Genomic DNA, 57,671 nt, shown 5'->3' with positions numbered 1-57,671 from the left:
CTAAGAAGTAAAAAATAAGGCATATACCAGATGGCAGAATCAGAAAAAAAGAAAACAACCACAACAAAAAAAACTAAAAAAACGACAACAAAAACAAGAAAAAAGAATCTTGTCATTGTGGAAAGTCCTTCGAAGGCAAAAACAATTGAGAAATATCTCGGAAGTACCTACAAAGTAATTGCTAGCCTAGGACACGTGAGAGATTTACCTAAATCAACATTAGGGGTCGATGTCGATAATAACTATGAACCAAAGTATATTAATATTCGTGGCAAAGGCGATATTATTAAAGGTTTGCGTCAAGCAGCTAAGGCAGCCAAAAATGTTTACCTAGCAAGTGACCCGGATCGTGAAGGCGAGGCAATTGCTTGGCATCTGCAGCATATACTACAACTCGACGATACGGCACCAAATCGTGTAGTATTCAACGAGATAACAAAAGATACTGTAAAAAATGCTTTTAAAACCCCACGTTTAATCAATCAAGATTTAGTAGACGCGCAGCAAGCACGTCGCATACTCGATCGGTTAGTGGGATACTCTATTTCGCCAATTCTTTGGAAAACAGTCAAGCGTGGGTTGTCAGCTGGCCGAGTACAATCTGTTGCTCTCGGCCTTATTATTAAACGAGAAAAAGAAATTCAGTCTTTTGAACCGGAAGAGTATTGGACATTAGACGCCGTATTTAAAAAAGGACGCTCAAAAATTCAATCAGTTTTTTATGGTGTGGATGATAAGAAGCAGCAGCTACCAGATAATGATAGTGTTCAAGATGTTTTAAAGCGTCTTAATCGCAATGAGCCCTTTGAAATTGCAAAAGTTGAAGCGAAAGAACGGAAACGTAATCCGCAGCGTCCGTTTACAACTTCTACTTTACAACAGACGGCTAACACTCAGTTGAATTTTAGAACACGAAAAACAATGATGGCAGCACAACAGCTGTATGAAGGCATTAATCTCGGTAGGGGTATTGGACAGACAGGACTCATTACCTACATGCGTACAGACTCAACGAGAATTTCTGAGATGGCACGTCACGCCGCAACACAGTATATACATGAAACTTGGGGAGAAGAATACGCGCAGCATCAACTAGTTAAACAACCTAGTGCTGAAGGCATACAAGATGCCCATGAGGCAGTTCGACCAACAGATGTGACACGAACACCGGATAGTATCAAAGATAAATTAACCCCTGATCAGTTCAAACTATATAGTCTCATTTGGTCGCGATTTGTTGCAAGTCAAATGACCCCAGAAATTTTAGATACAATGGCCGTGACAATTACTCAAAACGGTGTCTTATTCCGAGCAAACGGTTCCAAAACGAAATTCCCGGGGTTTACTAAAGCTTATCCAGCCGCTAAAGAGAAAGATAATACATTACCTCATTTAGAAGAGGGCGATCAAGTTAAAATAGAACAAACCGATCCTGAACAACATTTTACCCAACCGCCTGCACGGTACTCCGAAGCTGCTTTAATTAAAGCTTTGGAAGAAAATGGTGTTGGTAGACCTTCGACTTATGCGCCAACTCTTGAAACGATTCAAAAGCGAAATTATGTACGATTAGACGCACGTAAATTTGTGCCTACTGAACTCGGTGAAATTGTGCAGACAATTGTTGAAGAAAGCTTCCCTGACGTGACCAATACACAGTTTACAGCTAGAATTGAGCATGAGTTAGACGAGGTCGAAGTTGGTGCAAAATATTGGGTTCCGGTCATTGATGAATTTTTCAAACCATTTTCAAAAGAAGTTGAAAAAGCTGAAACAACATTAGAAAAGATTATCATGCATGATGAGTTGGCTGGTATTGATTGTTCAGTTTGTGGAGCGCCTATGCTTGTAAAAATGGGGCGTTATGGCAAGTTCTATGCGTGTGCTCGTTTCCCAGATTGTCGTCACACGGAGACAATTGTTAAAGAAATTGGGCTTTTGTGCCCAAAATGTCACAAAGGACAAATTGTTGAGAGAAAAACCAAAAAACAACGTACTTTTTATGGTTGCTCAAGATACCCTGATTGCGACTTTGTTTCTTGGGAGAAACCAACAGATAAAACTCTACCAGATGGCACAACACCAAAAGAAGATAGTGAAAATCAAACAAAAACTACAGACTAAGATTAAGTTCTCACAATGTCAATACCATGACATTATGAGAACTTTTTTCTCTAACATATGTAGATTAAATAAAAATAACATTTTACTAAAATAGGATTGTTTTTTATGAAAATTAAGAGTAGAATATGATTTAGGTTATGGAAGCGCTTACATTTAAACCGTGAAACTTACATTTTAATTATGGAAAGTGAGAGGAATAAGAATGAACTACCTCATATTGGTAAGTCATGGTCAGTTTTCAGAGGGATTAAGAGATGCTTTGAGCATGTTCATTGGTGATGATATTGAGCAGGTTAGAGCTATTGGATTAAAATCGGGTGAAGATACGACGAACTTTGGCAGTCGATTTAAATCATTACTCAGTGATATAGCGCCTGATGACGGCTTAATTGTTTTGGGTGATATCATAGGGGGCAGCCCATTAACGACAGTAACTGATATACTTAATCAGCAACAGCGTCTATCAGAGACGATAGTCTTGGGGGGGATGAACTTCCCCATGGCTTTGAATGCTGCCATTTTAAAGAACACGATGAGCGGGGACGACTTAGTATCAGCTGTATTGCATGAGGCGACCACAGCAGTGAAACAGTTTGAACTCATTGAAGCAGACGAAGATGAAGACGAAATTTGAAGGGAATTAAGATTATGAGTATTTCATTTGTACGTATTGACGATAGAATTATTCACGGGCAAACTGTTACGCGTTGGGCCAAAGAATACCCCTGTGATGGACTGATTGCAGTCAACGATGCTGCGGCAACTAATCCAGTATTAAAAGATGCTTTCAAAAGTGCATCAGAAAAAAAGACCTTTGTCTGGACTTTAGCTCATTTTAAAGAAAAAGCGCAACAAGTACTTGACTCTGAGAGACAATATTTCTTAATTACCAAAACACCACAAGATATGAAAACTATTCTTGTTGATTATGGGTTTGTGCCTAGCGATATTGAAAAAGTAATTGTCGGGCCTGCTAATGATCGTCCTGAGGCTATTAAATTAGGAAACAACCAATCCATCACACCTGAGGAGGCACAGGCATTTGAAGCAATTCAAGCTAAAGGCTATCAGGTTAAACTGCAACTCTTACCTGATGTTTCGATTGGCTACTGGAATGACTTCAAAAGTAAATTTAATCTGTAATTCAGGTAAATGAGAGGTTGAGAATATGACGATTAGTTGGTTACAAGCAAGTATCTTAGGTATATTTGCCAGTTTGTCATCCATGCCTGGTATGGCTGGGTCGACAATTGGTAATTACACTTTGGGACGACCATTAGTGGGTGGTTTAGTCTGTGGGTTAATCTTAGGCGACTTAAAAATGGGTATTGCTGCAGGTGTCGCCATGCAGTTGGTCTATATTGCCTTGGTTACACCAGGTGGTACAGTGTCGGCTGATGTGCGTGCGGTTTCATATATTGGTATTCCATTAGCAATGGTAGCCATTCACTCACAGGGGTTAGCAGCAACATCAGCAAACGCAGCCGATTTAGCCAAGTCAATGGGTACTTTGGTTGGTACTGTTGGTACAGTCCTTTTCTATGGTACAGCAACAATGAACCTTGTGTGGCAACACATGGGTTGGCGAGCTGTTGAAAGAGGTGAGTTCAGAAAATTGTATGCCGTTGATTGGGGCTATCCTTGGATTTCACATCTTATATTTTCTTTTATCCCAACAGTTTTAATGACACATTTCGGTTCTAGCGCTGTCCAGGCACTAAAAACCGCGTTACCAATGGATGGGATACCAATGAAAACGTTGTTTACCGTTGGTGCTTTACTACCATGTGTGGGTATTGCAATTTTGCTTAAGCAGATAGTTGATGGTCCGGTTGATTTCATTCCGTTCTTTGTTGGATTCACTTTTGCGGCTTCCTTAAAATTGAACTTAGTATCTGTTACAGTGGTATCGTTAATTTTTGCTATGATTTCTTATAAGTTAGATATGGCGATTAATACAAATCGACAAGCCGCGCCAGCTAATACAGGTGGCACAGTTGATGATGAAGAAGATGAGGACATATAAAATGGAGAATACAGGTAAGAAAATTTCTCGTAAGACGTTGAATAAGTCTTTTCATCACTGGTTTTATGGTCATCTGACGGCATTTTCACAAGAGCATATGCAGACTTTTGGTTATTTAACATCAATGCTGCCTATTGTTGAAGAATTATATGATAATAAAGAAGATCAAGAAAAGGCAATGAAGACCTATACAGCCTTTTTCAACACTGAACCACAGTTAGGTTCAATTATTGTGGGGATTACCGCCAGCTTGGAAGAAGCACGAGCAAATGATGGGCATGTTGATGATGCAACGATTAATGGCTTGCGCGCTGGTTTGATGGGTCCGATTGCTGGTATTGGTGATTCGCTAGTTGTTGGCACGCTAATTCCAGTTATTCTAGGTATTGCTTTAGGTATGTCAGATGGTGGTTCACCACTTGGTGCTATTTTCTATATTATTGTATGGAATTTGCTTGGTTACTTTGGTATGCGTTTTGCCTACTTTAAAGGTTATGAATTAGGCGATAAAGCGGTTGGTATTTTAGTTGGCGCCCAGGGAAAAGCGATTCGTAAGGCCATCGCCACTGTTGGTGGTATGGTTGTCGGCGGTGTTGCTGCAACCTGGGTGACTGTAAAAACATCATTTACTTTGCGAAATGGTTCAGGAAAAGCATACTTGGTGCTACAGGATAAGCTTGATTCAGTTTATCCAGGATTATTAACAGCCGCTTTTATTGTTTTATGCTGGTGGCTTATGGCAAAAAAGAATATTTCGCCTATCAAAGTCATGTTAATTTTGGTTGTAGTAGCGTTGATTGGTGTACTAACTGGCTTCTTTAACCCAGGACTCAAGTATTAAAGGAAGGGAGATAACCAATGGTTCATAATTTACAAGCTATCGACAAAGGATATAAAAATGAAATTATCTTTCAACGGCAGATGATTCGTAATTTGCAACGTTGGCAGTCTTTTCTATCCATGCTTGTGGGTGTTGGTATTGTATTAACCTATCTATTTAGGCAACATCATTTATGGTTGTTCGTTGCAGGTATTACATGTGCAACTGTTGGTTTACTTCTGATTCTTGCAGTTGGGTATGCTATATATCATGGCAAAAAAAATCTTGACAAGGTCATTGACCAGTATGCCAAGATAAATCAAGTAGTCAGTAAATAACTTGAAATTGTTTGACATCTTGTTTTTACGGCCAGCACCAGTTTATATTGGTGTTGGCTGTTGAGCAAGATGTTTTTTATCGGTAATCAAGTAAGGTTTTGCCATTCTTTTTTTAGAATGGCATATTGTTGTGTGTTCTCGTATTTATCGGTACCATCAGGGTTTTTTACAAAAGAGATAAACTCGATAAATGTGCCTTCCTGTCGCATACCAAGGCGTTTGCAAAGATTCTGAGAAGGGATATTATCTTCTTCAACGTAAGCATATATTCGTCGTGCGCTTTTGTCATTAAAGAGATAATTTAGTAAAGCATCTGCTGCCTCTGTTGCATAACCTTGACCACTATATGTCGGGTTAAAATGCCAGCCAACACTATAAGTATCTTGGCCCTCATCATCTTCTTGATGAGCAAATAGGTGGCCAATCAAGTGATTATTATCCTTCGTGGCAACAGCAAATTGCAGTTCATCTTTCATTCGTACTTTGATGTCAGCTTGTGCTTCGGCGAGTGTATGGATACGTTCATCAGCAAAACAATTGACGCTGGGTTGGGACATATAAGCTAATAGGTCTGGTGCATCTTTATCCGAAAAAGGTCTAATGATTAAACGCTCAGTTTGAATGTTTGACATATTTAACTCCTATTGTTAATTAGTTGTGATACTTTAATCAAAACATAGCGTGAAAGATTTTGTCAATTAATATGCTGTATAAGTTAAACCTACTGAGTTGTTTATTGTTTTGATAGTTGCTATATATTAGAAATAGCAGTGAGCGTGATGTTTTAATCGAGCATGAATTTATTTCAACTCAAACGGAAATAGTCTCCCGACATGCATGTAGATTATTCTGTAATATAATCTTCAGATAACAAGGAGGCAATACATCATGGCAATTTTAAATGCATCAAAACGTCATCAACCAAATACTGGTCTCAAAATGACTGATTTATTTGCGCAAGCCAATCAAGCAAACAATATTTCATTTGGCATGGGGCTGCCAGACGAAACTGTTTTTCCTAGTGCAGCTTTACAAAAAGCTTTTACGCAAGCAATTGCGCAAGAAGGAGCAGATATATTTCAGTACCATAGCACGCAAGGCCCGGCATCGTTACGCCAAAAAATTGCGGCAATGACAAAAACATACTTTGGTTTGACTGCCAGTGCCGAGCAGGTGATATTGACTCAAGGCGGGCAACAAGCGATTGACATGGTTGGCAGAGCTTTTCTTGATAAAAATGATCATATTGTTGTTGAAGGGCCGACATACATGGGGGCTTTAGAAGCGTTTGATAGTTATGAGCCGACTTATCATGAGGTGCCAGTTAATGACGATGGGATGGACATTGCGCATCTTAAACAAATTTTGAGACAATTTCCGGATATCAAGTTTGTGTATACGGTACCAGATTTTCAAAATCCAACCGGTGTAACGATGAGCTTAGCGAAAAGAAAAGCTTTGCTAGCATTGGCTGAAGAATATGACTTTTATATCATTGAAGATAGTCCTTACCGCTATTTAAGATACACAGGTGATATGGTGCCATCAATTGCATCACTAGATACCAGTGGAAAAGTTATTTTAATTTCTAGTTTCTCAAAAATTTTATCACCAGCACTGCGTACAGGCTGGTTGATTGCTAATAAACAGTTAATCGCATTATTTTTAGATATCAAATCAGCTTTAGATGTTCAGCCATCTCAAATTAGTTTATTAGCGATTGATCAATTTTTAGCTGAAAACAATATTGATGAGCATATACGAGCAGTTAATGCGGTTTATAAAGATAAATGTGCAACAATGGTGCATTATCTTGAGACCTATTTACCAGCTCATGTGCAATTTACTAAACCTGAAGGGGGGTTCTTTCTTTGGCTTAGCTTACCTGAAGCACAAGATGCAGGTAAACTATTGCTGGGACCAGTTTTACAAGAAGCCAACGTTGTTTACGTACCATCCGAAATACAATATGCTTCACGTCAAATTAAAAATCAATTAAGATTAAATTTCACGTATCCATCGCATGAGGACATTAAAGATGGCATTATGCGCTTAGCACAGGTATTAAAAAGCATCTGATAATAAAAACACACACTAATGCTGTTAGTGTGTTTTTATTATCAAGCGACATTAAGATAAGTTTTTATAGCTTGAACGAGTGCATCAACGGCTGGTGGAATTAGCGAATTTTTGCTCTGCACAAGAGATATTGTACGGTAAAAAGGCTCATCGAATGGAAAGACGCTGACATCTCCACTCAATTTTTGTAAGGCTAAATCTGGTAAAATACCAAAACCCAGACCGGCTTCGACCATTGAAACAATGGATTGATCGTCAATTGAAAAGTTAATTGTGTTAGGTTGGACGTCGTAATAATCTAGCGTTTCTTTTGTATCGCGGTCATAGTCAGCTTTCTGAAGGATGAAATGTAAGCCCTGTAAGTCAGCTTGTGTGATTGTTTGCCCGTTAAGTGGTTTAAAGTTAGAAGGTGTGACACACTTTATTTCATCTTTTATTAATTCTGTTACCTTAACATTATTTGTTACGGGTAGGAGTGTAAAGCCTATATCTAACTCTTCATACTCAACAAGTTGGCTGATTTCAGAAAAATTACCCTGTGTTAGAGAAATATCAATATTAGGAAAATGGCCAGAATAGTTTCTGAGTATATCGGGGAGCCAATTGATACAAACACTACTAAAAGCGCCAATTTTAATGATGCCAGATTCGAGTCCCTGGATTGACTGGACGGCTTTTTCTAATTCTTTTTCTTCGGCAAGAATTTTCCGTAGTATAGGGTAAAGTTTTTGGCCATTTGAGGTTAATACCACATCTGAGCGATTACGAATAAAGATAGGAAAACCGTATTTTTTCTCGATTTGGTTGATTGCGTGACTAACAGCACTAGCAGTCACGTTTAAATGTTCAGATGCACGTTGAAAGGATTTTTCCTCGACAATTGACACGATAGTTTCATAAACAAAAGTATTCATTGTAAACCGCCTCCTAGCGTGTAAAAAATATATGCTATCGTTATTTTTTAATGAAAATGAGTAATTTAATTATAATATAGTTGATGGTGGTTAGGGTATAAATTAATCATCACAATTTATCTTGTGATGGGTTACAACAAATTGTAGATAAATTAAACGACTTGGCGTATACTCGAGTGCGTTAGTAATTTGACAAACTAATCGAGTATGAGTGGGAGCAAACATGAAAAATATTGTCATTACTGGCGGTTCATCAGGGGTTGGATTTGCCATTGCAAAAGATTTGTCGCGTGACAATAAGGTAATTATTATTGGCAGAGATGAGACCAAATTAGTATCATCAGTCGCACATTTAGGGCCAAATGTCAGCAGTATATCAGCTGATTTGTCTAAGCGCGTAGGTATCGACAAGGCGGTTGAAAAGATAAATGCCACTTTTTCAAGCGTTGATGTGTTGATTCACAGTGCTGGTATAATGCCACAAACTGCTGATGAAAATATTAAAAATAATTTGTTATCACACTATGAACTTACCGTAGGCTTGAATGAGAGATTAAATAATGCCCGTGTGTTAATCGTCAGTGGCAATCCCAAAGCAATCAGTCTCGCACCAATATGCGAACTGCAAACAAATCAGTTAGCAAGGGCGGCTTGGGTTGTAACACATAAAACGTTGTTAATGGTGCTGTTAGCGGATAGACTTGCGCATCAAAATACAACGGTTAATTCTTTTTTTCCTGGTGATGTTCGCAGTCAATTGATGCCATACACAAAAAATTTAGCAAAAAATGATGTGCCGTTTGCTCGCAATCTTGCGCTTTCTTCAGATTTTGATGGTGTCACAGGATATTTTTTTGATGATGTTGGGCACAATGTTGTGCTGAAGCCAACGAAATACCACTTATCAGTTGCTGTGAAAGTGCTGAAATCATATATTCAATCGATTTAGCATAATCACCAAATTTTTGAAAACATGACTGTTTTTTGGGGGAGTCTTTTGAAGAAATACATACAATCCTACCTGGGATTACATCTTATCTTTTTAATTATCGCTATGATATTATTTTTGCCGTTGCTGTTAAATGGCGAGCTAGTAACTTGGCGTGATAGTCAATTTCACATTGCCCAATTTCATGAGTTAATCATGGCACAGCAAAATGGCCATTTTTTCCCAGACATCATTAGATACTCAGGGACAAATAGTTGGGGTTATGGTTTAAAATTTTTTTATCCGACGTATTTGTTTTATCCTCTAATATTTTTATGGCGTCTAACAAAATTACCAGTGACCTCAATTTTGATTTTTGATATTATCGTAGTTTATTTTGCATTATGGTCTAATTTTGCGATTGTTTATAAAATAACCTCTAAAATAAAACTAGCATTCACATTTGCTTTGACATATGTGTTGACGGCTGCCATTGGTAACGCCATTTTAGATAATGTGGCTGTTGTTAGAATTGCGTATATGACGCAATATGCATCAAATATAGTGATTCTACTAGCACCGGTTGTTGTCCTAAGCTTCTATAACATTATTTTCCTTCATGATAATCGCACCTGGTTACGTGCAGCAATTTATAGTAGCTTTGCCGTGATGTTATCAATTCCAACAACATTGGGCATTGTCTTAACTGTTTTATGTATGGTCGTTGTGGCTTACTTCAAGAGGCAATTGTCCATTAATGACATGAATCAGTTATTACGATCAGTGTTGCTCACGTTAGGCCTGTCTGCTGCCTTTGTTTTTCCGTTTATCGAGCAAAGATTGGCTAATAATTGGGCGAATTTACCGAATAACCCTGATTTGTTTGGTGCGAACTTTAGTACCGTGTTGATGAGAATATTCAACCTATCTGATGTCTTGTCGCTCCTAATTATAGGTCTTACTGCGCTACTTATTTTCTACAAAAAATTTAATTATGTTTATAAAATATTGGGCTTATCTTATATCGTAGCCTTACTATTCCTGTATTCTAATCTATTTCCTTGGTATCTATTTAACCGTGAGCTGAGTGGCGCTCTTCAGATGACGTATCGTTGGCATTTTATGCCAGCGATTTTAGGTAGTCTATTTGTTGCTTTTGCTGTAACAGACTTAATGAAAATCAAGCAAAAAATGCTGCCAATTGTGTCAGTCATGTTAATATACCTGTCATTTAATGGCATGATGCTTAATACGGTTGCCAAAAATTGCCATGTTGATGGTTTTAATAATGCAACGAACCATATTGTTGCACCTAACAAGGATAATCTTAAAACCGATTCATTGTTTGGCGTGACTAATGATAATATTCAAGTGATGTTAGATAGACCATCTCTCGTCTTGGATGATTATCGTGCGCAAGGTCAAGAGCGTAACGCTAAAAGAATTTATTCAGATTCTCTTGTTCAGTTTGATAAGCAAATATTACCTAATCGAACAATGGTCAAAGGCCAAGATTTTTATATTATTGGTGTACCGCGCAATACTAGAAGTGTTCAAACACCGATTACTTATCTTAAAGGATTTGCTGCTTTTGATACGCAAGGTAAACGACTAAAGGCATACAAAAATAAGGGTGGCTTTTTATCTGTTAATCCAAATGGCGCAAAAACAATTCGTCTGACATATCATAAAACCTTAGTACATCAAATTAGTCTGATTATATTTATTATTACATGGCTTGCACTTGGCGGCTATTGGTTGATTTACTTTATTAAAGGCATGTTTTATACAAGTAGATTGAAACATTAATTATGACCATAATGTAACGTGCTAAGTTTGTACTTCGTATGATTTAAAAAGGGATTGCGATGATTATCAAGCACAATTCCATGTTGAGTACAGGTTGTACATCATATTATGAAGTAGAATATTACAATTATTAAGGCCTAAAAGCCTTGATATAACAGTATTCTTCTACTTTTCATAATATGGTGTTTTTTTGTGAGTTTAAGTTACACCTAGCAAATTGTTGTGAGAACGTTTTAGAATTGTAACACAAAAATACGTTATGGGAGAAATTTATGAGTGTAGGTGAATTCATACGCAACAGAAGAGAAGAACTCGGCTTATCACTTCGCCAATTATCAAAACTAACTAACTTGTCAGAAAATAGACTTTTTCGCATCGAGCATGATAGGACAAAAATCTATGCATTCGAAGCAAATCGTTTATCTCAAGGATTATACCTATCCGTCAGTGACATCATGGTTACTGTTGAGAAGAGTGACAAAGAAGAAATTAGTTTTGCGGACAAACTGCTGTACCAGCGCTTAAAGGAAAGAATTGGAGAACACGATGGATCGAATTAGTCAGAAACAGGTAGAGAATAGTGAACGCTTTTATCGTGTACCGAAAGCTTTGTTTGAAAATGAGCAGTATAGCAAAATGATGCCAGAGTCAAAATTAGCTTATGCTATTTTGAAAGACCGTTTCGAACTATCTTTAAAGAATGGTTGGATAGATGACGTGGGTGATGTCTATCTAATTTACAAAAATGGTGATCTGCAACGGATGTTGAATGTTGGTGAAAAGAAAGTGATTGCCATCAAAAAAGAACTCAATGCTTTCGGGTTACTTGAGGAGGAGCGCCAGGGACTAAACCGTCCAAATTTACTATACATAGGCAACTTAAATGTCGAAAAAGAAGTTATCCACAGGCCTGATGCCCTGGGGGACAAGGAACTGTCAAAACGACAGTACCGGAACTGTCAAAACGGCAGTACCAGAACTGTCAAAACGACAGTCAAGTGATACTGAGTATAGTGATACTGATTTGAATGAAACTAAAACTAATTCTTTGGATGATGATGATGATTATATTGGTGGGGCCGAGAATCAAAACCAATTGTCAAAGCCTGCCGACGCCTTACTCGCGACTGGTAATCTATTAGCGCAATATCCACAGCTAAGAAACCTGATGCACAACCTAATTCCTGACTTATTGGTTACCGATGCTGTACAAGCTGGTATCGTGGTCAAATCATTGGCTGATTCGTTAGAGTTTTTAAAAGATGAATTACGTAGTGGCAACACTATTTTGCAAAACCAAATACGCATTCACGGCGAGATAAGACTCACCAGTCTCCTGGAAGAAAATGCCAAAAAACAATTAGTTTACATGAATGAAAATCTAATTGATCATCAACAATTCGGTCGATACTTTTCTAAAGGATTAGCTGCTCGTATACGAACAGCCGTGACGACTAACAAATACGCCATGGGGTATTAAATAGCTTTTATAAGGGGGAGCGCATGTTACATAAATACAACGTCTTTTTAGCAGTAGATTATTTTAACGCAAAGATATTATTTACTGCGCAGTCATCAGGAGAACTCACACAAAAAATTCTAAAAGCCATCGAAAATGGGGCATTAAAAGATGATGGGGCGGTCAGAATGTACCGCACATCGCAGACGTCTTATCAGGCCATTCAAAAATTAATGACGGCCTACAATTTACCATTTCACGAAGCGGCTAAGCCAAAGGAGGTTCAGGATGAAGACCAACCAAATGTCCTTGTTTGATGTGCAAGTATTAAACAGGCTATCACAGGATCAAGAGGTTGTGATTTTAGTCCAACCACTGAAAAATGAATGCCTGTCTTCTGAAAGAATCAGGGCTTTAATCATGAAGCATGATCAGCGCAGAACAGTTCGAAATTACGTTTTTGAAGATTGCTTCGGACAGCAATATGTTGGCTGCCGTTCTTTACCACAGGATGTACCGAAGTCCACAAATAGCTATTTGCGGTTGTTTGATACACACCAAACCTTGTCTAAAACATTGAAGTTAAAAATAGCCCCAATTAAACAAGTGATGCAACAAAGAAAGGATGAGTATTATTATGCAAACTAATCACCACGTCGGCCGTCTCAGTCGCAATATTAAGTTTTACCTTAGCGGGGAAAAACAATATCCTGTCGCTTATTTCTCGCTTGCCATTAACGATTTAAAAGACGGTAAGGCAACTTACATCGGCTATGTTGCTTTTGGTAAAACGGCCGAATTAGTTCGTGATCTCTTGACACAAAAAGGACTAGTTGTTGAGGTCGATTTCAACATGAGAAACCATCAATATACAAAACCAGAAACAACAGAAGTAGTTTATGAAATGCAAAACGTTGTCAATTTTTTCAGAATTTATGGGCAACCAAAATTAGCAAAAAATGTTGATACAAATCAACAAAGTTCGAGTTCTGATTTGCCACCAATGCCAAACTTTGACAGTGCCGATTTCAATGAATGGGGAGGTGAATATTGATGATTGCAACAATGAATTTCTTTAAATGGTTTGGTGATAAATTTACTTTTTTGAACCAAAGCTATCAACGTTTTATTACCTGGTTTGTCGAACACCAGCGAAGGAACTTACTCGTGATTTTTGGCATTTTCATGCTTGTGGCTGTCTCAGTGACAATCCTTGTCAGTGTCGTACCACGTCCTTCAAATATTCCAAGTACGCCACTCAATACCCCAATGCCCTTTGGATCAATGAACAAATCTGCTACGTTAGCAAAATCTGCCTTCAATCCAAAAAACGGTGTCTTAGAATTACATTATCGCATCGCAAATGGTGGCGACTCAAAAAATCAATTCGTAGATATTAATAACATTTACTTTACAGCCATTGCCGATACAAAAGGCAGAAAAGTTAAAGGCTATTACATTCCAACTTCGAACAATACTATGGTCGTTAAATTCACCAATTTGAGCCCAAAATTTAACGTAGTTACCGTGACAGCACACGACAAAAATATCAACACAAATAAAATTGATGCACCCAATAGTGCAAGTGCAATCGCTTCAAGTAGTAATGCAACAAAGGCGTCTCAATCTGAAATAAACCAAGGTAAGTTCACGGTCAATCGTGACAAAGTATCGTATTCAAATACGCTGAGAGATGCCTCGCAACGGACTTTAACTATTGAAGAATATCAAGACAAAATAGCCAATCAAAATGAAGTGATTGGTAAGAATAAACAAGCGATTGCATCATATCAAAAAGCGATTGAACAACAGACGGATGCGATTAAAGAATTGGCGAAACAACAAGTCAATACAACTGATAGCTCACTGCAAACAAGCATTGAAAATGCACGGAGTAGTATCACTCAAATTCGTAGTCAAATCTCTGAGGCACGCAACAATATTGGCAACGCAAAGACTAAAGTTGAAACATACGAAGCAACCATTAAGCAGGTTAAAAAAGGACACTCACAGCTACCAAAAACTAAGGAAATTTAATCCACTGTTTTTCAGAAAATAGCCCAAAAGGGTCATTTTTTTGTACGAAAAACATGTACAACAACCGTATTACATATGTACAACAACCGTATTACATATCTTTTTGGTTACCGTCATTTGAATGCCCGCACGGCGGGATTAGGCAGCAATTGCCGGCATTCCCCCTTAACCTGTTACAATCCATCAAATAAAAAAGAGGTCTATATGTCTAAAGTTAGGAAAGAAATTCGTGGTATTGAGAAAAGTGTCATTGATGTTATTGATCATTACGCCGAAAAAACGAATACAACATCCAATCAATTGATTAAAGAAGTGATTACTGATTACGCAAACCGGCTTGAAGAAATGGAATCATCAAATGTTTTACATGCCTACATTGATGACCTCATTGAAGCTAACAATCGCTTAATTCAAACACAAAATGAAAATACTTTGGTCATAGGTGAGTTAGCGAAGAAAATTATTGAACGCTTAGATTTCTATTTGCCAAAAGAATAAAAAGAAGGACTCATGAAAAATTATAAACGTGCAAAGTATTTTAAACGGATTTTGATAATACTTGTCATTTTAATTGGCATCGGTTATTACAATCGTGTCACTATTATGCAGAAAATAGTTTCACTCAGTACTGAATCACCAATCATTAATATTGATAAAAAAACGTACCATGAAACAGAAAACGAGCAACTAGCGAATCAGGAATTTAACGACCAATCCGTTGTATCAGTCAATCAAAATCAACCGACATTCTCAAATGATGAAATGAAACTTTCAGCGTCTGGTTGGCAAAAACTTTCTGGTCTAGATTGGTTAGGTCGACCGCAGGTAGCGAATGCTTTGTTAAATAAAAAGCTGATGCCCCCAGCTCAAAAGGATAAAGCACGTGAACGCTTAACTGTGCAGACACCTGGTTACCATGCCATCAAAACGGGCGCCAATGGTAGTGACTGGTTATATAACCGGAGCCATCTGATTGGGTATCAATTTACAGGTTTGAATAACGAGCCTAAAAATCTCATTACTGGTACTAGACAATTAAACGCTGACAGTCGTCCAAATGCTAAAAGCATGGTGACCTATGAAACAGAAGTAGCTGATTATTTAAGAGAATCTACTAGTCATTATGTGCGCTATCAAGTGACGCCAATATATCGCAATATGGAATTGGTGCCTCGTGGTGTTCACATGATGGCACAGTCACTAAATGATACTGCGATTAACTTCAATGTTTATATTTTCAACGTGCAGGATAGTTGGCAAATTAACTATCAAAACGGTCAGGCAACCAAAGGGGGAAAGTAATGAAAGATGCGATTGAAATCAGAACTGAACACATCAAAAACCTAGCCAAAAGGAAAAATTTTCTCACAAAAAAATATGCCAATCAAATAGCTTCAGACGTCCCCAAAAAAATTCATGATGAACTTCAACTCATTGATACCTTATTGGCTGATTCTGATGTGCCTGAGGAAATTTATCAATCAAGTCCGAAAATGATTACCATACGAAATTCGAGAGACGAAGAGTGGTATTTCCAACAAATGCTTAACTGGTTAAAGCGGCATCCGGATGTTATCAATGGCCAATTTGCCAGAAGTACCATTTACAAATTTGCTTTGCATTTTTTTGTTGAAAATATTGTCCTCAATTCAAAAAACGCTAACTTGACAATTGGCGAACTGGCCTCAAGGTTAAATGATCTCACACAATCCAAAAATGAAGTTAAACTGACAGCACAAAATAAAAATATTGAGGAATCGTTAAGCTTCATGATGTCAATGATCTATCGTCTGATGGACACAGTACCTGAATCAATTGACCCAACAAATAAAGTGCAATACATGCTTAATCCGATGAGTGAAATTGAACTGAAGGCTTTGGGAACTGAAACTGAGTTAGAGGAAGACTCGGAATTAGCAAAATCGTTTGCCGCTTATAAAAATATTCGCTTCCGAGATAAACAACGGATCAAAAAAATAAATCAAGAGAGAGGAATCATTTCAAATGACTAAAACCAAACAGAACAGAAATAAACAGTTAAAGCAGTATCTGAAAAAATTACAAGAGCATGATTGGCACAAACCAGCAACTTATAACAACAAGATAGCAACAAGACCGATTAAAGATTTAGTTGATTACTATAATGCGCAGATGGTGTTGGTATTAAGAAACAATTTTCATCAATCATTGGAGAGTGTCGCCGGTATTTTAGAAATTCCTAAGGTCCAAGTTTTTCGTTTGTCCGAAAGATATGAGCAAGAGTTCGATAGTATTGAAGAAATTCAAGAGGCAATTCAAAATGGCTAAAACAGGAAAACTAGCAGATTTTAAACTAGGTGAAAAAAAAACCGCGATGGTTAATCTGCCAGCACAATTTGTGACAGCCAGTTCAGCTAATGCTAAAGGTCAAAAGTATTCTAACTTAGTTGATTACGCAAATAACAAAGATAAAATTGACGATCAAAATAATGAGTCAATCACTGAATTATTAGATTTAAAAAAACAATTCAATGAAGCTGGTTACGCAACACGTACTTCTGCCACGACAGAACAAGAACCACTTTTTAGTAGTGACAAATTACATTACAATAATCACGATATATCTGTTTTGCGGAAACGATTAGATACAGCGCAGGCAAATGGGAACAACATTCACGAGTTAGCGTTTTCTCTACGTGGTGACTGGTTAGTCGAGAACAACTTGTATGATCCAAAAACAGGTAACATTGATCAAGACAAATTAAAACATGCCCAACAAAAAGTCGTGAAAACATTGATTAACCAGGGTTTTAAATTACCTTTGGGTGAATCAGACCGAGATGTTGTCTGGTTTGGGGTAATTCACCAGGACACCGATCATTTAAATATGCACCTCTGGTTTGCTAAAGAATCAAAAGAGACACGCCCTGAAATGTTAAAACAATCAGGTCCCTATAAAGGTCAACCAACAGGGGTTATTACATTAGAGAAAATTGAATTAACCAAGCGTGAGTTCAGAAATGAGCTGATGAACGAAAAATCAAGACAAAAGCGGACTGATGTCTTGAAGGGGTTAGGGCAATTGAAAAAAGACATTGTCTCAGCTAGTGGTGAAGTATTAGCTGATGGTCGCTATGTTGGTCAACTTAAAGCTATTTTTCTTGCCTTGCCTCAAGACCAAAAAGGCCATTGGCAAGTCGGAAACAACCGCTTAATGGACAATAATACAAAAATGGCGAAGGCCAACCACCTCACCAATCAATTGCTTAATGATATGTTTCAAAACGAATTCAAGTCAGAATATGATGAGTTCAAACAATTGGGCCAACAATTTGATGCTTTTAACATTGAGGATCAGGGTGTGATGCGCAAGGGTCAGCGTAAGCTGTCAGAAAACAAAGATGAGGCGTTGCGTAGGCGACTTGCCAATAAACTCTATCGCCATTTTAATCAAATTCAAGATAATGAATTAGAAACAATTGATCAAAAATTAATTGACATTAGGTCAAGAATTCATGATCACCAAGATAGCCATCTCACAAAGACAGCGTTTAAAACTGGCCTCAAGGAAAACAACATTCAGGAAAGTAATTCAAAAGTAGCACAAATAAATAATATTCCTGTCAAAAATAACTTCAACAAAACACGAATAGATAACGTGATGTTGAAAAGCAACAAATCATTCTTCAAAATAAACCGGATGTGGCAACAAGACATTCGAGCTGAAACAAATGCAGAACGTCAATTCTTACGTAACCAAAAAAGCGCAGCGAGGGGGCAACAAATTGAAGAAATAGAATCACAAAATCACCGTACCATTTAGAGGAAAAAGCTGTGACATACCCAGACAAGAAATAGTTCTTAGTTTTTACGTCATTGACAGCGTTTACTGGTCTTTGGATAGAATTCATTTTTGCTCAGATTATTATGGGTGACAACGTTAAAAGCTATACCATTGCAATCAGATTATATTCGATAATGACTAAAGAGACAGCCAATTCATTATTCATGAGTTTCGCTGCGGGGGCAGTGATTATTGCAATTCCAATTACGATTTTATTTATTATATTGCAACGATTCTAGGTTTCTGGTGTGACAAGTAAATCGGTCAAAGGTTTAAAAAGATTGAGACGTCAGTCCCAATCTTTTTCATGTTAAAATAACGTGTACAGGAGGTCGCTATGGTAACAATACAAGATATTGCAAATAAATCCGGAGTTGCTATTTCGACGGTTTCACGCGCGTTGTCTGACTCACCGAAAATTAGTGCTAAAACAAAGGAACGCATAAAAAAAATTGCACAAGATATGGGATATACGCCAAATTTTGCTGCACGCAACTTAACACAAAGTGAAAGCAACACGGTTGGGGTTGTTTTTCAACCACAAGCTGAAGATAGTGCTGAAAATGTTTTCTCAATGCAATTACTATTCGGGATTAATTCTCAACTCGTTGCGCGACAATACTTATTGACTACTGCGACGGGCAGCAATTGGTCTGAAGTCTACAATGCCGTTAAAATGATGGTGGAAGCTGGACAAGTTCGCCGTTTTATACTGCTTTACACTGTTGAAAATGATCCAATTTCTGAATTATTACGAGAAAACAACGCCCGGGTTGTTGTCACTGGTGAACCCGAGCAAGCTAATGATGTTTTATATGTTGATAATGATAATCGTCGAGCTGGTGAAGAGGCAACTAGACAGTTAGTTGGCCATTTTAACCTAAAAGCACCGCTTCTTGTTCGCACTTTGGCTGATTGGCGTTATGAGCGAAATCGTGAAATCGGCTTTCATATTGCACAACCAGACGGTCAAGTCTTATCTTTACCACTTGATTTTCAAGCGCAAAAACAGGTATTGGAAAGTTATTTCGAATTGCATCACGAAGTTGACGGCATTATTGCTAGTGATGACGAAATCGGTTATCTGGCACGTAATCAAGCACAAGCTCATTTACCCACACATCCAAAATTGCCAACGATAGCTTTTAATCGTTCTGAATATGCACGACTTGGTGGTAAGGATTTCTATTCAGTTGATGTGTTGCCACGTAGTTTGGGCAGTGAAGCGGTTCGATTATTGTTTAACGATCAGCGTTCTGTCCTGGAGCAAACTAAGGCAACCAGCGTGATTGTGCCGTACCGTTTACCTGAATTTTGTGATGAGACGTGGTGAATTAAAATAATATTGCACGAAAGGCGCATGTCTCAAAAATGACACTTAGCCATGTAATTAATCATCCAAATCAAGTATCACCTGAACTGATGGTGCTGGTACAACATGCAATAAAAAAAGACCGTTGACTATCTGCCAAGTCAAGTCGTACGGTCATTAGTCAACCAACGCCATTATGTCATTCGTTTCTTACTTTTAGAAGATGTTACAACAGTTGAACCGAATTATTGATTCGATTAGCTATAATTTACAACAAAAAGGTTAGACACTGGAAATTAGCTTAGATATTACGCCAGAGAGACAATCTATTGACGTGAATAATCGAGCAGGCATTGAATAAACGACTCAATATATGTGCCGGCAGGGATATCGTGATATTTATTATATTGTTTTATCGTTAGATTAGTATTGAACTTAATGCACAATTTCTAATTGCCGACTACGATTATCCGTGCGAGCGATTAGATTGCACTTGTTGTGCTACGTGCGGTTCAGCCGAAATCAAACACCTTATAAGACAAGCGTTTGTCTTAATTGTTGAAAAAATTGTCGCACAAATTATTTTTTAAATTGAATCAAAAAACGATAGAATTAGAAAATACCAGCATTTCAGCAGTTATAGCTGTTCGATAAACAACAAGTTTGCATAATGTTATCGTTAACATTGTGCAAACGCTTCCATTAATTATCCAAATGTTCTATACTATAAAATGTAAACGGTTACATATATTGGTGTTCAGAACATGTTCCTGATTTCTAAAAAAACAGTTTCATCACGAATTGTTCATATAAATAATGCATGATTAGAGCAAATCAGTTATGTTTCAAAAAAATTTTGGAGGAAGTAATGATGGTAGATAAGAAAAAAGGGCAGGGGTTGCCAAACCTGCCGCTAAGCACCATTTGGATGCTGAGTTTTGGATTTTTGGGCGTGCAGATGGCATTTTCATTGCAGAGTTCCCAAATGGGACGTATTTTTCAGACCTTGGGTGCTGATCCCACTAAGTTAGGATTTTTCTTCATCCTACCACCATTGGCAGGGTTGTTTGTTCAACCACTAGTTGGTTATTTTTCAGATCGCACTTGGACAAAACGCTTTGGTCGTCGAATGCCTTACCTATTGGTTGGCGCTCTTGTGTCAGTTATTGTGATGTTCTTGTTGCCTAATTCAGGTAGTTTTGGTTTTTCAACTACTGCTGGTTTGTGGTTTGGAGCAATCACAATTTTGTTCATGGATTTGAGTTCTAATGTTGCAATGCAACCCTTCAAGATGGTTGTGGGTGACATGGTTAATGAAGACCAAAAATCATACGCGTACTCAATTCAAAGTTTCTTATCTAATACAGGGTCTGTTCTGGCAACAATTTTTCCATTCTTGCTGACAGCGATTGGTGTTGCTAATACAGCACCTAAAGGTCAGGTTCCAGCTTCTGTGATTATTTCATTCTATGTTGGTGCGTTAGTCTTAGTTATCTTTTCGCTAATTGCAGTCTTTAACGTGAAAGAATACGATGATGCCACTTATGAGTTATATCATGGCTATGCTTTGAATACACCAGATGATGGTGAAGGTGGCTTCTTGACTTTGTTAAAGCGTGCACCAAAAACATTTTGGATGGTTACTTTGACTCAGTTCTTCTGCTGGATGGCATTCCAATATTTGTGGACATATGGTACTGGTGCTGTGGCAGACAATATTTTCCATGCAACTGATCCAACAACGGCTGGGTATCAGAATGGTGGTAATTGGTTTGGTATCATGTCAGCGGTTTATGCTATTGCAGCCGTCGTGTGGTCACTAGTCTTATCAAAAATCCCAGCAACTAAAAACAAAACGGGTTATGCTTTGTCACTCTTTTTAGGGGCAATTGGTTTCACATCGGTATTCTTTATTCACTCACAGTATTTGTTGATTGGTTCATTTATTTTAATCGGTATTTCATGGGCAGGTATGATGGCATACCCATTCATTATGGTAACCAACGCATTGCCTGGTGATCACATGGGTACGTATCTAGGATTGTTTAACGGTTCAATTTGCTTGCCGCAAATTCTAGCTTCGGTTGCTAGTTTTGCACTATTTCCTGCACTTGGTTCACATTTCCCATCAATGATCTTAGTATCCGGAATCTTAATGTTAATTGGTGCTGTTAGTGTTGGGCTTATCAATGAAATTCACAGTAATCCAGTAGATGCACAATAATGGCTAACGCTTCGGCGTTAATATGTACGATCGGTCGTCGTAGATATTAGCGCTGAAGCTAAGCATTCGAAAAATTGAAGAGGTAGAAAGTCTTATGAAACGAATTTTTGAAGTTGATCCTTGGACAGTTACATCACATGATTTGAATCCCAAAGATAAGCGTCTCCAAGAATCTATGACGAGTTTGGGCAACGAATACATGGGCATGCGTGGCATGTTCGAAGAAGTCTATTCCGGTGACACACATCAAGGTATTTACGTTGGTGGTGTTTGGTTTCCAGATAAAACACGTGTCGGTTGGTGGAAAAATGGTTACCCACTTTACTTTGGCAAAGCTATCAATGCCCTAAATTATGTCAAAGCAGACATTTACGTTGATGACAATCAAGTTGATTTAGCTAAGAATGATGTGACTGATTTTGAAGTGTCATTGGATATGAAAAATGGTGTTTTGCATCGAACATTTACTGTGTTTGGCGTGACGTTTAAAATTACGCGCTTAGTTTCAGCAGCAGTGAAGGAACTAGCAGATATTCACTATGACTTGTCATCTGCTGATGGACAAGCACACAAAATTCGTTTTGATGCTAGTATTGATGCTGACGTCGTCAATGAAGATTCAAATTATGATGAAAAGTTTTGGCAAGTTTTGGATGCAGGTAATGAGACTAATTCATCGTTTATCGCTACGCAAACGATTGAAAATCCGTTTAGTGTGCCACAATTTACAGTTGTTGCCCGTCAGAGCTTTGTTGGCGGTGAAAAGCATGGTGTGAACCGCTCTGAAAAAGAAGTGACTGATAACTTTGACATCGAAGTACCAGCCAAAAGTTCCGTTAGTTTTGAAAAGCGCGTGATTGTGACAACTTCGCGTGATTATGATAGCCTAGCTCAAGCGATTAAAACAGGCGAGACACTAACTGCGGATCTTGCCACACAAACATACGACGATATCTATACAGCACACGCGCAAGAATGGGCTAATCGTTGGGAAAAAGCTGATGTTCAAATTGAAGGAGATGATGCGGCGCAGCAGGGTATTCGCTTCAACCTATTCCAGTTATTCTCAACTTACTATGGTAATGATCCACGTTTAAATATCGGACCAAAAGGTTTCACTGGCGAGAAGTACGGTGGTGCCACATATTGGGACACTGAAGCTTTCGCAATTCCTGTTTACCTTGGTGTTGCTGATCCGTCTGTGACTCGTTCATTGCTACAATATCGCTTTGATCAATTGGATGGTGCATTCCACAATGCCAAAGAACAAGGCTTAAAAGGTGCTTTGTACCCAATGGTCACCTTTGATGGTATTGAGTCACACAACGAGTGGGAAATTACTTTTGAAGAAATTCACCGTAATTCGACAATTGCTTATGCGATTTATAATTATACAAACATCACGGGAGATCACTCATGGCTTGACGGTGATGGCGCACAAGTTTTGTATAATATCGCACGCTTCTGGGCAGATCGTGTCCACTATTCTGCCCGAAACGATAAGTACATGATTCATGGTGTCACGGGTCCCAACGAGTATGAAAACAATGTTAATAACAATTTCTATACAAATTGGATGGCAAAATGGGTTTTGCAATACTCACTTGAACACTACGATGAAATTCATGCTGACGAAAAAGCTAAGTTGGCTTTGACAGATGAAGAATTAGCAAGGTGGCAAGAAATTGTTGATAAGATGTATTTGCCAGAGGCTGATGTTGATACCAAGATAGGTCAAAAGCATATCTTTGTTCAACATGATACATTTTTGGATAAAGATTTGACACCAATCGCTGATATGCCACAAGACATTCGTCCAATTAACCAAAACTGGTCATGGGATCGCATTTTGCGCTCGCCATATATTAAGCAATCTGATACATTACATGCCATGTTCTATTTCCCAGATGCGTTTACTGAAGAAGAAAAGCGTAACAACTTTGAATTCTATGAACCATTGACAGTGCATGAGTCATCATTGTCGCCATCTGTTCACTCAATTTTGGCTGCTGACTTACAAATGGAAGATAAAGCAGTTGAAATGTACGAACGCGCGGCCCGTTTGGACTTAGATAATTATAATAATGATACGTCAGATGGTTTGCATATAACCGCTATGACAGGTTCATGGTTAGCGATTGTGCAAGGATTTGCCGGCATGCGTGTGCGTGATGGTAAACTCCACTTGAAGCCATTCTTGCCAAAGAATTGGACAAAATATGCTTTCCGTTTGGTATTCCGAGGTCATGTTTTGGAAGTGTCAGTTGATGGTCAAGGTGCACATGTTGAATTGATTTCAGGTGAACCATTAGTTATTGACCTATTAGGACAAGATGTCGAATTGACAAAGTAATAAGCCTGATGATGAGCGAGAAATCGCTCATTTGCTGTATAGCAGGAAAGGATATCATGAAAGTAGTAGAGAAGGATTTTGGACAATTACCTGACGGAAAAATCGTGACGGCGTTTACCCTAGAAAATATTAAACACACACAGATTACTGCGATTTCGTACGGAGCAACTTGGCAGTCATTTTCCGTTGAACGTGATGGTGTCAAACAAGAATTATTAGTACAATTTGATGATTTAGCCGCGTATTTAGATAATCCATTCCATTTTGGAAACACAATTGGTCGCGTTGGCGGCCGTTTATCAAAAACTGACTATGATATTAATGGGGCACATTTTACATTAACATCAAATGATCATGGCAATGTTTTACATTCTGGCATCAATGGCTTTGATGCGGTTAATTGGCACGGTGAAGCAAGAAATTTGGGTACAGCGGCGGAAATTAATTTCACACGTACTTTTGATGATGAATTCGCCGGACAATTAGCTGCCCAAGTAACCTATCGATTGGACGATGAGGATCGTCTAGATATTATATTTAGTGGCATTTCAACTGAAAATACATTGTTCAACCCAATGACGCACGTCTACTTTAATTTAGTTGGTAAGGATCAAGATATCAGTCAGCATAAATTACAAATTGCGTCACGTCAACATCTTGAAGTTGATAATCACACGATTCCAACCGGTAACGTGCTTGATAATCAAAATACAAAATTTGATTTTGCGCATTTGCACGCCTTGGGACAGGAGCATTATGATGATGCTTGGGTATTAGATCTAAGCCGTCAAGGCGAGGGATTAAAACTAACTTCACCAGATGAAAGCTTGACCTTGACAGTAGATTCAGATCGCAATGGTGTTGTTGTATTCACTGCCAATCCTGACGATAACAGTGCCATTAAAACAGCGCTTGCTATTGAGATGCAGAGCTTGCCTGACGCGGTTAATCATGAAGACTTTGGTGATATTGTTTTGCCGGCAAATGAAACAAAAACATATACTGTAACTTACCAAATTAAAAAAAGTGAGGATAAATAAAAATGGCTAAATTTTCAGATATTAAAGGTTTTGCGTTTGATTTAGATGGGGTTATTGCTGATACGGCGCGATTTCATGGCGAAGCTTGGCATCAAACAGCTGATGAGGTTGGCACAACTTGGACACCAGAGTTGGCTGAAAGTTTGAAGGGCATTAGTCGCATGTCTTCTTTGCAAATGATTTTGGATGCTGGGAATCATGCTGATGATTTTTCGCAAGCGGATAAAGAAGCATTAGCAGAGAAGAAAAATCATCATTACCAACAACTTATTTCCACATTGACGGAAGATGATGTTTTACCTGGCATGAAAGATTTCATTCAATCAGCTATGGCAGCCGGCTATAAAATGTCGGTAGCTTCAGCCTCTAAAAATGCACCAATGATTCTAGATCATTTGGGATTAACTGAGTATTTTGTTGACATTGTTAATCCCGCCACTTTGACAAAGGGAAAACCTGATCCTGAAATCTTCATTCGTGCTGCGGAAGTCTTACATTTAAATCCAGAAAATGTCATTGGATTGGAAGATTCAGCTGCTGGAATTTCCTCAATCAATGGCGCAGGTGAAACATCACTAGCAGTTGGTATTTCAGATGTATTGTCACGAGCGGATCTGAATTTTGAGTCTACTTCAGAGGTGACATTAGCAAATATTGAAGCTAAAATGCAATAGATAACTAAAAAGAGTGTCAGTACATAAAAACACTGACACTCTTTTGTTGTTTTAATTAACATTTGCCACCGTATTGCCCTGCTTGAGTGTGATATCGGTAAAAGTTACGGTATGCGGTGATGTATGTGATCAACGAGAGCCGTAATAGCTAATTCATCCATCTGTGTAAATTTTTACTGCACAGGTGCTAAAATAGGACGTGCTAATTGGGTTAATTCTGTCCAATCGATGATCACAATTGATGGATTCTCAGAGACAGAAATGCCAACACCTTTTGCACCATTTAGTAATCCAATACTGCTGATGTCTGCTGAGCCAATTGCAGTCGTGAAAGGTTGGGGATTCCCAAATATTTTGGAAGCATACAAAACATTAACTGAAGTCCAACCAGCCATTGCATGGTATATCAATTTTTAAAACAAAAATTTCATCTCAAATGACGTTGACAAGTTGGGAACACATAATTAACTGGTAGAAATGCAAGATGGTAAAAGCTAATCAGTTAGCCAATGCTTAACTGGATGACTTGTTCAAAAGCGATTTGAAAGAAGAATTCATTAGTTTCAAATTATTAGCACAGGAATTTGATGACTTTAATATCGATGATTAAGGCGTCATGAATAAAAGTCAGCGAAAATGTTCTGACAACAAAGAGGATGAGTTCCGCAAGCGTTTAGCTAATCAGCTTTACAAACATTTGGAACAAATTGAAGATACTTCTTTAAGAGATATTGATAAAAATCTAGTTGAATTGCGAAGGCAATTTAATAAGCAAAATCAACAAAGTAAAGTAAATCAGTCTAAACAAGCGCCTAGCCCCAAGGAAAAAAATTTTGACACATATTAATCAAATAGTAATATGTTGACAAAATCAAAGCAGATTGATGACGCAATGCCAATACTTGGGAAAGTTGAACAAGAAAAAGATCAAGTAGATGATGATTACCAAAAATACAGACAATTGTAAATACTCAATGAAATATCAGTATTTCGATAAAAATTATTGATATTTCGGTGTGAATAGAGACAAAAATAAAAGTATGCTTTGTAATATAGAAAAAGGAGGTAGTCAAATAATGGCTAATGTAGAAGAAATTGTTAAATATATGAAAAAAGGTGGATTAATCATTCTGGTGGATGATGAAGATAGAGAAAATGAAGGTGATTTAGTTGGCATTGGAGCAAAAATGAGTCCAGAAAATGTAAATTTTATGGTTACACATGCTAGAGGATTACTATGCACTCCTGTTGGAGAGAGTATTACACGCCGTTTAGGTCTTACTCAGATGGTGGCAAATAATACAGAGAGCAATGGAACAAGGTTCACTTTTTCGGTTGATGCTGAGACAGTACATGGCGTTACAACAGGAGTGTCAGCGTTTGATCGTTCAGCAACTATCAGAGTTTTGGCAGATCCATCAAGCACAGAGAAAGATTTTGTTCACCCTGGACATACATTCCCTCTCAAAGCACTTGATGGTGGGGTTGCAGTTCGGAATGGTCATACTGAGGCTGCAGTAGATCTGGCTAAATTAGCAAATGAGGAGCCAGTAGGCGCTATTTGTGAGATTCTAAATGAAGATGGAACAATGGCACGACTACCTCAGTTGATTACTATGTCCAAAAAGTTTAACTTACCACTACTAAGTATCAAAGAGTTAACCAACTATATGGAAAAAATATAGATGTAGGAGTGTACGTAAATGAGTTTAATAAATACGATTCTTACACAGTTAACAACAAAAACTGTAAGTTTTTTTGTTGGCAACGTAAAAGGTTTAGAGAATCTAAAGTTTAATGGGCCGCGTATAATCATCGCTAATCATAGTAGTTACATGGATCATTTTGTGATTTTATATCTTCTAAAAAAACAAAATCCAAATCAAGCTGTTTATTTTTTAACCAAGAAAGAGGCCTTTGAAAAACCATTTTCAAGATGGTGGCATTTATCTTTAAATAGTATATCTGTTGACAGGACGAAAAACGCCATGTCTTCTATGATGGTTCTAAAAGATAAGCTGATTACTGAAAAGGCAGTCGTTGTCATTTATCCTGAGGGAACTAGAACCCCAACTGGGAATATGTATTTTGGAAAAAATGGCGCAGAAAGTTTATCCTACGTCACGGGAGTTGAAATGATACCAATTGGTATGCATGAAAATTTTGATGTTTTACCTAAGTTTTCAATATTTCCGAATTTTAAAAAGATTAGTGTAGCCGTTGGAAATTCAATCCAAATACCAAAAACCTCCAGAAAAGAAATACCAGCCATTAGTAGATCCAATATCCAGTTGTTAAGTAGCCTGGCACGTGAAAAACTAGAAAGCAAATCTGTCGAATCAATAGATGTGAAAGAAGAAATGCTTCAAGCGATGATTGACGATAATCAAAAAGCTTTGAGAAGTTATCCTGATGCGAATCATACACCATTAGATTATCATAAACGAGTTCTGTATCTGGGTAAAACATTATTAGCTCGTTTCGACAGTTCTTCATCAGAACAAAATTTAATTTTTTTAGAAATCGCGCGTGCTTACGGAAGACTAGGATACCTTAAAGGTATAAAAACCTTAAAAGGAAGATACTATATGATGAAGACTACTTCAGCACTTAACAAGGCTTCATCAATTGCTGAAAAAAGTTCTGAGTGGTATTACATTAAAGGGCATCAGAGTTTGTTTTTAGGTGACAAAAAAAGTTATTTAAAAAATTTAGTTAAAGCCAATGACATGGTCAGGAATAACATACAGTACATGCTGGCTTTAGCTAAAGCAATGAATTTGAATCATGAATTTTGTTCTGCGCGAAATATTTTATTATCTATTCTAAAAGTTGACACTTGTACGCAATTAGATGATCGGCGTAAATATGAAGCAGTTGTTCTTCTAATGAGAATGGATTCACATTTTGATCCTAGTCAGGAGTTGGTAAGAAATGAAAAGATTATTGTATGAAACTATTGAGATAGAAAGTGACAAAAATCAAGTTTCAAATATCTTAATGAATGGTATTCAACTGTTAAAAATTGATCCTAATATTATGGGAATTGAGCCAGTAGCTGAAAATGAATTCCTGATTTTAAGACACGGAGCATTTAATAGACAAGATATGTTACTCATTTTGGAAAAACAAAATTCTATTGAATACAAAATTGATGGTCAAATTATTGATTACAGTATTATTTGGGAATTTGAAACTTTAGACTCTGGAATAACCCATTTAACCCAGTCATTCTATATAGACGAAACAAGTAGAATTACTCCAATTCTGTCTTTATGTAATACAGCACTTTCAAAATTCTTTAGTACTTTTTTAGAAAATATAAAACGGTTAGCGGAAATCTCAACCACGCCATGAATTAGTTGTTCTAAACACGTTTGCATCAAAATGGTAAAATAGAAATTAAAAGAATGCTATGTTTGAGGATGGTTGGAATTATGCAAAATGTTCTGGATGAGGCGACTAAACGTGTTGGGGAACTAATCAAATCGAGTAGAAAAAGGAAAAAACTTACACAGTCTGAATTGGCTAACGGTCTTTGCTCACAAGCTATTATAAGTAGCATAGAAAGTGGTTGTGATATGCCAAATGTCTTTCTGTTTTATAAATTGTGTGCAAGACTAGATGTTCCTTTGACTAACTCATTTTTAAAACAGATACTAGATTTTGAAGCTTCCTCAAATTTTGCTGAGCATGTGTTTCAACTATGTAAAAATCATAAATACACTGAAATGATAGAGTACATGGAGTCAAGTAAAATATTAGATCAGCTTGAATCAAACAGGGATTTCCAAACTTACTACTATTATTATGCCTGTGCTTTGTATCAGACCAAAGGTAATCTTCTTGAGGTAGAAAGATATCTAAAGATTGCTATTGCTTGTACTCTTAAGAAACCTTATCAACCTAAGAATCAAATTGAAATTTTATTGATTAATTCTTTAGGGGTTGTAAATTTAGATTTTGGTTTTTTTGAAAAAAGCTTTGATTATTTCGACACTGCTTATAATGCCTTCTTAAAATGTCAAGAAAACACTGAAAATTTAAATGTCATTTCATATCAATATGGTGTATTTTTATATAAACAAGAGAGGTATATAGAATCACTTTCAGTTCTCTTGAAAGGTTTTGATGATGTCATAAAAAAAGAAACTTTTTTTATGCTAGCTGAATATTCTTTGTTAATATCTAAATGTTATAAAAATATTGGTAATAACTTAGATGCAAAAAAATATTATGAAAAATATGGTGCTTTTTTAGATCTGTGAATTATGAGAACGGGAGAAAATTTGTGGATGAAAATGATAATGAAATTGAAATAGAAATTATCAATGCTGTATCAACAGTGTTTTCATATTCAAAAGAGAAATTGTGTAATTCTTTTTGTATGTATGAATCAAAACCTAATTTTATACCAGCGGAAGTCAGTTGGGGTGTACTAAAATACTATCAAGAAAAGAATAAGTTTTATGAAGTATTAAATATTTTAGAAGATAGATTCCACGTTATTATTCTGGATGAAAAAATTGATGGACAGACGTTAGGGTCTTTCGTAAAGGATATAAAAGAATATGTTAAAAGAATTAATTAACAATCAAAAAACAGTTTTCATTACGGGTGCCAACAGAGGAATAGGTCTCGGAATTGCTAAATACTGTGATTCTCAGGGTTTTAACTTAATTTTGCACGCCAGACGAGAAATTTCTGATGATATTTTGGGTCAATTTCAAAATTTAATCAATGTAGCCATTTTTGATATAAATGATAGTCAAACTATGAGCAAAGAAATAAACAGAGTACTCTCTACAGATGTAAAAATAGATATTCTAGTCAATTGTGCAGGTCTCACAAATGATTCTCTTTTTGTAAACATGACAGCTGGTCAATTCAAAAATGTGATAAACACCAATTTCTTAGGAACTGTCAACGTTATAAATTGTGTCATCCCAAAAATGATTACCCAGAATGAAGGGGCAATTATAAACATTAGTTCGGCGATTGCAGAGATTGGCAATGTTGGGCAAGTAAATTATGCTGCATCAAAATCAGCGCTAATTGATTTCACACACCTGTATGCTCAAGAATATGCAGCAAATGGAATCAGAGTTAACGCAATTTGTCCGGGAATGATAGTCAGCTCGATGACTGATAAATTATCAGGAAAAATGAAACAGTACGCTTTATCAAAAATTCCATTAAAAAGGTTTGGAAAATCTTTTGAAGTTGCACAAATGGTTATAGCTGTTGCACTAAATACATATATGACAGGTTCGATAGTTGACATTAACGGTGGATTACGAATGGGAAACAACAGCTGATTACGAAAGAGGTTAGTAAAAATGAAAAATATTGTGATAACTGGCGGTGGCTCAGGAGTTGGATTAGCTATTGCGGAAGATTTAGTGAAGGATAACAAGATAATTTTAGTTGGACGAAACGAAAAGAAATTAGCGCTAGCAAAAAGGAATCTTGGTGAGAATTCCAGTTACGTGGCTGGTGATTTGTCAACAGTAACAGGTCGTAAAAAGGTTGTTGATTTTATTTTGAAAAATACAGATCAAGTGGATGTCTTGATTCATAGTGCCGGTATTTATCCAACTACCAGTAAAGATAATATCGATAATAACTTGCTATCCCATTATTATCTAACTATGTCTCTCTTGAATGTATTGAATGACAGCCGAGTACTTATTGTAACAGGCAATCCCCAAGCAATTAAAGTGGCACCTATTTGTGAAAAACAATTGAATGATATGCTACGTGCAGCGTGGGCTGTGACACATAAAACACTGCTCATGTATTTACTTGCTGATAAGTTAAAAGTCACCGGAACCACTGTCAATAGTTTTTTCCCTGGTGATGTGAAAAGTGACTTAATGGCTTATACAAAGTCATTAACAAATACTTCTGTTCCAGTGGCAAGACTTCTCTCTTTGGACACGAAATTTGATCATGTTACCGGCCAATTTTTTGATGAAAACGGTTTTTCAGTCGATCTCAAATCAGAAAAATACAATAAGAATATTGCAACTAGTGTATTGTCAGAGTATATTACAGAAATATAAAGCGCACTAATTAACTGAACACAACGAACTGCTGAAAAATGCTCCTACATTCTTATTTTATGGACTGAATAAAAACAGTCCATTTTCTTAGCATAAGATCATTACTGGATGCTGTGTTCGAAAATGAGTTGAAAGAGGAATTTAGTAGTTTCAAATCATTAGCACAGGCATTTGATGCCATTAATATCGAAGACCAGGCGTGATGCATAAAGGCCAGCGGAAATGGTCTGAAAACAAAGAGGATGAGTTCCGCAAGCGTTTAGCTAATCAGCTTTACAAGCATTTGGAACAAATTAAAGATACCTCTTTAAGAGATATTGACAAAAATTTATTTGAATTGCGAAGGCAATTTAATAAGCAAAATCAACAAAGTAAAGTAAATCAGTCTAAACAAGCGAGTAGCCCCAAGGAAAAAAATTTTGAAACATATTCATCAAATAGTAATATGTTGACAAAATCAAAGCAGATTGATGGCGCAATGCCAATACTGGGTAGTTCCTTTAATAGAATCAGTCGCTTGTGGCGGCAGAACATTCGTGCTGAAACAAACGCTGAACATCAATTTCTAAGGAATCAAAAGAAAGTTGAACAAGAAAAAGTTCAAGAAGAATACGAGACAGAAATATCAAGAGGACTGTGATAGAAGGTTATTATGAAGTTAAATATCGATTAATTCTATTCATAAAAACGTATGTTATTAAATGAGATACTGTAGGTAAAATAACTTATGGACTTTGAACCAGCTGTATTTGAATTGGAATGCTATAATATTGGTATTAACTATATGGAGATCAAAGCGAATTGAATGATTTACGGAAGCTCGAAAAACTTGAACAAATAATCCAATTTTTGAGTAAGGAATTAGAGAATAATATTTTGAGAGGTGTTTTACGCGAGGCTTATGAAAAAAAATTAAAGGATACAAAATCTGCTGCTAAGATGCTCAAACAATCTAAAAGTATATCTCTCGTCGAGAATAGATTAACAGATAAAAATTTTGAAGAGCTAAAGAAAGCATTCGAATTATTTCCTGAAAACAGAAGATGATCAGTTCACAAAATTATTCGAAAAGGCGATTATTTTAATATTGAGTTTGATATTAAAGCATCGAAAATGATAATTAGAAAAAAAGACAAAATTGTATATTCGGCAATACCATACGACACTGGCAGAAATTATATACAACGGGCAGCTATTTTGACATTTCTTTACCCAAATTCAACGAAAGAATACCTCGTTAACCATGAATCAAATGTAATGAAATACATTACAGAATCGTTAACTCAATCAAGAAAACCTAAAACTTTAGCAAAAAGTTATTATGATGCTATTTTTAGCCATCCATTATTTATGATTCAGATTCTTGGTAGGATGTTGCAGCATGATGAAACCGGTCTTTTATCTGCTAATCTACCAGGAAAATTTTTGTACGATGTAAATTTAAACACTGGGATTACTGGATATTTAGTTGAATTTTTAAAATTTATCATAGAAACCACAAGTGAGCTACCAATTGCTACTGATGGTGAAAGGGTAATACCAATTGAAAACGTTGAAAATAATGAACTTACAACATCCGGATACCACCATGAGTATATTTCTAGTTATTCCAAACCTAATTTCAATTTACTTCCCAACAAAACACAAAATGATATTAGTGAGGTTCTAATGACCTTAGATACTGAGCGAGTCAGTGTTTCAAAACCAATGTTGCATTCGCAGGTAGGAGAAGAATTAAAACGTCTTAGGAAAAACTATATTGCTCATAGTATTTCACCGTCACTCCTAGAACCAATGTTCAAAAATGTTCTGCCAACACGTAATAATAATTCTATTAATGTTGTATCTGATATTCATTCTTTAAATGGCAAATTACCATTTGAAAATGATAATTTTAATATACTTGTAGGAGACTTATCTGATTCATTCGTTGAAAATCCGTCTATCAACGGACTAATGGTTATTGGAAATCATGAATTATCTGACATTATTACACTAAAAAATAATGAAACATTTTTAAAATTTCAAGCAGAATTCCAAAAAGAATTTAAGAAAAAAAGCAGCTTAAATTATTTTGGAGTAGAAGAAATAAAGAATCTAATCAATTCCTATCGAATTCAATTTAATGAGTTTTTGAATGACCAAGATTTCGATAGTTTTGATGAGTTTAAGGAACTATTTTGGTTTTGGTTACTATTTATTTTACCGGACGAATCTTGGCCATACCTGCCTATAGGTGATTCTTCATTTTATGAAGCAATTAAAAGCAGTATTTCTAAACGTTTTCCTAATATGGCTATCCTAAATAACGAAGCACTATATTATCACGGAGTGAGATATATTGGCTTAACAAATCCTGTATCTTTGATCAAAAGAAAACTAGAAGTTCAGAAATTCATGTTTACATCACTTAAGAATTTGCTAGGGACAGATTACACAACCCCTACAATTATTATTTCCCATGCACCTTTGTTCTAATGAGTTAAGTATGCTTTCATCCCAAAGTATGGCTTACAGTTCTGAGAACAACTGTTCATTAGACAAACTGTATAAACTATTTGAAAACTACAATATTATTGGAGCGATACACGGGCATCATCACATACCAGCATCAAAAGGCAGGTCAAAATCTGTCAATTTTAGGGGTAAACAAATGTTCATCATCTGTTCTATTTACTCAAAAGTAAATACCGGATTAGAATTACAAAACATAATTGGCGAAATACAACATGTGAATAAAAGATTAACTTAAATAAAAACATAATAACTTTTAATTAAAAAAATATTGAATTAAATTATAGGATTATCTACGTAAATGAATAAAATAAACATAGTTTATTTTTTTTAGTTTCGGGGGTATTAGATTATGGAGAATAAATTCATGCGTAAACAATATTCAAACTTTACTTTAAGATCTGAATTTAGGTATCCCATTTTTGTCAGACTACAAACCCTAAGCCCTCAAATGCTTAAACAAAATAAACTTCCCAATAAAGATAAGGTTTCAGGATTTATCAAAAAAAATAAAACGGGGACATTTTTAGAATTGCCAAATAGTGTCGCTGACAGAATGATAGAAAGATGGACTAAAGAATCACACAAAGAAGACGAAGATTTATACAATGAAGAAACTTGGTTTGCTGAAACGTGGGATGGAGCGTTAAAGTTTACTTTGCGACTTTGCAAATATAGTTCATCCTCAAGTTCTATCAATAATTTTCATCAATCAAAATGGGAAATTGAAGACTTTAGTATTTCAAGTAGTTTTAGTCTAGAAAAAAAAGTAACAAAAGCAGGATTTGATTTAGATAATGCTGTAAATTGGTTTGGTATAAATGGGGCACTTTCAGGATTTGGGCAAATAAATTCAACAAAAACGTCAGAAAGTGAAATATTTTCCGATTTAAGATTTGAAAATCAAACATTTTCGTTAACCGTGCTGACTGGATTCAGTAAACAACAAACAGAAATTTCCTATGAGCAAAACCTTTCAACTATTTTGATTGTTGATTTTGAAAAAGAACAGACGAGGAGTTTTACATTAGAATTATCCAGTCAAATTCGTAATTTATTGCAAATAATAACCAATCAAAAAATTGGTATTAATCGATTTACGCTAGGTATGCAAAAAATAGGAAAACCTATAAGCGTAAATGGATCAGTAATAGGTTATGAAAGGGACGATAGACGAGAGAATTGGTTTATTTCAAACACATTTTTACCAAAAGAAGAAAAACTCATCAATCACGAGATACGATATAGTTCTATAAAAAAAGATTTTCAAACTATTTTGGAATCTTGGTTTACTTGTACAAAAATTCAAGTTTTAGCAGAAAACTATCTAAACTCGAGTTTTTATGAAGTGCCAGTCGGAACTACATTAGTAATGTTAATTTCTGGAATTGAGACTTTTTTTGCAGGAGAAAAATATGAAAATTCAGGATCAGAGTTGTCTGCTAAAGGTAAATTGCAACACCTTATTAAGTTAACCCCTGATTGGGAGAATTTTTTTGGGGACAGTTATCAAGCTGAAATGGAAGAATTTTCATCCTTTTTGATTGATAATAGAGTTTATAGAACACACGGTACAAAACGTAAACGTGTCGTATATATCGAACGTGAACTAATTTTCCCAGTAAAAAAATTGTCAAATATTTTGAGAAAATTCATTCTTTCTCAGATAGATATACATTTTTAATTGGTTATAATGGGACAGATTGTAAAATTAGTGAAATAATTAAATATAGTTTAACGCGGTAGAAATATTTTATTCACGCATCGTTTCTAGCTAGTCTTTTATATTAAGTTTGTGTTTACAACAAAAACGCTCAGTTTTTATGTGTAGAAAAAAGGAAAAATGAGGAACGAATTTTTAACAAAAGAACATGCAAGTTGGTTGGCAAATTCATTGCATAAAAACATGCTATCCGATATTGAGGTGGAAACAGAAATACTTGCAGAACGATTGGTCGATAGTTTAAGAGATTACGGAGTGGATTACACAAGCATGATTAGAACTTTGTATGGCGCTCTTGAAAGTGACTCATCAAGAAAGATTGCAAAGCAAAATAAAGTAATCGAATCATTCATCAAGAGAGATTAAACGAGGCATACCAATTTTCGTTAACATAATTATTACTATCATAAGCTAATCTAAAAAAAGCCTTCCAAGGCTTTTTTATTTAATAGTTGTCCAGCAAACATTGTTTTGTATACTTTTCGTGTCATAATAGAAGGAGCAAAAATTACTTACAAAATTCATCTTACATGCTATTTCGTAAATATATTTTATCAAAAGAAGGATCTTTTAATTATGCCCTCAGAAATATCAATAGAAAATCAATTTATCTATATTTTAAGTGAGCAAGAGAATCAATGGCGATTTAGACCTGAACTACAAACAGAAGCCGATCTTTGGGCTAACTTTAGAAACCATCTTAATCGTTTAAATACAGCCTTGTTAGAAGGTGACCTCTTAACAGATGTTGAGTTTGACCGTGTAAAAGTTGAATTTTTGCGTTTAACCAGTTCACCTTTCTTAGCGTCACAATGGTTGCGAGGTGAAAATGGTGTTGCTCAAATACTGTTAGAACGAGAAACAGGTGAGCGGATTAGCCTTGAAGTATTTCGCAATAAAGACATTGCCGGTGGCTCCTCAGCGTATGAGGTTGTTCATCAAATTGTGCCAGATACAGAACGCAGCACTAGAGGTGATGTGACACTGTTGATTAATGGGTTACCCATTATTCATATTGAACTAAAAAAAGAATCTGCAAAAGATGGTTATATGCAAGCTTATCATCAGATTCAGCGGTATGCTCAAGATGGTTTCTTTAATGGTATTTATGCGGCAACGCAACTTTTCGTTGTGTCTAATAAGGTCGAAACAAAATATTTTGCTCGTCCCAGTGAAGATACTGATGCCGCTTATCAGCAAATGACTAAATTTTTGTTCAATTGGCGTACAGAAGAAAACATACCGGTTCCTGATTTGTTTGATTTTGCTCGTATTGTTTTGAGAATTCCTGATGCCCATGAATTAATTAGTCAATATACGATTTTGGTTGATGATCAGAAAAGCCAAAAGTTTTTAATGGTTCTTCGACCTTATCAAATTCATGCCATTCGAAAAATTAGAAAACAAGCCGCGCTGCATGAAGGTGGTTTCATTTGGCATGCGACTGGTTCCGGTAAAACCATTACCAGTTTTGTGGCAACAAAGTTGTTAGCGCAGAATGCAATTGGCGTTGACCGCACAATCATGGTCGTCGATCGTAATGATTTAGATTCTCAAACGCAAGATGAATTTACAAAGTTTGCTTCAGAATATCATACTGGACAGACGACGGGGAACAGCGTTAGTAATACTTTGATTGTCGGGATTAAGAATCAGCATCAGTTAGCACAACAGTTGTTGTCCAAGAAGAACAACAACACGATTATGATTACAACCATTCAAAAGCTTTCAGCAGCAATGCGCTCCGCCCAGGCAGAAAGTGAAGTCAAGGGTCATAACCAATTTGATCGTTTGCGAAAAGAGCATATTGTTTTCATAGTTGATGAAGCGCATCGCGCCGTCAGTGATGAAGAAATGCGGCGCATTAAAAAAATATTACCAAATTCGACGTGGTTTGGCTTGACTGGCACACCTATTTTTGAGGAAAATAAAAAGCAAGAAAACGGAACGTATGCCAGAACTACCGAACAACAGTATGGTGATTTATTGCACGCTTATACAACCAAAAACGCCATGGATGATGAGGCGGTACTAGGATTTCAAGTGGAGTATCATTCATTATTACCTGAAGGTGATCAAGAAGAAATTGTTGCACGAGTAAACCATGACTATGTCCCTGATACGTTAGTTGAACAAGAGCGTTTGTTACCAAATGAAATTTACGAGACAGATCAACACATTCGTGCCATGTTGCTCAAAATATTTGATCGTCGCAGTCTGATTAAAAAGTTTAAGGTGCAAAATGGTTATCCAACTATGTCTGGCATCTTGACTACTCATTCTATTACGCAAGCTAAAAGAATCTATGCTATGCTGCAAAAAATGAAGCAAGAGAGAACATTGATAACGGGACGGCCATTTGATGAACGTCATCAACTCGTAGATCCTGATTTTCCTCGAGTAGCAATTACTTTTTCGACAGATCCTGATCAACAAGACAAAGATCATACAGATGATGACCTACTCCGAATTATGGCTGAGTATTCAAAACAATATGATACACCAGCTTATACAGACGAAAAACGATATAACCAAAATATCAACAAACGTTTAGCACGAAAAGAAAAGCAATATCAATCCGATGGGCAGTGGGTGGATTTAGTCATTGTCGTTGATCGCTTACTGACTGGTTTTGATTCACCAACAATTCAAACATTATATGTTGATCGTGAAATGAGGTATCAAAAATTATTACAGGCATTTTCTAGAACTAATCGTATTTACTCTGGTAAAGATGCAGGTATGATTGTGACGTTCCGTAAGCCAGAAACGATGAAAGAAAACGTTCAAGATACTTTTAGATTGTTTTCTAATGAAAACCAAAATTTTGAGGCACTGGTACCCAAAGAATATAGCGACGTACGAACTGAGTTTGACGATTTAGTTAATCAGTATTTCCAATCAGAAGTTATTTTAGAAGAAAATCCCGGGCATTTACCAAGTATGATTGATCAGGTCAAAGCCTATCAAAAGTTGGAAAATGCCTATAAAGCCTTGAAGAGCTATGATGATTATGAAAATGAAGCCGATGATTTGGCACCGGTTATTAATCAATTACCGACATTCCAAGGGAAAGCAGAAAATCTAAAAGCTGAGATTAAGCAGAAAATTGATGATAGTGACGATGACCAAGTAGATATCGATAAATTATTAGCAGACATTGTATTTTCATCAACACAAAATGCAACTCATAAAGAAAACGTTGATAGCTTTTATATTAATCAGTTACTCAAAGCAATTCAAGATAAGGAAGCAGGGGCACTAGCAAAGTTTGATAAAGAAATTCAAGCTAAAGATCCCGTAGTCCAGCCTATGTATCAAGAATTAAAAGCGAAGGTTCTTGACAACGATGATCAAGTTGATGTGATTGCCTTAAAAGAGCAAGTGATTCAGGCACGTATATCAGAATTAACTGAAACTCAAGCAAAAGAATTTGGGTTATCGCTTGAATTTCTAAAATCGGCAGCCAACGAATATAGCAGTGATAAACAAGTTATTCCTTATTTATCTGATATATTAGAGACAATGACTTTATCAAAAGCAGACTTTGAGTCTCAAACTGGTGAAAAATATCGTAAGCGTACCAAGATTATCGAACAACGCTTACGTGAACGTTTTGATCTTATTCAAAAGTGGAAAGAAGAATTATAATGGCAACAGGGTTAGAGCAACAACTATGGGCAGCAGCAGATATTTTACGTGGCAAGATGGATTGCCAGTGAGTATAAAAATTATTTATTAGGACTGGTTTTCTATAAGTATCTGTCTGATTCAGAATTACGAGAAGTATATGAACAAGAAAATGGTCAAACGACAGACTTTCCTGCACGTAGCGTTCAATATAAAACATTGATTGACTGGTTTGAAGACGATTCAGAAGAACTAACCGAAATTATTCAACTACAAAAAGGCTTCTTCATCAAACCAAGTCAATTATTCTACACCTATCGTCAGCAAGCAGATCGTTATGAATTTAATCTAACGGACTTGCAGGCTGGCTTTAATGAATTAGAGCGACAAGGTGATCAGTTCAAAGGCTTGTTCGCAGATATTGATTTAAATTCAACTAAGTTGGGGTCGAATGCACAACAACGCAATGTGACAATCACTGAAGTATTGCGTGCATTGGACGAGATTGATTTATTTGAACATGATGGTGACGTGATTGGTGATGCCTATGAATATTTGATTGGTCAATTTGCGGCAGGGGCTGGTAAGAAAGCGGGAGAATTTTATACACCACAAGCAGTATCACGCATTATTTCAGAAATTTCCGCAATTGGACAAAAAGATCGTGCACCATTTCATATTTATGATCCGACCATGGGATCAGGATCTTTGATGTTGAATATTCGTCGCTACTTGTCAAATCCTAAGCAAGTTCATTATCATGGTCAAGAGTTGAATACAACAACCTATAACTTAGCACGCATGAACTTGATTTTACACGGTGTTGATCAAGATCGTATGAATCTAAATAATGGTGATACATTAGATTCGGATTGGCCAACCGAAGAACCACATCAATTTGACGCTGTTGTCATGAATCCACCATATTCAGCAAAATGGTCAGCGGCAGATAACTTTTTATCAGACCAACGTTTCGAGCGTTTTGGTAAACTGGCACCTAAGACAAAAGCTGACTTTGCCTTCTTACTGCATGGTTTCTATCATTTGAAAGATAGTGGCACAATGGGTATTGTTTTGCCACACGGTGTTTTGTTCCGTGGTGCAGCAGAAGGCACTATTCGTCAGGCATTACTAGAAATGGGCGCCATTGATGCGGTGATTGGTTTACCAGCTAACATCTTTTATGGCACAAGTATCCCAACAACGGTCATTATCTTGAAAAAGAACCGCTCAAGTCGTGATGTCTTGTTTATTGATGCGTCACAAGATTTTGATAAGCAAAAGACACAAAATGTGCTCTCACCAAAACATATTCAAAAGATAGTTGCAGCGTATAAAGAACGAACTGATACTGAAAAGTATTCACATGTCGCAAGTTATGATGAAATTAAGGAAAATGATTTCAACCTAAACATTCCAAGATATGTCGATACCTTTGAAGATGAGGCGCCCGTAGATTTGGTAAAAGTCAGTGATGAAATTGCGAAAATAGATCATGAGTTGTCAGAAAAGCAATCAGACTTATTAGCAATGATGAACGAATTAGCAGTTAATAAAGATAGTCAGTTAATCATTGAATCAACTACGCGTATTTTGGCAGGTGGAGATCATGAGTAAGCAAACACCTCAAATTAGATTTAAGGGTTTCACAGACGATTGGGAAGAGCGTAAGTTAGGGGACGAAGTTCAAATAGTTATGGGACAGTCTCCTAATTCAGAAAATTATACTGACAACCCTAATAATTATATTCTTGTGCAAGGTAATGCTGACATGAAAAATGGGCATGTTTTCCCAAGAGTATGGACAACTCAAGTTACTAAACAAGCTGAAAAAAATGATCTAATTCTAAGTGTCAGAGCACCAGTTGGAAATATTGGTAAAACAGCTTATAACGTGGTTATTGGTCGAGGTGTCGCTGCCATCAAAGGTAATGAATTTATATTTCAAAGTCTTGGTAAAATGAAGTCTGACGGATATTGGACTAGATATAGCACTGGATCAACATTTGAGAGTATTAATTCTACTGATATCAAAGAAGCTATAATCAATGTCCCTGCAGTTGAAGAACAGAGTAAAATAGGTTCGTTTTTTAAAGTAATCGATGACACTATCGCTCTTCATCAACGTAAGTTAGATTTACTCAAGGAACAGAAAAAAGGCTTCTTGCAAAAAATGTTCCCTAAAAATGGCGCAAAAGTTCCTGAACTGCGATTTGCTGGTTTCACTGACGATTGGGAAGAGCGTAAGTTATTAGATAATGTAGATAAAGTACTAGATTATCGTGGTAAAAGCCCAACTAAATTTGGAATGGAATGGGGTACAGAAGGATATCTCGTTCTTTCAGCTTTGAATGTAAAAAATGGATACATTGATAAATCTGCTGAAGCAAAGTATGGAAATCAAGAATTATTTGAAAGATGGATGGGAACCAATATATTAGAAAAAGGAGATGTTCTTTTTACAACAGAAGCCCCTTTGGGCAATGTGGCTCAAGTACCTGATAATAACGGATATATATTAAATCAACGAGCCGTTGCCTTTAAATCTTCAAAAGAAACGGACGATAATTTTTTTGCACAATTACTAAGAAGTCCTATTGTTCAAAATATATTAAATGCGAATTCTTCTGGAGGAACTGCAAAAGGGATTGGAATGAAAGAATTTGCTAAACTTTATGCTCGTGTTCCTAAAAAAATTGAAGAACAGAGTAAAATCGGTTCATTCTTCAAACAATTAGATGACACCATCGCTCTTCATCAACGTAAGTTAAATTTGCTCCAGGAACAGAAAAAAGGCTTCTTGCAAAAAATGTTTGTACAGTAACCCTCCTATATCAATTCAAGTTAACATAACAGCTGTCAATACAAGTTAAACAGTAGATCTAATTTTTATCTTTAAGGTCTGCTTTTTGATTTGTATTATTCATGCCAATAAAATATTTATGTTGATTACTCAAATTAGAAACGTATTTCTATTGATAATAATGTTGATTAGAGATATATTTATCCTAAGAAAGAATTAAATTAATTTTGGAAGATGGAATAATCATCTTGAATATATCTGAAATAATCAAAAGTCAACGTACTATGAAAAATTTGACCCAATCTCAACTGGCTGACGAACTATTAGTTTCAAATAAGACTGTGTCCAATTGGGAAAACTGGCAAGACGTTGCCAGATATTGATAGTCTTATTCGTATAGTTCATTACTTTGATTAGTCGTTAGATAGCGTTATCAAGGAAGGATCTGATGTTATGAACGATTTACACCACAAAGAAAATTCTTACCATCTTCAAAAAAAATTGGCCATAATTGACAAAATTATGGTTACCTGTTTGATATTGATCATGCTGAGCGTTATGCTCCTATTGGTCACTAGAGATAATGGAATCATTATTTTCTTTAGCACAATATTTGTTTTATTCGTCTCACTAATATTAATTATTACATCTATCTATCGATATTGGATTGCTTACCCTAAAGTTCCTGGATTACGAGAGCCTCTATTTGTGCCTAAAACTATTGGTTTAGGGTGGGCTGTTAATCCTAGAAATAAGTTGGGAATGTCTATAACAATTCTAACTGTTTTACTAATTATAATAGTTTTTGGAACAATTATTATTCAAATGGTGTCATCTTGAATAAGATTCCAGTTTAATTTCAGATATTTTTTACTACCAGTCGATATAGTTTACTTATTGACTTATGAGCAAGTGTAACCCTTCGAGTTTGATTCTTTTAACGTCAAAATTGTAAATGTAACAAATCTTGACAAAACTAGACCAATTTAAGTTAACATAACACGTGCTATCATAAGTAACGCTATGGCAGGCTTTTCAAGGCCTGTTTTTTGTTTGTGAAAAAAGATAATTCACAAACTTATTTCTACCTTATTTTTGTTGTTCACAAAGTCACCATTTATCTAAATTTCACAAGTCAATCCATTTTAGACCAATTCATATTTTGCATTATGATATACTGTTAAAAGCAAACAAGTTAAGATGGTGGCTATCCTGAATGGAGGTGGTGCTTATGGTGTTAAAACTGTAAACCCAGATTCTAGGAAAGGAGAGGCCTTGTGTCCGTATCGGATGCATTACAGCTAATGATTAGTTTTGGGATGTTTATCCTATCTTTAATCACTTTAGTTGTTGTGTTGATCAAAAACAGCGCAAAAAAATAACCATTCTTAGCTTTGGATGAGCGAATGGTTATCAATTTAACTTAAAAGCTTAGCCACCGTCGAAACGGGTTTGCTAGGAGTCGTAGTTCGCGCTACGGCTCTTTTTCTATGTCTTTATTATAGCACAAAATGTATTTTTGGAAAATTATTGACAATTGACTAAATAAAAAAACTGACTAGGGAGTTAGTCAGCTCTTTTATAAGAGAGAATGGAAATAAATTGTGGAGGAGAGATAGTCATATACAACTGACTATAAACATATTATAAAGCTACAAAGTTAACTGAAAATAAAAGAGAATTACTTCTTGCTAAAGGGAACGTTTGTTCGTATAATAAAAGAAGAGTCCATTACTTATTTGAGGTTATAACGATGATTGCAAATAAAGAACCATTAGCCATATCTGAATACAACTATCTGAGTGAAAAAAGACGCGTTTTCATGCTGATTGATTCCAAAAGTTTTTACGCTAGTGTTGAAAGCGTGAAACGCGGACTTAATCCATTAAAGTCTATCCTGGTCGTGATGTCTGAACAAGCAAATACTAATGGGGGCCTAGTATTAGCGGCTTCGCCAATGGCAAAAAAAAATTTAGGAATTACTAATGTCATGCGACAAAGAGACTTGCCTCAAGACCAACGTCTTGTCATTACTCATCCAAGAATGAATCTATATATTCAAGAAAATTTGAAGATAAACCAGATCTATCGGGAGTATACCACTGAAGATAGGGTATTACCTTACTCAATTGACGAATCTATTCTTGATTTGACAGAGACCTGGGAATTTTTTGGACCAACACCAGAACAAGTAGCACGTCAGATTCAAGAGCGGGTCAGAAAGGAAACGGGTATTTATTTAACGATTGGCATCGGTGATTCGCCTGTTTTGGCTAAAATTGCGCTGGATATTGAAGCTAAGCATGACAAGCAGCTCATGGGCGTATGGCATTATGATGATGTGCCCAATAAATTATGGCCAATCACCAAGTTAAATGATATTTGGAGCATCGGCAATCGAACAGCAGTGAAACTTGACAAAATGGGCATTCATTCAGTTTATGACATAGCGCATCAAGATCCTTATTTTTTCCGCGCTAAACTTGGTATCATTGGGGAACAACTGTATGCTCTGTCTTGGGGCGTAGATCGTACTGAATTGACAGATGTCATTGTCCCCAAAAGCAAATCTTATAGTAATTCGCAAGTTTTACCAAGGGACTATCATAAGCGTGATGAGATTGAAGTGGTCATCAGAGAAATGGCTGATCAGGTAGCTTCCAGAATCCGCTCACACAAAAAACAAACCTCATTAGTTAGCCTCTTCATTGGTTATTCATTTGCTGAAGCTGAAAAGCAGGGTTCGCATGGTTTCAGGAAACAATTACGCATACAGCCCACCAATGATACTCGAAATTTGATGCAGATCATGATCACATTATTTGAAAAGTATTGGCAAGGCGAAGTCATTCGTAACATTGGCATCGACTATGGCGGATTAATTGATGATGTTGGGGTTCAACTTGATTTGTTTAGTCAGCCGGAAAAGCAAATTAACAGTAATAAAATTGATAAAGTAGTTGATGAACTACGAAAAAGATTCGGCACAACCGCTATCATGCGTGCAATGTCGAAAACAGAAGGAGGAACAGCCATTAACCGCGCTACTTTAGTTGGTGGACACAATGGTGGAAATTCTTATGACGGATGATTTTAGTAAAATGGTGACCAATTATTTTAAAAATGACTATCGAGAACGCGGCAAAATTAAGTGGAATGGTTACTTTCTGTCAGATCATACTGCACGCTTAAATAATGACGAAAAAAAGAGACATACTGTAAACAAAAGATTACCAAGAATGCCTCTAAAAGAAATTAAGCATCAATTGCAGTTTGCCACCACAAATTATTTATTAACGACTGTTCAGACAGACACACAACATGCCAATGGTGATATGTTACCTAATATTACCGGCCTTGTTTCTGGCTTTACTGACCGTGGTGTTGTCATTGATCAACAACAAATACTTTTTGAAGATATTAGAGCAGTGGTAATTTCCGATGACTGAGTTAGACAAAATTGTTCAAGATATTGCTAAGTTGTTTACTAAGCAAAAGAATACGTTATATGCTGTCCGTATCATATATGAACCGTACAGCGATGAAGTTAATATCTTCTTTGAATACCATAAAATAGGGTTTGCAACAACTTCCAAACAGGTGGGCCGCTTAAATGGCAGCTATCGAGAAAAATTAAGCGTCATCAAGCAAGAATTGCAAGAGCGTACCAAATTAACCGTAACAACTAATTAAGGTACCTATCTATTGTCTACTTTAGGCAGAGATATTGTTGCTTGTTTAAGCGGACAGAACTTATGATAATGATAGTTTGCTACCAGGTGTTCTAACCGAATCAATGCAGGAATCGAAATATTAAACCACTGTGCTAGTCTTACTCGTGAGCGAATGGTAATTTGGTCAGGCGCATAGCGTCGACTGAGTTCTGCCGCGATTAGAACAGCTTTGCCTGGTTCAGGTAAAGCGTCATGACGACGGTGGCTATCATTTCTATAACGTTTAAGGTATTCCCGGTAATTCATAGTCGTTCCTCTATGTGGCGTTATCTTGATATATGGTACAATAGTGGGGGTTGGTAAGAGGCGTCTTATCAACCATGCGCTCTGGGTCTTGGATAATTTTATCCAAGACCTTTTCTTGTGTTCTCAGTGTTTTCTTAATTGCCATGTCAAAAAGAGACTGAGTAACAAAATAATTGCAATGCCGAGAATTAATATTAGGATGACAGTTAATTGAGTGATACCAATCCAATGAATCATCAATACCAACGTTAATATTGATAGGTAAAATGCCCAAAAATTGATGATATGGCCCGTAAAAAGAATCACTAAATATATCAAGTAACCTAAAATGTGGCCAAATAACCAACAGACAAACATTGCTAATAAGCATAAACAAAAAATTAACATTGTTCAACCTCCATTAAGCAACTTGCTGCGTACATAAAACAAAAAGTTTTTTTGTGACAGAAGGATAGTTTAATAAATTTTTAACGCCATAGTGTGTTTGTGTATAAGCACAGACTAAATACCCAAAATACCAATCATGACCCGATTCAGATAAACCATCAGGATGGGCCATTAATAGATGATTCAAACGCCTTAATACCCGTGGTCCAAAGATTTTGTCTTCTAAAATTTCGTGAGCTAGACATGGATAAGTAGGCTTACCGTTAACTTCAACTGTTGGCAGTGTCTCAGTATTTAATTCGGGTGTTATTTTTTTCTTGTTCATAATAATGATTGTCCTTTATTTTTGTTTGGCCTGTTTGAATCCAGCATCGCAAAACTTTCAAGGCTGCTTTTTTGAAAGCTAAACTTAGAATAAAATAAAAACCGACGATTGTGATTACAACATAGAGCATTGTGCCATTAACGACCATTAAAATGACATCCAGGCTTGATAATGAGTGCGGCAATGCTGGCAATGAACTTAGTGAGATGAGTCATGATAGTCCTCCTGAGAATTGAATCTCTATGTACCCAACCAGGCAAAACCAGTTTCCTGTCGGCCCTGCCTGAGATTGGTGTGTTATTTCGTTTTGACGAAGAACATGCGCCACAAGCAGGGCATAATAAAAGGGTGAGCAGAGCGAATTCACGCAGCCCTTTTATTATGTTCTAGTGCTTGTTGCTGTGGTAAAACCACCACAGCTTACAAGTCACTGGTTGTGGCACACTGTTTGACTCAAAGCGAAGTGGCACCCATGAGCTAGGGCAGGCGAGCGAAGCGTGTTCGATCCCGCTTGCGGGTCTGGGGAACATGGCGAAAAAATCACCATGGCTATCCATCGTCATGACGTCTGGCAATATTAACCACACCCACAATGTAATAGCCGATTATCATAATGAATACGAGAATAACAATCAATTTTAAAGTGAAAGCATATAGCGCCATATCTAGACTTCTTTCATTAAACTTTTTCAAATTCAGTAGCAAATTCATTGCGCATTGCTTGAATTTCATTGACAGTTAAGTCATCTGAACCTAGCACGACTTTTTCATCACGATACATTTGTCTACCGATTTCTATTGCTTGCTCTAGTTGTTTTTCAATTGTGAGATTGTCTGATACATTAACGGCTATTTGTCTTTCCAATATTTCCATATATTTAACCTTAACGATTGCCATATTCTGCTCCTTGTCCTGTGTTTAATGTTGCATTAATTCTTCTATTACATTGAGGTATTGTTTATTTTGTCTGATTGACTCTGTTATTTCATCAATTAAATCATCAATGTTGGCTAAAAAGTTAATCACTTCCGTTTCGTTGTATTCGTCTAGTACGCTTTTGAAGTGACTATTTTCGACTAAAGGTAGTGCAAAATTAAGGTTGGCTAAATCATTTTTGATTGCCATTTTTTTAATGGCAACGGATGTTTGCAAGACCTCAAGTAATGATGGTAACATTTGCGATATACTTTTCAGTGCTTTATAAATATCGTTTTGTGCCCGTTTGTCATGAAAAGTCGTCATTTTGTGTCTCCTGATTATCTAGGTAGTAGCTCAGACCATTTTCTTCAACTTGGTTAAACATTTGCACGTAAGACTTATCAAGAATATGCTTTTGTTTATTTAATTCAAACTGTGACCAAGTAAATTCCATTGCCTGATATTGACTAGCTGTAATATTACTTGGTTTAACACTCGTATCAAGACAAAGTAGGGCTTGATAAAATAATTTAGGACTCTCTTTTTGCAAAGCTTGCAAAGTATTAAAGATAGTTGACACAAGCGATACACTCAGGTTTGCTTCAATTAACTCTTCAAAACCTTTGCCCAATTGCTTTTTATAATGACTAGTAGGCACCTTAGTTTCATTGTAGTTAAAGGTCATGTCTGTCATAGCTTGCGCCATTTTGGCTAAGGGTAGTTTTGAAAAATCATCATAATATTGTCGTGTCATACTTGGTTACCGTCCTCATCAATTTGTATCAATTCAACATCTTGTCCATAGCGTTCTTGTAATACAGTGTGTGTATGCCCCAAAATAAAGTTATCATTTCGCTTGATACCATATATTTCAAAGTGAACAGGATAACCACCGGTCATAACGATTGTTTTGTCGGTACTGGCATAACGTCTGGTGTGTCCGTTAATGAGCGTTTCTAAGCGTACGTAAAATAATTTCATGTGAGTTCTCACTTTCCTGACGGCTGATGTGTCGTCTTTTTAATTCTTATTGCGTTGTGAACGGACAAACTAGAACAGGCTAGGGCGGGTTTGCAAGGTTCGCAAAGCGACACATAGTGCTTGACCTTGCAAATTTAGCCCCAAATCTTTGGTCTTTAGACCTTAGATTTGCTTAGCTTGTTAAAGTTTTGGTAGTCACAAAAGCAAGAATGGAACAGACTAAACAGCCAGCAGGGAATATAAAACCACGCAATATTAAGCTAGAACTGCTTGATATTGCGTGGTTTTTTTTGAACCCCCAATGTAATTGATAGGTGTGGTATTAACCACGCCTGTCAAGTGTATGTCCGGGGGTCTGGGGGCATGACTTAATGCTCAAATATTTCCGTTCCACTTTTTGTAACATATTTATTTCTTGTTATAGTGACTGTGTTATCTAACAAAAAAGGAGTCCACTATGGCTAAAAAATCAATCAAAACACTCATAAATGAAGCAAATCAACGCTTAGATCAACTTGATCAACAAGCAAAAACAATTCAAGACGAAAAGAAAAAAATCCGTCAAGACCTGAAAATTCTTAATGATCAACTGGTCACTGAATTAGGTCGTCAATTATTGACAAAGTTGAACCTAGAAGAAGATAATCCAGAAGCGATTGATGCGGCTTTTGCCAAACTCGACAATTTACATGACTCTGATCAAGGCGGTGCGTCATGAGGATAAGTAAAGCAGAACGCTCGCAATTAAAGAAATTACCCATACAAGGCTACTGTGATTGGAAAGGCATAGCTTATAACAAAACATCGTCGAGTGATCTTAGGATGATTGATCATGATAGCCTCGTTGTACGACCTAAATTAAATCTTTTTGTTTGGAATTCTAGAGGTGTCAAAGGTGATTTAATAGATTTCATTCACTACTACGAGTTGGGAAAACAAGATGGGGATAGTAGAGGAGAGGCTTTTCGCAATCAACTCGCTTATGCCCGTCATGTTAAGGGAGACAAGGTTGATATTGACAAACTCTATCAGCCCAAAGAGCCTGCCTATAAATTCGATTATGACAAGGTTTATCGCACTAAAGAAACGCAAGTAGCTCAAGACTATTTAGTAAAACAACGACATCTTGATCCACGTTTTGTCGCTAATCTAATCCAACATGGCGCGGTTGTCCAGGGCAGTCGTTACCGGGAAAACGATCAGATGCATCAAAATCCTGTTATCTTTCCTTGGCGTGATGTAAATGGCAAAATCGTTGGTGCTGACCGACAAGGGACTGAGCAAGATTTTGAACATTTTAAAAAGCGCGGGACATCCAAAAAGGTGTTTGCTGGCAGTGATACCTCAACTGGTTATAACATCACCTTTGGCAAAGGCAATCAAACTTTAGTGCTTTTCGAAAGTCCGATTGATTTACTAAGTTATGCGCAACAGAATCATCAAGAGCTGACCAAAAATAATGCCACCTTGTTATCTATCTCTGGCACTGATGCCAAACGTGGTGCGCAATTCTTAAATGACAGTATTGGCGCGAAACAAGCACAGTTTAATAAGGTTATTGTTGCCTTTGACAATGACCAGGCAGGTTTTAAAGCCGCTGATTTTTATGATCGTTTTCAATTTAAAAATCCCAACACTAACGAAATGATTGTTGCAGAACGCCATGTTCCGATCAAAGGAAAAGATTGGAACGACCAATTAAAAGCCGGTGTCTCAGGTTATCAGACCTTATCTATGGGTGAGAATGCGAAACGTCTTGAACAATTATCACAACTTGCAGCACAAGAAACACAAGACAATCCTTTTGACAATCAAGATGACCGTGTCTCAAAAGTCCCAGCTAAAAACAAAGCGCAAACGCCATTTGAACAATCAGCCAAGACAAAAATGACTAAAGCACAACGTCGTAAAGACAACGCTTTAAAGAACAAAGCCATTATCAAAGAGGCGATGGGGAAGGTGACCGCTTATCAAACTGATCCGAGTGCGTTAAAAAAACTACTAGATTTCACCGCGACAGGGTTAAATTACTCTGCCCGTAACTCAATGTTGATTCAATTACAAAAACCTGATGCCACCCTATTAAAAGGCTATAAACAATGGTCAGCTGATGGGATTCAAGTGAACAAAGGCGAGACTGGCATTAAAATATTTGGTGCACCCGTTGATTTAAAAACCATTATTGATACCAATGGGGAACGAATTCGTTGGGCGGATGCGACACCTGAGCAAAAAAATCAAGCCAACACAAAACAATTACCCGTGCAGACAATTAAACACTATCCAGTTGAGACATTATTTGACGTCCGCCAAACCAATGCAACAACAAAACAATTGCCTGAGTTATCACCGAATCGGCCAATTGATTTAGCCACGGATAAGAGTCCTATACATCTAGATAATGCCTACAAAACATTGTTAAAGTACGCTGAAGCCATGAAAGTAACTGTTTATGATCAAGGTGTTGATGATCAATTGGCCAAACGCCCAATGACCTGGCAAGGACAAGCAAAAGGCGCTTTTCTACAATCTAAGTCAGACCCAACAAAAAAATACATCTTATTGCGCAGTGATTTAACACCCACGGATAAGATTCATACTTTAGCTCATGAAGTGGCTCACGCAAAACTACATTCTGCGCAATCAAAAGATAATTGGCCAACTGCTATTGAGGAGACACAGGCTGAGTTATCAAGCTACGTGATTTCTAAAAATCTTGGGATTGATCCAGGCCAACAAAGCATTGCCTATATTGACAATTGGTCAAAGAAATTAAAAGCACTTGATGTCCCACAAACAGGGAAAATCTTAAATCAAGCCCTACAAGCCAGTACCGATGTGACGCAATATTTATCATCACATCTTGAAAAGGGTGAGAAGAAACAAGTGAGAACTAAAAAAGTTTTTAAACCCGACAAACTAGCTGTCGTCGAACAGAATTTTCAGTCAACACAGCGGCATCGTTAAGGAGAAAAGCATGACACAAACAAAAGAATTATATGGTTACATCACAGCCATTACCAAAGCACCAGAAGTCACTATTTTATCATTCCAAGAGAAAAACGCGCCTTCCGTGATTGCTTTAACACTAGCAACACTTCACTATCATGAGGTCTTTCCTGCTGGTGACCCCGAACTTGGGGTGGCTATGATTGCTGTCATTGAAGAAAGTGGGACAAATATCCAAGTGAAAGCCATTTATAATCCCGCAGGCGATTTTATTGCGGTGGACGAAGTGGGCGATTTTGAACTAATGGCTGACGCAATGACAACACCGGAAGATATTGATCTCTACGAAAAGTTACGACAGGAACGTCAAGCGATGTTGGCAGCCATGGATCTTAGTCCAGAAGAGATTAGTGAATTAACGCTGGCTCACGAGCAAGAAAAAGAACAAATGATTGAGACACCAGATTACGGTAACTTAGTCACTGGGGAAGGTGGTCATTATGAGTGAAAATACAAGTACCACACCTTATCTTGATCAGTTTGCGACCAATATTAGTGAAAAAATTGCTAGGGATCCCGAAAAGTACCAAGCTTATGAGCGTGGAAACGTGACACAACGTGTTTTGATTTCCTTACTCAAGCAAATTCAAAACTCGCCCTTGTTAGTTGGCGAACCTGGTGTTGGTAAAACAGCTATTATTGAAGACTTAGCCCGTCAACTTTATCAAAGTAACGAGCCACACTTTGCCAAGAAACAAATCATTCAAATCAGTTTAGCTAACTTGATGAAGGGTAGTGATGGGGAATCATTTGCTTATAAATTTCAAAAAATATTAGATGAATTGATGGCACACAAAGAGACTTTGATTGCTTTTATAGATGAGATTCATCAAATTGTGGGCACAGGTGCTGACACTAATGGCAGCGCGTTGGATGCCGGAAACATTATCAAACCAGCTTTAAGTCGGGATGATTTACAAATTATTGGTGCCACGACAACTAAAGAGTTTCATGAATACATTGCCCAGGATGGTGCATTGATGCGCCGCTTTGACCTCATTGAAGTATCTGAACTCAGTTACAATCAAACACAGCGGATTTTGAGCAAAATGGCGACCAGAATGGGACAAGGGATTGCAGTACCAGAATCTGTGCAAACGCAAATTATGCAGTTGTCAGAGCGTTATGTCACTGATCGTTTCTTCCCTGAAAAAGCTATTATGCTACTTGATAGTGCGATAAGTTTGGCGCGTTTAGAAAATCAAGACGAGGTCACGTCAAATCACGTGGCAGATATTATCCATGCTGATTATCATGTGCCGAAGTACGTGATTAATCAAACCACTGATGAACGCCTGCTCAACCTTTCAACGCAGTTGAAATCGCGGGTAATTGGTCAAGACCATCCATTGGATAAAATCACAATGAAAATCACCAATCGAGAAGCTGGACTAGGGGACAACACCAAGCCAGAATCATTTTTATTCTTAGGGCCAACTGGTGTGGGTAAAACAGAGACAGCTAAACAACTCGCCAATCTGTTATTCGGTGATGCACAGAGTTTCATTCGTTTTGATATGTCTGAGTTTAAATTTGCTGGAACGAGTTTAGAACGATTTAAAAAACAACTGACAACCAAAGTACGACACAATCCTTACGCTGTCTTATTGCTAGATGAGATTGAAAAAGCCGATCCAGAAGTCATGGATTTGTTGCTGCAAGTCTTAGATGATGGTCGGTTGAGTGATGAATATGGTCGTGTGATTAACTTCAAGGACTTAATCGTCATCATGACAACGAACTCAGGGGCAAAGGCTATCATGAATCACCATGCCAAATCGGACTACGTTAAAAATGATTTGAAAAGGCAAGCTAACTTTGAAGAGCAGTTAGAGATAGCTTTACAAGGTGACGGGTATCGTCCAGAATTTTTGGCACGTATTGGTGCTTTGATTGTCTTTGATGTCCTAACATTAGTCGATATTGAACGCATTGTTTCTCTGAAGTTAAAAACGTTAGACGACAAAGCTAGAGCGCAAGGGTTACGGATTGTTTTTGATCCGATCGAAGTGACGCATTATATTTCATCGTTTGACCTTGGTTATGAGTATATAGATGGGGAACAAGTAACTAGTTCATCTATTGCCAAATATATTGCAGATGTGGGCTATAAGCCCTCACGCGGCGTCCGTCCCATTGATGATACGATTGCGACTTATGTCAGTGATCCTATCGCACAAGCCATTATGGCACAACGCCAAGGGCAATTAGCTCATTACAATACGTTTGTCTTTCGAGCTGTGGGTAATCCACCTTCGTTAACCAGTCCATACGGTGATTGGCAGCCTCGTATTTCGACAACCATGGAGGGACAATATGAAACTCTTTAGAAAAGATTATCAATCAGAACGTGACTTTATGCGGCAAAGTTATATTCGTTGGCGCGGACAAGCCTGGTTTCTTTGGGCTTATGGTATTATCACGACAATTTTAGTCATCATTGCAAGTTTGTATATCACGACGCTGGTTGACTTTATTATTCGCGTTGTTGGTCCCTATATCGTAGCCATGATGTCATTAATTCAAACAGGTGTGGCCCAATGGCCAGACTTTGGCGACATGATCAATATGACCATGACCGTCTTTCATCCAAAAAATCTACTCACGATACTATTTCGATTAACTTTAGTCACAGGCAGTGTTCTTATCATTAGCTTGCTGTGGTTAGAAAAGCGATATGTCTTGAAAATTGTGTATGATTGGTTTCAATTGTATCGGGATCAAACCCGTAACACCAATCGTTTTGCGGAAGTTCGTGAAGTTGATGAAACCTATAAGATGATTCCTGACCGCAATAAGAACTACAAAGGGACACCAGGGCAACCAGTGTTGCACACGCAGGGCTATACTTTTGAGTTCTTTATGATTCACCCATTTCTCTGGGCACTACAATGGCTCAAGCGGCCATTAGGTATGAACAGCCTAGAATTCAAGGGTATCTACAAACTTGTTCGACCAAAATTGATGCAACTTTTCCCAAAAGTGTATGAAAAACAACAATTAGTCACTGGGGGCTTTGATGGCTATTATTGGATCGATCCGAGCAACACGCATGCCAAAACAACTGGTATGACGCGTTCATCAAAGGATCAGATGCGAGGTTACACTTTGATTGACATTATTCGTCGCGCAGAAGTGAAATGGAATATTCTAGATACCGATGCCAAAAACGAAGATGCCAAGATGAGTTATAAATCACTGAGAAAAGCAGGATATGAAGTGAAACTTCTAAATATCATGAATCCGAGTGAATCAGAGTCCTGGAACCCGCTAGAAATTGCCATTGATTATGCGTTTGATGGTGATTGGGATAGTGCCAATACGGAATTACGTAAAGTGGTGCAAGTAATTGGTGGTTCAAGTGGTGAAGAATCAGCGCACAAAGATGTCTGGGACGGTGCTGCTGAAAGTACCATTCAAGCCGTGATGTTAACGGTTTTGGACATTGCTGTTAGACACCAGGATAAGTCTATGGTTACTATCTCAAATGTGCTGCAATTTATTAATGATATGAGTAAGTTCAGTGATAAAGAAGGTGATGGCTTAACCAAATACATTACCACGATTGGTCAACTGCCACGTACGCCAGCTAGAAATATGATTACCCTTAACGCAGGGGAGTATATTTCTGCAACTGGTGATACCAAGTCTTCTATCGCATTTTCTGTTATGAATCGTCTGAACTTGTTTGCCTCAGAATCGATTACGCGTTTGACAAGTTTCAATACGATTAATCTCACTGACCTGGGGTTTCCAAGAATGTTAAAGCTTAAGTTTTCCCGCGAATATGTTGGTGTTCACGTTAGCATTCACATTTATGCGGCTGGTAAAAAGAAGGTAATAGAAAAGGATAAGCTAACCGTGTCTCAATCAGGCACGCTAACTTATCCTATTCATGAACATTTACCAAAGAATTGGCAAATTGTTTTAGACCTTAACCATCAAGGAAATACAAAGGCTGTTCGCAAACAACAGTTCATTGTAACTGGAAAAATTGTACAACGAAAAGCATTAAATGGCAAGACCAAAATTGATTCTTACTCAAAGCAGCCCTTATTACGTTGTTTAGTAGACCAGGTTACTCCTGTTGGGACAAACGAAACACCAGCCGTCATCCTAAGGTATTCTGAAAATCCAATGGCTGTGTTTATTATCACACCACAATCTAACGATGATTTCTCTGCTTTGGCCAGCTTGTTTATTTCACAAGTGTTTTCTGTTAACACAGACATTGCCTCAAACATTACACGTCGTAAGATGGACAGCTGGATTTTGTATAAACTGAATGAGTTTTCCATGTTCCCACGTATTCCTGGCTTCACTAATATTTTGACCCGTGGTTTAACTTACGGTCATCTTGTTGACTTATATATTCAGACGTTGACACAGCCGCGTTTGCATTATTCCGAGATGGAAACAAATGATATTAACGGTAATACCGGCAATTGGTTTCATATCTTAACTAATGATGAGCAAACAAATGAGGCGCTATCTAAGCAATTAGGCGAAGTCGAGGTGCAGACTGAATCAGTAAACTCACAAATTGGTTTGGATAGACAAGATCGGGGTAATCGTCAGAGTCAGGTCAACAAAGTCAGGTTGTTAGAGGCTAATGACATTGGCCGTCTGAGTGAAAGAGAAATGATTACCATTCGCACAATTAAGCGACGTGACAAGAAAGGGCATGATGTCCGGCCACTACCAATCTTCTCTACGGGCGCTTATCGTATGCCGTTTGCTTACGAACTTCTGGGCAAACAATACTCGCTCGACTACTATACAGCGGACTTAAATATCAAATCGGCGGCTAGTCAATTAGCTTATGATGACTTGTACAAAGATTTTACACCTTTCTTTGAAGAATTAATGCAAGAGGTTGCTTTGACGACTAACCCAAGCGCTGATGATGTTATACAACCGAACTATGTTGCCGACGTTGATGATCAAAACATTCAAGCAGTTATTGCAGACTATCAAACAGGACAACAAGGTGAGATACCTAATAAGTTCACTGATAGCACAGCTGATGAGCTAACCGATGAACAGCGGTATCTTAACTGGAAAGATAATCTTGATCTCAGTGAACCCTTTATGACTGAGGAGCAAGTAGATAACGTTCAATTAAGAAAGCGCATGGAAACGGCACTCAAACGTATGTTACCAAGAAGTAAAAACACGCCAGAACAAGCGACTGCTTATGCTTTCCTGTCCGATGGTGAATTCTTCAAAGTACCAGAAAATAATAACTATGCAACCGTTCTACGATTGCTAAATAATGAGCCAAGTTACTTATGGACTTTCTATAAGACCTTAGCTGAAGTAACTCAAGGAGAAAATGTCGATGCTTAATACATTAATGATGACACTGCCGACTG

General features: G+C 37.0%; 62 protein-coding genes and 2 pseudogenes (1 of these 64 running past the window's edge). 55 read left to right on the top strand and 9 right to left on the bottom strand.

The window, feature by feature from the left end; all coding sequences use genetic code 11:
• Positions 1 to 30 precede the first annotated feature (30 nt).
• The 6 genes from topA to C5L21_RS06375 all read left to right on the top strand — a co-directional run bounded on the left by topA (position 31) and on the right by C5L21_RS06375 (position 5,308).
• On the top strand, positions 31 to 2,124 hold the full coding sequence (topA, locus tag C5L21_RS06400) for a type I DNA topoisomerase (protein WP_085698990.1): 2,094 nt from the start codon (positions 31 to 33) through the stop codon (positions 2,122 to 2,124).
• A 202-nt stretch (positions 2,125 to 2,326) separates the two neighbouring features.
• The gene (locus tag C5L21_RS06395; protein ID WP_004904015.1) at positions 2,327 to 2,758 is read left to right on the top strand and encodes a PTS sugar transporter subunit IIA; all 432 of its coding nucleotides are present in this window, start codon (positions 2,327 to 2,329) and stop codon (positions 2,756 to 2,758) included.
• 14 nt (positions 2,759 to 2,772) lie between these two features.
• Complete coding sequence (locus tag C5L21_RS06390; RefSeq protein ID WP_004906974.1) at positions 2,773 to 3,267, top strand: PTS sugar transporter subunit IIB; 495 nt, start codon at positions 2,773 to 2,775, stop codon at positions 3,265 to 3,267.
• A 25-nt stretch (positions 3,268 to 3,292) separates the two neighbouring features.
• A complete protein-coding gene (locus C5L21_RS06385; protein ID WP_004899753.1) occupies positions 3,293 to 4,150 on the top strand; it encodes a PTS mannose/fructose/sorbose/N-acetylgalactosamine transporter subunit IIC in 858 nt (285 codons plus the stop codon).
• 1 nt (position 4,151) lies between these two features.
• Positions 4,152 to 4,991, top strand: coding sequence for a PTS system mannose/fructose/sorbose family transporter subunit IID (locus C5L21_RS06380; protein WP_004899750.1), 840 nt, complete (start codon positions 4,152 to 4,154; stop codon positions 4,989 to 4,991).
• A gap of 17 nt (positions 4,992 to 5,008) precedes the next feature.
• Positions 5,009 to 5,308, top strand: a complete 300-nt coding sequence (locus tag C5L21_RS06375; RefSeq protein WP_004906971.1) for a hypothetical protein — start codon at positions 5,009 to 5,011, stop codon at positions 5,306 to 5,308.
• 86 nt (positions 5,309 to 5,394) lie between these two features.
• Here C5L21_RS06375 and C5L21_RS06370 read toward each other — a convergent pair whose 3' ends face one another.
• Positions 5,395 to 5,940 (bottom strand): GNAT family N-acetyltransferase, encoded by a 546-nt coding sequence (locus C5L21_RS06370; RefSeq protein ID WP_004899745.1) that lies wholly within the window; start codon positions 5,938 to 5,940, stop codon positions 5,395 to 5,397.
• Between the two features lie 256 nt (positions 5,941 to 6,196).
• Here C5L21_RS06370 and C5L21_RS06365 point away from each other — a divergent pair, with 256 nt between their 5' ends.
• Complete coding sequence (locus C5L21_RS06365; protein ID WP_004899744.1) at positions 6,197 to 7,387, top strand: aminotransferase-like domain-containing protein; 1,191 nt, start codon at positions 6,197 to 6,199, stop codon at positions 7,385 to 7,387.
• 41 nt (positions 7,388 to 7,428) lie between these two features.
• Here the strand turns inward: C5L21_RS06365 and C5L21_RS06360 are convergent, their stop codons facing one another.
• Entirely contained in the window at positions 7,429 to 8,301 is an 873-nt protein-coding gene (locus C5L21_RS06360; RefSeq protein ID WP_004906967.1) for a LysR family transcriptional regulator, read from the bottom strand.
• 223 nt (positions 8,302 to 8,524) lie between these two features.
• On the opposite strand from C5L21_RS06360, the gene C5L21_RS06355 reads away from it, so the two are divergent.
• From C5L21_RS06355 to pgmB, 21 genes and pseudogenes are all read left to right on the top strand, one after another.
• Positions 8,525 to 9,250 (top strand): SDR family NAD(P)-dependent oxidoreductase, encoded by a 726-nt coding sequence (locus tag C5L21_RS06355; RefSeq protein ID WP_004899740.1) that lies wholly within the window; start codon positions 8,525 to 8,527, stop codon positions 9,248 to 9,250.
• 48 nt (positions 9,251 to 9,298) lie between these two features.
• Positions 9,299 to 11,038, top strand: coding sequence for an MFS transporter permease (locus C5L21_RS06350; RefSeq protein ID WP_223246000.1), 1,740 nt, complete (start codon positions 9,299 to 9,301; stop codon positions 11,036 to 11,038).
• Between the two features lie 272 nt (positions 11,039 to 11,310).
• The gene (locus C5L21_RS06345) at positions 11,311 to 11,598 is read left to right on the top strand and encodes a helix-turn-helix domain-containing protein (RefSeq protein ID WP_133286213.1); all 288 of its coding nucleotides are present in this window, start codon (positions 11,311 to 11,313) and stop codon (positions 11,596 to 11,598) included.
• A complete protein-coding gene (locus tag C5L21_RS09545) occupies positions 11,585 to 12,040 on the top strand; it encodes a replication initiator protein A (protein WP_241652887.1) in 456 nt (151 codons plus the stop codon). Before C5L21_RS06345 ends, C5L21_RS09545 begins: the two co-directional genes overlap by 14 nt.
• Before the next feature lie 22 nt (positions 12,041 to 12,062).
• A complete protein-coding gene (locus C5L21_RS09540) occupies positions 12,063 to 12,518 on the top strand; it encodes a hypothetical protein (RefSeq protein WP_241652886.1) in 456 nt (151 codons plus the stop codon).
• Positions 12,519 to 12,541: 23 nt separating this feature from the next.
• Complete coding sequence (locus tag C5L21_RS06335; RefSeq protein ID WP_133286212.1) at positions 12,542 to 12,814, top strand: hypothetical protein; 273 nt, start codon at positions 12,542 to 12,544, stop codon at positions 12,812 to 12,814.
• Positions 12,786 to 13,145 (top strand): hypothetical protein, encoded by a 360-nt coding sequence (locus C5L21_RS06330; RefSeq protein ID WP_241652885.1) that lies wholly within the window; start codon positions 12,786 to 12,788, stop codon positions 13,143 to 13,145. The genes C5L21_RS06335 and C5L21_RS06330 overlap by 29 nt, the downstream gene beginning before the upstream one ends.
• The gene (locus tag C5L21_RS06325) at positions 13,135 to 13,551 is read left to right on the top strand and encodes a single-stranded DNA-binding protein (protein WP_133286211.1); all 417 of its coding nucleotides are present in this window, start codon (positions 13,135 to 13,137) and stop codon (positions 13,549 to 13,551) included. Before C5L21_RS06330 ends, C5L21_RS06325 begins: the two co-directional genes overlap by 11 nt.
• Positions 13,551 to 14,534, top strand: coding sequence for a coiled-coil domain-containing protein (locus C5L21_RS06320; protein WP_133286210.1), 984 nt, complete (start codon positions 13,551 to 13,553; stop codon positions 14,532 to 14,534). The genes C5L21_RS06325 and C5L21_RS06320 overlap by 1 nt, the downstream gene beginning before the upstream one ends.
• Positions 14,535 to 14,738: 204 nt before the next feature.
• Entirely contained in the window at positions 14,739 to 15,032 is a 294-nt protein-coding gene (locus tag C5L21_RS06315) for a hypothetical protein (RefSeq protein WP_133286209.1), read from the top strand.
• Positions 15,033 to 15,044: 12 nt separating this feature from the next.
• Positions 15,045 to 15,836 carry a DNA/RNA non-specific endonuclease gene (locus C5L21_RS06310; RefSeq protein WP_133286208.1) on the top strand — a complete coding sequence of 264 codons (792 nt, stop codon included), beginning with the start codon at positions 15,045 to 15,047 and terminating at the stop codon, positions 15,834 to 15,836.
• Positions 15,836 to 16,546: a hypothetical protein gene (locus tag C5L21_RS06305; RefSeq protein WP_133286207.1), complete on the top strand. Its 711-nt coding sequence runs from the start codon at positions 15,836 to 15,838 to the stop codon at positions 16,544 to 16,546. Before C5L21_RS06310 ends, C5L21_RS06305 begins: the two co-directional genes overlap by 1 nt.
• Entirely contained in the window at positions 16,539 to 16,841 is a 303-nt protein-coding gene (locus C5L21_RS06300; protein WP_133286206.1) for a hypothetical protein, read from the top strand. Before C5L21_RS06305 ends, C5L21_RS06300 begins: the two co-directional genes overlap by 8 nt.
• Positions 16,834 to 18,336, top strand: a complete 1,503-nt coding sequence (mobP2, locus tag C5L21_RS09440; RefSeq protein WP_241652884.1) for a MobP2 family relaxase — start codon at positions 16,834 to 16,836, stop codon at positions 18,334 to 18,336. Before C5L21_RS06300 ends, mobP2 begins: the two co-directional genes overlap by 8 nt.
• A gap of 38 nt (positions 18,337 to 18,374) precedes the next feature.
• Positions 18,375 to 18,596: pseudogene (locus tag C5L21_RS06285) on the top strand (sugar ABC transporter permease); the annotation flags it as partial.
• 98 nt (positions 18,597 to 18,694) lie between these two features.
• Positions 18,695 to 19,690, top strand: coding sequence for a LacI family DNA-binding transcriptional regulator (locus C5L21_RS06280; protein WP_133286205.1), 996 nt, complete (start codon positions 18,695 to 18,697; stop codon positions 19,688 to 19,690).
• A 38-nt stretch (positions 19,691 to 19,728) separates the two neighbouring features.
• A complete protein-coding gene (locus C5L21_RS09615) occupies positions 19,729 to 19,818 on the top strand; it encodes a helix-turn-helix domain-containing protein (RefSeq protein ID WP_241652883.1) in 90 nt (29 codons plus the stop codon).
• 722 nt (positions 19,819 to 20,540) lie between these two features.
• Entirely contained in the window at positions 20,541 to 21,893 is a 1,353-nt protein-coding gene (locus tag C5L21_RS06270) for an SLC45 family MFS transporter (protein WP_133286246.1), read from the top strand.
• 94 nt (positions 21,894 to 21,987) lie between these two features.
• Entirely contained in the window at positions 21,988 to 24,246 is a 2,259-nt protein-coding gene (locus tag C5L21_RS06265) for a glycoside hydrolase family 65 protein (protein WP_133286204.1), read from the top strand.
• A gap of 56 nt (positions 24,247 to 24,302) precedes the next feature.
• Positions 24,303 to 25,286, top strand: coding sequence for an aldose epimerase family protein (locus C5L21_RS06260; RefSeq protein WP_133286203.1), 984 nt, complete (start codon positions 24,303 to 24,305; stop codon positions 25,284 to 25,286).
• A 2-nt stretch (positions 25,287 to 25,288) separates the two neighbouring features.
• Entirely contained in the window at positions 25,289 to 25,960 is a 672-nt protein-coding gene (gene pgmB, locus C5L21_RS06255) for a beta-phosphoglucomutase (RefSeq protein ID WP_133286202.1), read from the top strand.
• 173 nt (positions 25,961 to 26,133) lie between these two features.
• Here pgmB and C5L21_RS06250 read toward each other — a convergent pair whose 3' ends face one another.
• The gene (locus tag C5L21_RS06250; RefSeq protein WP_133286201.1) at positions 26,134 to 26,355 is read right to left on the bottom strand and encodes a hypothetical protein; all 222 of its coding nucleotides are present in this window, start codon (positions 26,353 to 26,355) and stop codon (positions 26,134 to 26,136) included.
• 221 nt (positions 26,356 to 26,576) lie between these two features.
• Here C5L21_RS06250 and C5L21_RS06245 point away from each other — a divergent pair, with 221 nt between their 5' ends.
• From C5L21_RS06245 to C5L21_RS06145, 21 genes and pseudogenes are all read left to right on the top strand, one after another.
• Positions 26,577 to 26,807, top strand: coding sequence for a hypothetical protein (locus C5L21_RS06245; RefSeq protein WP_133286200.1), 231 nt, complete (start codon positions 26,577 to 26,579; stop codon positions 26,805 to 26,807).
• Positions 26,808 to 27,036: 229 nt separating this feature from the next.
• Entirely contained in the window at positions 27,037 to 27,645 is a 609-nt protein-coding gene (gene ribB / locus C5L21_RS06240; protein ID WP_170167814.1) for a 3,4-dihydroxy-2-butanone-4-phosphate synthase, read from the top strand.
• 18 nt (positions 27,646 to 27,663) lie between these two features.
• Positions 27,664 to 28,914, top strand: a complete 1,251-nt coding sequence (locus tag C5L21_RS06235) for a lysophospholipid acyltransferase family protein (protein WP_133286199.1) — start codon at positions 27,664 to 27,666, stop codon at positions 28,912 to 28,914.
• The gene (locus tag C5L21_RS06230) at positions 28,895 to 29,317 is read left to right on the top strand and encodes a hypothetical protein (RefSeq protein WP_133286198.1); all 423 of its coding nucleotides are present in this window, start codon (positions 28,895 to 28,897) and stop codon (positions 29,315 to 29,317) included. Before C5L21_RS06235 ends, C5L21_RS06230 begins: the two co-directional genes overlap by 20 nt.
• Positions 29,318 to 29,397: 80 nt before the next feature.
• Positions 29,398 to 30,228 carry a helix-turn-helix domain-containing protein gene (locus tag C5L21_RS06225; protein WP_170167813.1) on the top strand — a complete coding sequence of 277 codons (831 nt, stop codon included), beginning with the start codon at positions 29,398 to 29,400 and terminating at the stop codon, positions 30,226 to 30,228.
• Between the two features lie 23 nt (positions 30,229 to 30,251).
• Entirely contained in the window at positions 30,252 to 30,551 is a 300-nt protein-coding gene (locus C5L21_RS06220; RefSeq protein ID WP_133286196.1) for a hypothetical protein, read from the top strand.
• Positions 30,532 to 31,278: an SDR family NAD(P)-dependent oxidoreductase gene (locus C5L21_RS06215; RefSeq protein ID WP_133286195.1), complete on the top strand. Its 747-nt coding sequence runs from the start codon at positions 30,532 to 30,534 to the stop codon at positions 31,276 to 31,278. The genes C5L21_RS06220 and C5L21_RS06215 overlap by 20 nt, the downstream gene beginning before the upstream one ends.
• Before the next feature lie 21 nt (positions 31,279 to 31,299).
• A complete protein-coding gene (locus tag C5L21_RS06210; protein WP_133286194.1) occupies positions 31,300 to 32,025 on the top strand; it encodes an SDR family NAD(P)-dependent oxidoreductase in 726 nt (241 codons plus the stop codon).
• 202 nt (positions 32,026 to 32,227) lie between these two features.
• Positions 32,228 to 32,665 (top strand): hypothetical protein, encoded by a 438-nt coding sequence (locus C5L21_RS06205; protein WP_133286193.1) that lies wholly within the window; start codon positions 32,228 to 32,230, stop codon positions 32,663 to 32,665.
• 161 nt (positions 32,666 to 32,826) lie between these two features.
• The gene (locus C5L21_RS06200) at positions 32,827 to 33,072 is read left to right on the top strand and encodes a hypothetical protein (protein WP_133286192.1); all 246 of its coding nucleotides are present in this window, start codon (positions 32,827 to 32,829) and stop codon (positions 33,070 to 33,072) included.
• 66 nt (positions 33,073 to 33,138) lie between these two features.
• A complete protein-coding gene (locus C5L21_RS06195; RefSeq protein ID WP_149282318.1) occupies positions 33,139 to 34,503 on the top strand; it encodes a metallophosphoesterase in 1,365 nt (454 codons plus the stop codon).
• A 403-nt stretch (positions 34,504 to 34,906) separates the two neighbouring features.
• The gene (locus tag C5L21_RS06190; RefSeq protein ID WP_133286190.1) at positions 34,907 to 36,223 is read left to right on the top strand and encodes a hypothetical protein; all 1,317 of its coding nucleotides are present in this window, start codon (positions 34,907 to 34,909) and stop codon (positions 36,221 to 36,223) included.
• Positions 36,224 to 36,382: 159 nt separating this feature from the next.
• Complete coding sequence (locus C5L21_RS06185; protein WP_133286189.1) at positions 36,383 to 36,628, top strand: hypothetical protein; 246 nt, start codon at positions 36,383 to 36,385, stop codon at positions 36,626 to 36,628.
• 210 nt (positions 36,629 to 36,838) lie between these two features.
• A complete protein-coding gene (locus C5L21_RS06180; protein ID WP_133286188.1) occupies positions 36,839 to 39,913 on the top strand; it encodes a type I restriction endonuclease subunit R in 3,075 nt (1,024 codons plus the stop codon).
• Positions 39,913 to 41,509 (top strand): annotated as a pseudogene (locus C5L21_RS06175) (type I restriction-modification system subunit M). Before C5L21_RS06180 ends, C5L21_RS06175 begins: the two are co-directional and overlap by 1 nt.
• Complete coding sequence (locus C5L21_RS06170) at positions 41,502 to 42,716, top strand: restriction endonuclease subunit S (protein WP_133286187.1); 1,215 nt, start codon at positions 41,502 to 41,504, stop codon at positions 42,714 to 42,716. Before C5L21_RS06175 ends, C5L21_RS06170 begins: the two are co-directional and overlap by 8 nt.
• 206 nt (positions 42,717 to 42,922) lie before the next feature.
• Positions 42,923 to 43,078 (top strand): helix-turn-helix domain-containing protein, encoded by a 156-nt coding sequence (locus C5L21_RS09610; RefSeq protein ID WP_416274413.1) that lies wholly within the window; start codon positions 42,923 to 42,925, stop codon positions 43,076 to 43,078.
• A 921-nt stretch (positions 43,079 to 43,999) separates the two neighbouring features.
• On the top strand, positions 44,000 to 44,077 hold the full coding sequence (locus C5L21_RS09470; RefSeq protein ID WP_350028672.1) for a putative holin-like toxin: 78 nt from the start codon (positions 44,000 to 44,002) through the stop codon (positions 44,075 to 44,077).
• A gap of 371 nt (positions 44,078 to 44,448) precedes the next feature.
• Positions 44,449 to 45,786 (top strand): Y-family DNA polymerase, encoded by a 1,338-nt coding sequence (locus tag C5L21_RS06155; RefSeq protein WP_133286185.1) that lies wholly within the window; start codon positions 44,449 to 44,451, stop codon positions 45,784 to 45,786.
• Positions 45,776 to 46,144 (top strand): hypothetical protein, encoded by a 369-nt coding sequence (locus C5L21_RS06150; protein WP_133286244.1) that lies wholly within the window; start codon positions 45,776 to 45,778, stop codon positions 46,142 to 46,144. The genes C5L21_RS06155 and C5L21_RS06150 overlap by 11 nt, the downstream gene beginning before the upstream one ends.
• Positions 46,137 to 46,388, top strand: coding sequence for a hypothetical protein (locus tag C5L21_RS06145; protein WP_133286184.1), 252 nt, complete (start codon positions 46,137 to 46,139; stop codon positions 46,386 to 46,388). The genes C5L21_RS06150 and C5L21_RS06145 overlap by 8 nt, the downstream gene beginning before the upstream one ends.
• Before the next feature lie 297 nt (positions 46,389 to 46,685).
• Here C5L21_RS06145 and C5L21_RS06135 read toward each other — a convergent pair whose 3' ends face one another.
• From C5L21_RS06135 to C5L21_RS06105, 6 genes are all read right to left on the bottom strand, one after another.
• The gene (locus C5L21_RS06135; RefSeq protein WP_194037706.1) at positions 46,686 to 47,045 is read right to left on the bottom strand and encodes a hypothetical protein; all 360 of its coding nucleotides are present in this window, start codon (positions 47,043 to 47,045) and stop codon (positions 46,686 to 46,688) included.
• A 30-nt stretch (positions 47,046 to 47,075) separates the two neighbouring features.
• On the bottom strand, positions 47,076 to 47,387 hold the full coding sequence (locus tag C5L21_RS06130) for a hypothetical protein (protein ID WP_099044419.1): 312 nt from the start codon (positions 47,385 to 47,387) through the stop codon (positions 47,076 to 47,078).
• 679 nt (positions 47,388 to 48,066) lie between these two features.
• Positions 48,067 to 48,285: a hypothetical protein gene (locus C5L21_RS06120; RefSeq protein ID WP_133286181.1), complete on the bottom strand. Its 219-nt coding sequence runs from the start codon at positions 48,283 to 48,285 to the stop codon at positions 48,067 to 48,069.
• Positions 48,286 to 48,306: 21 nt separating this feature from the next.
• Positions 48,307 to 48,630, bottom strand: a complete 324-nt coding sequence (locus C5L21_RS06115; protein WP_133286180.1) for a hypothetical protein — start codon at positions 48,628 to 48,630, stop codon at positions 48,307 to 48,309.
• Positions 48,614 to 49,060, bottom strand: coding sequence for a hypothetical protein (locus tag C5L21_RS06110; RefSeq protein ID WP_133286179.1), 447 nt, complete (start codon positions 49,058 to 49,060; stop codon positions 48,614 to 48,616). Before C5L21_RS06110 ends, C5L21_RS06115 begins: the two co-directional genes overlap by 17 nt.
• Complete coding sequence (locus tag C5L21_RS06105; protein WP_099044424.1) at positions 49,057 to 49,287, bottom strand: hypothetical protein; 231 nt, start codon at positions 49,285 to 49,287, stop codon at positions 49,057 to 49,059. The genes C5L21_RS06110 and C5L21_RS06105 overlap by 4 nt, the downstream gene beginning before the upstream one ends.
• A gap of 457 nt (positions 49,288 to 49,744) precedes the next feature.
• On the opposite strand from C5L21_RS06105, the gene C5L21_RS06100 reads away from it, so the two are divergent.
• The 6 genes in view from C5L21_RS06100 to C5L21_RS06075 are tightly spaced (at most 10 nt apart) and all read left to right on the top strand, a layout consistent with a single transcriptional unit that may run on beyond the window.
• Positions 49,745 to 50,005, top strand: a complete 261-nt coding sequence (locus tag C5L21_RS06100) for a hypothetical protein (protein ID WP_133286178.1) — start codon at positions 49,745 to 49,747, stop codon at positions 50,003 to 50,005.
• The gene (locus tag C5L21_RS06095; RefSeq protein WP_133286177.1) at positions 50,002 to 52,254 is read left to right on the top strand and encodes a toprim domain-containing protein; all 2,253 of its coding nucleotides are present in this window, start codon (positions 50,002 to 50,004) and stop codon (positions 52,252 to 52,254) included. The genes C5L21_RS06100 and C5L21_RS06095 overlap by 4 nt, the downstream gene beginning before the upstream one ends.
• Positions 52,255 to 52,264: 10 nt before the next feature.
• On the top strand, positions 52,265 to 52,744 hold the full coding sequence (locus C5L21_RS06090) for a hypothetical protein (protein ID WP_133286176.1): 480 nt from the start codon (positions 52,265 to 52,267) through the stop codon (positions 52,742 to 52,744).
• The gene (locus C5L21_RS06085) at positions 52,737 to 54,626 is read left to right on the top strand and encodes an AAA family ATPase (RefSeq protein ID WP_133286175.1); all 1,890 of its coding nucleotides are present in this window, start codon (positions 52,737 to 52,739) and stop codon (positions 54,624 to 54,626) included. The genes C5L21_RS06090 and C5L21_RS06085 overlap by 8 nt, the downstream gene beginning before the upstream one ends.
• Entirely contained in the window at positions 54,613 to 57,645 is a 3,033-nt protein-coding gene (locus C5L21_RS06080; protein ID WP_133286174.1) for a type IV secretory system conjugative DNA transfer family protein, read from the top strand. Before C5L21_RS06085 ends, C5L21_RS06080 begins: the two co-directional genes overlap by 14 nt.
• Positions 57,638 to 57,671, top strand: partial view of a pLS20_p028 family conjugation system transmembrane protein gene (locus C5L21_RS06075; RefSeq protein ID WP_133286173.1) — the 5' end (the start) only. 2,108 nt of this gene lie beyond the right edge of the window; the window shows 34 of its 2,142 coding nt (coding positions 1-34); it begins with the start codon at positions 57,638 to 57,640; the stop codon falls past the right edge of the window. The genes C5L21_RS06080 and C5L21_RS06075 overlap by 8 nt, the downstream gene beginning before the upstream one ends.

Origin of the sequence: Leuconostoc citreum, from assembly GCF_004354555.1 — a bacterium.
Classification (GTDB): domain Bacteria; phylum Bacillota; class Bacilli; order Lactobacillales; family Lactobacillaceae; genus Leuconostoc; species Leuconostoc citreum.
The sequence above is the reverse complement of the archived record's forward strand: the minus strand, read 5'-3'. Positions and strand labels throughout refer to the sequence as shown.

Coding starts and splice junctions, on each gene's coding strand:
- C5L21_RS06130 (WP_099044419.1), bottom strand. CDS start 47,387: ATGAACAAGAAAAAAATAACACCCGAATTAAATACTGAGACACTGCCA.
- C5L21_RS06260 (WP_133286203.1), top strand. CDS start 24,303: ATGAAAGTAGTAGAGAAGGATTTTGGACAATTACCTGACGGAAAAATC.
- C5L21_RS06080 (WP_133286174.1), top strand. CDS start 54,613: ATGAAACTCTTTAGAAAAGATTATCAATCAGAACGTGACTTTATGCGG.
- C5L21_RS06385 (WP_004899753.1), top strand. CDS start 3,293: ATGACGATTAGTTGGTTACAAGCAAGTATCTTAGGTATATTTGCCAGT.
- C5L21_RS06205 (WP_133286193.1), top strand. CDS start 32,228: ATGCATAAAGGCCAGCGGAAATGGTCTGAAAACAAAGAGGATGAGTTC.
- C5L21_RS06315 (WP_133286209.1), top strand. CDS start 14,739: ATGTCTAAAGTTAGGAAAGAAATTCGTGGTATTGAGAAAAGTGTCATT.
- C5L21_RS06085 (WP_133286175.1), top strand. CDS start 52,737: ATGAGTGAAAATACAAGTACCACACCTTATCTTGATCAGTTTGCGACC.
- C5L21_RS06215 (WP_133286195.1), top strand. CDS start 30,532: ATGTTAAAAGAATTAATTAACAATCAAAAAACAGTTTTCATTACGGGT.
- topA (WP_085698990.1), top strand. CDS start 31: ATGGCAGAATCAGAAAAAAAGAAAACAACCACAACAAAAAAAACTAAA.
- C5L21_RS06195 (WP_149282318.1), top strand. CDS start 33,139: ATGATAATTAGAAAAAAAGACAAAATTGTATATTCGGCAATACCATAC.
- C5L21_RS06280 (WP_133286205.1), top strand. CDS start 18,695: ATGGTAACAATACAAGATATTGCAAATAAATCCGGAGTTGCTATTTCG.
- C5L21_RS06345 (WP_133286213.1), top strand. CDS start 11,311: ATGAGTGTAGGTGAATTCATACGCAACAGAAGAGAAGAACTCGGCTTA.
- C5L21_RS06190 (WP_133286190.1), top strand. CDS start 34,907: ATGCGTAAACAATATTCAAACTTTACTTTAAGATCTGAATTTAGGTAT.
- C5L21_RS06150 (WP_133286244.1), top strand. CDS start 45,776: ATGACGGATGATTTTAGTAAAATGGTGACCAATTATTTTAAAAATGAC.
- C5L21_RS06135 (WP_194037706.1), bottom strand. CDS start 47,045: ATGCTTATTAGCAATGTTTGTCTGTTGGTTATTTGGCCACATTTTAGG.
- C5L21_RS06170 (WP_133286187.1), top strand. CDS start 41,502: ATGAGTAAGCAAACACCTCAAATTAGATTTAAGGGTTTCACAGACGAT.
- C5L21_RS06270 (WP_133286246.1), top strand. CDS start 20,541: ATGGTAGATAAGAAAAAAGGGCAGGGGTTGCCAAACCTGCCGCTAAGC.
- C5L21_RS09545 (WP_241652887.1), top strand. CDS start 11,585: ATGGATCGAATTAGTCAGAAACAGGTAGAGAATAGTGAACGCTTTTAT.
- C5L21_RS06100 (WP_133286178.1), top strand. CDS start 49,745: ATGGCTAAAAAATCAATCAAAACACTCATAAATGAAGCAAATCAACGC.
- C5L21_RS06210 (WP_133286194.1), top strand. CDS start 31,300: ATGAAAAATATTGTGATAACTGGCGGTGGCTCAGGAGTTGGATTAGCT.
- C5L21_RS09470 (WP_350028672.1), top strand. CDS start 44,000: ATGATTAGTTTTGGGATGTTTATCCTATCTTTAATCACTTTAGTTGTT.
- C5L21_RS06180 (WP_133286188.1), top strand. CDS start 36,839: ATGCCCTCAGAAATATCAATAGAAAATCAATTTATCTATATTTTAAGT.
- C5L21_RS06145 (WP_133286184.1), top strand. CDS start 46,137: ATGACTGAGTTAGACAAAATTGTTCAAGATATTGCTAAGTTGTTTACT.
- C5L21_RS06310 (WP_133286208.1), top strand. CDS start 15,045: ATGAAAAATTATAAACGTGCAAAGTATTTTAAACGGATTTTGATAATA.
- C5L21_RS06245 (WP_133286200.1), top strand. CDS start 26,577: ATGAATAAAAGTCAGCGAAAATGTTCTGACAACAAAGAGGATGAGTTC.
- C5L21_RS06305 (WP_133286207.1), top strand. CDS start 15,836: ATGAAAGATGCGATTGAAATCAGAACTGAACACATCAAAAACCTAGCC.
- C5L21_RS06225 (WP_170167813.1), top strand. CDS start 29,398: ATGCAAAATGTTCTGGATGAGGCGACTAAACGTGTTGGGGAACTAATC.
- C5L21_RS06120 (WP_133286181.1), bottom strand. CDS start 48,285: ATGGCAATCGTTAAGGTTAAATATATGGAAATATTGGAAAGACAAATA.
- C5L21_RS06095 (WP_133286177.1), top strand. CDS start 50,002: ATGAGGATAAGTAAAGCAGAACGCTCGCAATTAAAGAAATTACCCATA.
- C5L21_RS06230 (WP_133286198.1), top strand. CDS start 28,895: ATGAAAAGATTATTGTATGAAACTATTGAGATAGAAAGTGACAAAAAT.
- C5L21_RS06110 (WP_133286179.1), bottom strand. CDS start 49,060: ATGACACGACAATATTATGATGATTTTTCAAAACTACCCTTAGCCAAA.
- C5L21_RS06185 (WP_133286189.1), top strand. CDS start 36,383: ATGAGGAACGAATTTTTAACAAAAGAACATGCAAGTTGGTTGGCAAAT.
- C5L21_RS06115 (WP_133286180.1), bottom strand. CDS start 48,630: ATGACGACTTTTCATGACAAACGGGCACAAAACGATATTTATAAAGCA.
- mobP2 (WP_241652884.1), top strand. CDS start 16,834: ATGGCTAAAACAGGAAAACTAGCAGATTTTAAACTAGGTGAAAAAAAA.
- C5L21_RS06370 (WP_004899745.1), bottom strand. CDS start 5,940: ATGTCAAACATTCAAACTGAGCGTTTAATCATTAGACCTTTTTCGGAT.
- pgmB (WP_133286202.1), top strand. CDS start 25,289: ATGGCTAAATTTTCAGATATTAAAGGTTTTGCGTTTGATTTAGATGGG.
- C5L21_RS06235 (WP_133286199.1), top strand. CDS start 27,664: ATGAGTTTAATAAATACGATTCTTACACAGTTAACAACAAAAACTGTA.
- C5L21_RS09615 (WP_241652883.1), top strand. CDS start 19,729: ATGACACTTAGCCATGTAATTAATCATCCAAATCAAGTATCACCTGAA.
- C5L21_RS06105 (WP_099044424.1), bottom strand. CDS start 49,287: ATGAAATTATTTTACGTACGCTTAGAAACGCTCATTAACGGACACACC.
- C5L21_RS06335 (WP_133286212.1), top strand. CDS start 12,542: ATGTTACATAAATACAACGTCTTTTTAGCAGTAGATTATTTTAACGCA.
- C5L21_RS06390 (WP_004906974.1), top strand. CDS start 2,773: ATGAGTATTTCATTTGTACGTATTGACGATAGAATTATTCACGGGCAA.
- C5L21_RS06360 (WP_004906967.1), bottom strand. CDS start 8,301: ATGAATACTTTTGTTTATGAAACTATCGTGTCAATTGTCGAGGAAAAA.
- C5L21_RS06155 (WP_133286185.1), top strand. CDS start 44,449: ATGATTGCAAATAAAGAACCATTAGCCATATCTGAATACAACTATCTG.
- C5L21_RS06365 (WP_004899744.1), top strand. CDS start 6,197: ATGGCAATTTTAAATGCATCAAAACGTCATCAACCAAATACTGGTCTC.
- C5L21_RS06300 (WP_133286206.1), top strand. CDS start 16,539: ATGACTAAAACCAAACAGAACAGAAATAAACAGTTAAAGCAGTATCTG.
- C5L21_RS06320 (WP_133286210.1), top strand. CDS start 13,551: ATGATTGCAACAATGAATTTCTTTAAATGGTTTGGTGATAAATTTACT.
- ribB (WP_170167814.1), top strand. CDS start 27,037: ATGGCTAATGTAGAAGAAATTGTTAAATATATGAAAAAAGGTGGATTA.
- C5L21_RS06355 (WP_004899740.1), top strand. CDS start 8,525: ATGAAAAATATTGTCATTACTGGCGGTTCATCAGGGGTTGGATTTGCC.
- C5L21_RS06265 (WP_133286204.1), top strand. CDS start 21,988: ATGAAACGAATTTTTGAAGTTGATCCTTGGACAGTTACATCACATGAT.
- C5L21_RS06090 (WP_133286176.1), top strand. CDS start 52,265: ATGACACAAACAAAAGAATTATATGGTTACATCACAGCCATTACCAAA.
- C5L21_RS06330 (WP_241652885.1), top strand. CDS start 12,786: ATGAAGACCAACCAAATGTCCTTGTTTGATGTGCAAGTATTAAACAGG.
- C5L21_RS06325 (WP_133286211.1), top strand. CDS start 13,135: ATGCAAACTAATCACCACGTCGGCCGTCTCAGTCGCAATATTAAGTTT.
- C5L21_RS06250 (WP_133286201.1), bottom strand. CDS start 26,355: ATGGCTGGTTGGACTTCAGTTAATGTTTTGTATGCTTCCAAAATATTT.
- C5L21_RS06395 (WP_004904015.1), top strand. CDS start 2,327: ATGAACTACCTCATATTGGTAAGTCATGGTCAGTTTTCAGAGGGATTA.
- C5L21_RS06375 (WP_004906971.1), top strand. CDS start 5,009: ATGGTTCATAATTTACAAGCTATCGACAAAGGATATAAAAATGAAATT.
- C5L21_RS06380 (WP_004899750.1), top strand. CDS start 4,152: ATGGAGAATACAGGTAAGAAAATTTCTCGTAAGACGTTGAATAAGTCT.